A 57,671-nucleotide genomic window follows, 5' to 3' on the forward strand; every position below is an offset into this window, starting at 1 on the left:
ATAGTCCAGTTCCATCAAACCTGCGCCCGCCTGGGAGAGGTAGCGGAATTCGTTCTCCCACATGATGTTGCCACGACGATGCATATAATGCGGCGTGATGGTGGCATCCATATTTGGCGCAATGTTCCAGTAATATGGCAGGTAGAACTCAAAGTAGTTGGTGGTGGTGTACTTGGCGTTCGGGATCAAGAAACCAGAACGACGTTTGTCACCCACCGGCAACTGCAAATACGGGCTATAAAAGATCGGTACCGGACCCACTTTAAAGCGGGCGTTCCAGATTTCCGCAACTTGTTCTTCGCGGTCATGAATAATTTCGCTACCTACTACGCTCCAGGTGTCGGAACCCGGCAGACAGGAGGTAAAGCTACCGTTATCCAGAATGGTATAGCGGTTTTCGCCACGTTGTTTCATCAGGTCCGCTTTGCCGCGACCCTGGCGACCCACCATCTGGTAATCACCTTCCCAGACGTTGGTATCTTTGGTGTTCAGGTTCGCCCAGCCTTTCGGCCCTTTGAGGATGACCTGGTTATCGTCGTAATGGACATTACCGAGCGCATCAACGGTACGTACTGGCTCCGGCTGTCCTGGTGCCTCTTTTTGATGGAGCTGCACTTCGTCGGCCTGCAGACGGCTGTTACCCTGCATGATATCCACGCTGCCAGTAAACACGGCGTCATCCGGGTAGTCCCCTTTCGCGTGGTCAGCATTGATAGTCACGGGTAAGTCATTGGTATCGCCCTGTACCAGAGGACGGTCATAGCTTGGCACGCCCAACATGCACTGTGAGGCGAGGTCGGCTGCCAGTCCCTGTTGACTATAAAGGGCGGTGGCAATCATGGTGGCCAGGAGAGTGGGGATACGTTTTTTCATACGTTGATTTTATTGTTCCATCATCGGTAACGTTGCGCGTGACAAACGGTCAGAGACTAACGTACTCGTCATCTCTACGCTAGTGTTAATCCTGTCCGAATAGCGTCAGTGGTGTTAGGCACGGCATTGAATGACAGGTATGATAATGCAAATTATAGGCGATGTCCCACAATTGACCGCAGCCGGAAAACGGTAAAAGCACCTTTATATTGTGGGAGATAGCCCTGATATCCGTGTGTCGATTTGGGGAATATATGCAGTATTGGGGAAAAATCATTGGCGTGGCCGTGGCCTTACTGATGGGCGGCGGCTTTTGGGGCGTAGTGTTAGGCCTGTTAATTGGCCATATGTTTGATAAAGCCCGTAGCCGTAAAATGGCGTGGTTCGCCAACCAGCGTGAGCGTCAGGCGCTGTTTTTTGCCACCACTTTTGAAGTGATGGGCCATTTAACCAAATCCAAAGGTCGCGTCACGGAGGCTGATATTCATATCGCCAGCCAGTTGATGGACCGAATGAACCTTCATGGCGCTTCCCGTACTGCGGCGCAAAACGCGTTCCGGGTGGGAAAATCAGACAATTACCCGCTGCGCGAAAAGATGCGCCAGTTTCGCAGTGTCTGCTTTGGTCGTTTTGACTTAATTCGTATGTTTCTGGAGATCCAGATTCAGGCGGCGTTTGCTGATGGTTCGCTGCATCCGAATGAACGGGCGGTGCTGTATGTCATTGCTGAAGAATTAGGGATCTCCCGTGCCCAGTTTGACCAGTTTTTGCGCATGATGCAGGGCGGTGCACAGTTTGGCGGCGGTTATCAGCAGCAATCTGGCGGTGGTAACTGGCAGCAAGCGCAGCGTGGCCCGACGCTGGAAGATGCCTGTAATGTGCTGGGTGTGAAGCCGACGGATGATGCGACCACCATCAAACGTGCCTACCGTAAGCTGATGAGTGAACACCATCCCGATAAGCTGGTGGCGAAAGGTTTGCCGCCTGAGATGATGGAGATGGCGAAGCAAAAAGCGCAGGAAATTCAGCAGGCCTATGAGCTGATAAAGCAGCAGAAAGGGTTTAAATAACCCTGTAAATGATGCTGAGTAACTGCCCACGATTAAAGGTGGCCGCCCTGGCGGTCACTTCTTTGAGAAAAGGCGTTTACTCAGAATGGTTGACAGGCTCAATGCACGGTTTACGGGAGGGGTTCTGTTGGTTTTATCGCGTTGACCCTGCTTAAGGTTGAGAGCTTAACGACGAGCGGAATTATATTTTTACGTCTTAAAAATAAAAACCACATACCCGAATGAGCGATTTTTGAAAGTATATTTATTGAGAGCGCGCATGATGAGTTTTTAACGCAATGCGAGGCTATTACCATGAAAGTATCAGTTCCAGGCATGCCGGCTACACTTTTAAATATGAGCAATAACGATATTTATAAGATGGTGAGCGGGGACAAGATGGACGTGAAGATGAATATCTTTCAACGCTTGTGGGAGACGTTACGTCATCTGTTCTGGTCAGATAAACAGCCTGAGGCTTATAAACTTCTGTTCAATTTCGTGAATAAAAAGGCTGGCAACATCAACGCCTCAAAATACTTTACTGGGGCTGTCAATGAGAATGAGAAAGAAAAGTTTATCCATAGTCTGGAATTATTCAATGAACTCAAAACATGCGTAAAAAATCCGGATGAGATGGTCGCAAAGGGCAATATGCGCTGGGTCGCCGAGACCTTCGGTGATATCGAGTTAAGTGTCACTTTTTTTATTGAAAATAAGGAGATATGTACTCAGACGTTGCAGCTGCATAAAGGCCCAGGTAACTTGGGCGTTGATCTTAGAGAGGCTTACCTTCCCGGCGTTGACATGAGGGATTGTTACTTTGGTAAAAAAATAATGAAAGATAGCAATGAAAACCTTTACATGAAACCTGGGTGGAATGCTAACCTGGACGGTGCTATCCTGGACGGTGCTACCGTGGACGGTGCTACCCGCCTATATGCTGAGGTAATTATTATTAATAAAATCACCCCCAAAAAAATTGTTACTGAAGGCGTTGCTACTAAACAAAGTACTGCTGAAAAATTATTGCCAACGCAATTATTGAATGATCCAGAATAAGCTAAGGTTGAAGGGGCTGGAACGCCCCTTCAACCTTAGCAGTAGCGTGGGATGATTTCACAATTAGAAAGATCTGCATGATGAGCTAGAGAAGATGCTGGTGATGCAAGGCGTCGTGCACGACGCGGATCACCGAGATGGGCATCGCCAACCAGACTGCTAATTAGCCCATGAATAACAATCAGAAAGGACCATAACAGACCCGATAAAATGAAATAATAGAGACGATCAACGGGTGAAGAAAAAGTTCAAAAATTCGCTGTGGAGCAGGAAGGGAATTACCGAATGGAAAGCGTAGCCACACGCAACAACTGAAAGCAGTTTGGCAGAAACAAAAAATCCCCGGACTCGGGGATTTATGTACAAGAGGCAGCCCTTAGGATGAGGGTATAAACGTACAGAAAAGGATTAAAAATCCGCTGGCGCCTTAAACGTCATACTATTGCCATACGCCGGATGGGTAATCGTCAGCATCTCGGCATGCAGCAACAAACGCGGTGCCATAGCTCTCGCTTCTGGTGATGCATAAAAACGATCGCCGAGAATCGGATGGCCCAGCGCCAGCATATGCACACGCAGCTGATGCGAACGCCCGGTAATCGGTTTTAACACCACTCTTGCTGTGTTATCCGCTGCATACTCCACCACTTCATATTCCGTCTGCGCAGGTTTACCCGTTTCGTAACAGACTTTCTGTTTCGGGCGGTTTGGCCAGTCGCAAATCAGCGGCAGATCTACCAGACCTTCCGCACGGGATGGATGTCCCCAGACGCGGGCCACATACTGCTTTTTCGGCTCGCGCTCGCGGAACTGGCGTTTTAATTCCCGCTCCGCGGCTTTGGTCAGCGCCACTACAATCACGCCGCTGGTAGCCATATCCAGACGATGCACCGATTCCGCCTGTGGATAATCACGCTGAATGCGTGTCATCACGCTGTCTTTGTGCTCTTCCAGACGCCCCGGCACAGACAACAAACCGCTCGGCTTGTTGACCACCATAATGTGGTCATCCTGATACAGGATAACCAGCCAGGGCTCCTGCGGCGGATTGTAGTTTTCCATCCCCATCTTTGGCTCCGTTACTGATGCGTCACAACGATCAAACGCAGGGCATCCAGACGCCAGCCTGCCTGATCCAGGCTTTCCATTACCTGCTGACGGTTGCTCTCAATGGCGGTCAGTTCATCGTCACGAATGTTCGGGTTCACTGCGCGCAGAGCTTCCAGACGAGACAGCTCGGCAGACAATTTTTCGTCGGCTTCGTTACGTGCTGCATCAATCAATGCACGGGCAGATTTCTCGATCTGCGCTTCACCCAACTGAAGGATAGCGTGAACATCCTGCTGCACGGCATTAACCAGCTTGCTGCCAGTGTGGCGGTTAACCGCGTTAAGCTGACGGTTAAAGGTTTCAAACTCCACCTGCGCCGCCAGGTTGTTGCCATTTTTATCCAGCAGCATACGTACCGGCGTCGGCGGCAGGAAGCGGTTGAGCTGCAACTGCTTCGGAGCCTGGGCTTCAACGACATAAATCAATTCCACCAACAGCGTACCTACCGGCAACGCTTTGTTTTTCAACAGTGAAATCGTGCTGCTACCGGTATCGCCAGAGAGGATCAGATCCAGACCGTTGCGGATCAGCGGATGCTCCCAGGTAATAAACTGCGCATCTTCACGCGCCAGCGCCACCTCACGGTCGAAGGTGATGGTGATGCCATCTTCCGACAGGCCCGGGAAGTCCGGCACCAGCATATGATCGGACGGCGTCAGCACGATCATGTTGTCGCCGCGATCGTCCTGATTGATACCGATAATATCGAACAGGTTCATGGCGAAGGCGATCAGGTTGGTATCGTCATCCTGCTCTTCAATGCTTTCAGCTAATGCCTGCGCTTTTTCGCCACCGTTGGAGTGGATCTCCAGCAGGCGGTCACGACCCTGTTCCAGCTGTGCCTTCAACGCCTCGTGCTGCTCGCGGCAGTTTTTGATCAGATCGTCAAAGCCTTCGGTTTGATCCGGTGAGGCCAGGTAGTTAATCAGATCGTTATACACGCTATCGTAGATAGTGCGTCCGGTCGGGCAGGTGTGCTCGAATGCATCCAGACCTTCGTGATACCAGCGCACCAGTACCGACTGAGCGGTTTTTTCCAGATAAGGCACATGGATCTGAATATCGTGTGCCTGACCGATACGATCCAGACGACCAATACGCTGCTCCAGCAGATCCGGGTTGAACGGCAGATCGAACATTACCATGTGGCTGGCGAACTGGAAGTTACGCCCTTCAGAACCGATTTCCGAACACAGCAGCACCTGCGCGCCGGTGTCTTCTTCGGCAAACCATGCCGCAGCGCGGTCACGCTCAATAATCGACATGCCTTCGTGGAACACCGCGGCGCGGATACCTTCACGCTCACGCAGTACCTGCTCCAGTTGCAGCGCGGTAGCGGCTTTAGCGCAGATCACCAGCACTTTCTGAGAGCGATGGCTGGTCAGGTAACCCATCAGCCACTCAACGCGCGGGTCGAAGTTCCACCAGGTGGCGTTATCGCCTTCAAATTCCTGATAAATACGCTCCGGGTAGAGCATATCGCGAGCGCGATCTTCCGCACTTTTACGTGCGCCCATAATGCCGGACACTTTAATCGCCGTCTGATACTGCGTCGGCAGCGGCAGCTTAATAGTGTGCAGCTCGCGTTTCGGGAAGCCTTTCACACCGTTACGCGTGTTACGGAACAGCACGCGGCTGGTGCCGTGGCGATCCATCAGCATGGAAACCAGTTCCTGACGGGCGCTCTGGGCATCTTGGCTGTCGCTGTTTGCCGCCTGCAGCAACGGCTCGATATCCTGCTCGCCGATCATCTCGCCAAGCATGTTCAGTTCATCATTGCTCAGTTTGTTACCTGCCAGTAGCATGGCAACGGCATCTGCTACCGGACGATAATTTTTCTGCTCTTCAACGAACTGCGCGAAATCGTGGAAACGGTTCGGGTCCAGCAGGCGCAGACGGGCGAAGTGGCTTTCCATCCCCAGTTGTTCCGGGGTCGCAGTCAGCAGCAGAACGCCGGGCACATGCTCTGCCAGTTGTTCAATGGCCTGATATTCACGGCTCGGCGCATCTTCGCTCCACACCAGATGATGCGCTTCATCGACCACCAGCAGATCCCATTCGGCTTCACAGAGATGTTCCAGCCGCTGTTTGCTACGACGGGCAAAATCCAGCGAGCAAATCACCAGCTGTTCGGTATCGAACGGGTTGTAAGCATCGTGCTGAGCTTCGGCATAACGCTCATCATCAAATAGCGCAAAACGCAGGTTGAAACGGCGCAGCATTTCTACCAGCCACTGATGCTGTAAGGTTTCCGGGACGATAATCAGTACACGTTCAGCAGCGCCAGAGAGCAACTGCTGATGCAGGATCATCCCGGCTTCAATGGTTTTCCCTAAACCCACTTCGTCAGCCAGCAGGACGCGCGGCGCATGGCGGCGACCAACATCATGAGCGATGTTGAGCTGATGCGGGATCAGACTGGTACGCTGACCGCGCAGGCCGCTGTACGGCATACGGAACTGTTCGCTGGAATATTTACGTGCGCGATAACGCAGCGCAAAGCGGTCCATACGGTCAATCTGCCCGGCAAACAGACGGTCCTGCGGTTTGCTGAACACCAGTTTGCTATCAAGGAAAACTTCACGCAGGGCTACGCCGGACTCTTCAGTATCCAGGCGAGTACCGATATAGGTCAGCAAGCCATTTTCTTCTTTTACTTCTTCGACTTGCATCTGCCAGCCGTCATGGCTGGTAATGGTATCACCAGGGTTGAACATCACGCGGGTCACGGGGGAATCACTGCGTGCGTACAGACGGTTTTCACCAGTAGATGGGAAAAGTAAAGTGACAGTTCGCGCATCCACCGCGACAACGGTTCCAAGTCCCAATTCGCTTTCTGTATCGCTGATCCAGCGTTGACCAAGTGTAAAAGGCATATGTGTTCGGCTCTATATCTTTAATTGCAGGCAATAACCACCCGCTACCGTGCTTATGAGGTAGTGGTGTTATTCAGGTCCAGGAATGGAAAGGGCGCTATGGTACTGGATGGCAAAGCATTCGTCACGCATCAAAATGGTATCTGGCGAACTCTTTTTTTGCTCAAAATAGCCCAAGTTGCCCGGTCATAAGTGTAGCAAAATTATCCTCAATAAAAGGGAGTATTCCCTCCGCCACGGGTTGTAGCTGGCGGGTCAGATAGTGTTCGTAATCCAGCGGTGAACGTTGGTAGTCCAGCGGCTCCGGGCCGTTGGTGGTCCATACGTACTTAATGGTGCCGCGGTTCTGATATTGCAAGGGGCGACCGCGCTTTTGGTTTTCTTCATCGGCAAGGCGAGCGGCGCGTACATGAGGCGGAACATTACGCTGATATTCGCTCAGCGGACGGCGAAGGCGTTTACGGTAAACCAGCCGCGCATCCAGTTCACCCGCCATCAGTTTGTCGATGGTTTCGCGGACGTACTCCTGATATGGCTCGTTGCGGAAGATACGCAGGTAAAGCTCCTGCTGAAACTGCTGGGCCAGCGGCGTCCAGTCGGTGCGCACGGTTTCCAGCCCTTTAAACACCATCCGCTGCTTATCGCCCTCCTGAATCAGCCCGGCATACCGTTTTTTACTGCCGGTATCGGCTCCGCGAATGGTTGGCATCAGAAAACGGCAGAAATGGGTTTCATACTCCAGTTCTAATGCGCTAGTCAGCCGTTGCTGTTGCAACGTTTCTGCCCACCAGGCGTTAACGTGCTGCACCAGTGCACGACCGATTTTCGCCGCTTCTTCTTCGGAGTGCGCGCCTTTCAGCCAGACAAACGTTGAGTCAGTATCGCCGTAGATTACGTCATAGCCCTGCGCTTCAATCAACGCTTTGGTTTGCCGCATGATCTGATGACCACGCATGGTGATTGACGACGCCAGGCGGGGATCGAAGAAGCGACAGGCGGTAGTCCCGAGCACGCCATAAAAGGCATTCATGATGATCTTCAGCGCCTGCGACAGTGGCTTATTGCCCTGGCGTTTGGCTTCATCGCGCCCGTGCCAGATGTTAGTCACAATCTCCGGCAGGCAATGTTTCTCCCGCGAGAACCAGGCATCGAGAAAGCCTTCGGTGCTGTGCTCTGGATCAGGCTGCGCCATGCCTTCCACCAGCCCGACGGGATCAATCAGAAAGGTGCGGATGATCGACGGGTACAGGCTTTTATAGTCCAGCACCAGTACCGAATCATAAAGCCCAGGCCGCGAATCCATCACATAGCCGCCAGGGCTGGCGTGCGGCGGCACTTCGCCGAGATTAGGCGCGACATAACCAGCACGATGCATTCGGGGAAAATAGAGATGACCAAACGCCGCCACCGATCCCCCGTGCCGATCTACTGGGAGGCCGTTCACCGTCGCCCGTTCGAGTAGAAACGGCATGATTTCAGTTTTGTGGAAGATCTGCGTCACCAGCTCGCAATCTTTCAGGTTATAAGTCGCCAGGGCAGGTTTATCTTCGGCGAAACGGCGGTCAATTTCGTCCATCCGATCCCACGGGTTATCGATAGATTTTCCTTCGCCTAATAACTCCTGAGCGACGGTTTCCAGCGAGAATGAAGAGAAATTCCAGAATGCAGATTTCAGCGCCTCAATACCGTCGATAATTAGCCGACCTTTAGCCTGGGCAAAAAACACACCGTTTTTAAAGCCGTGCTCGCGCCACTCCAGCTCACTGTTATCGCGCCCCAGACGCAGTGGAATACGGTAGCGCTCGGCATGTTTTTGCAGCATTCGCAGATCGAACTGCACCACGTTCCAGCCGATGATCACATCAGGATCGTGGTTAGCAAACCAGGCGTTGAGTTTTTCCAGCAGCTGCGGACGACTGGCGACGTACTCCAGTTCGAAATCAAGCGCGGAGGCATCGCCATTCTCCGGCCCCAGCATATAAACGATGCGCTGCCCGCAGCCTTCCAGACCGATGCAGTACAGTTCACCGTGGCGGGTGGTTTCAATATCAATAGAAACCCACTTGAGCGGCGGGCGGTAGTCGGGATGCGGTTTCAGACGGGCATTAACGATAGCGCCATTGCGCATATCACCCTCGACCCACACCGGAGAGGTGATAAACCGCTCCATCAGATAGCGTTCCGGCGGGCGCACATCGGCCTCGTAGACGGTAACGCCACCTTCACGCAGGCGCTTTTCGTAATTCATTAACTGGCGATGGGCGCGACAGTAAAGGCCATACACCGGCTGGCGATGAAAATCCTTTAACGCCAGCGGCGTCAGGCGAAAGCCTTGTTCACCCTGCAAAATATGCTGGGCGCGGGGAACCTGATCGGCGGGAATAAACGCCACGGACTCTTGCGGTGCAAGCGTAACCTGCAACGGCCCGTTGTCCGTCGCTAACCAGAAAGAGACCTCTGTCCCTTGCGGGGTGTCCCGCCAGTGTCGGGTTAAGATAAAACCTGCCTGCGCCACGCTGAAAATCCAATAAAAAACCAGGCTTGAGTATAGCCTGGTTTTGGTTGACTGGCTGTGGTTTTATACAGTCATTACTGGCCGTAATAGGCTTTTGCGCCATGCTTACGCAGATAGTGTTTATCCAGCAATGTTTGCTGCATATCTGGCAATTGCGGGGCTAACTGGCGGCAGAAAATCCCCATATAAGCGACTTCTTCCAGCACGATGGCGTTATGCACTGCGTCTTCAGCGTTTTTACCCCATGCAAACGGGCCGTGAGAATGGACCAGAACGCCAGGCATTTGCGCTGCGTCGATACCCTGTTTTTCGAAAGTTTCAACGATGACGTTACCGGTTTCCCACTCATATTCGCCATTGATTTCTGCATCGGTCATTTTGCGAGTGCAGGGAATGGTGCCGTAGAAATAGTCGGCGTGGGTGGTGCCGGTTGCCGGAATTGACTGGCCCGCCTGCGCCCAGATGGTGGCGTGGCGGGAGTGCGTATGCACAATGCCGCCAATGGACGGGAATGCCTGATAGAGCAGCCGGTGAGTTGGCGTGTCGGAGGAGGGCTTTTTCGTACCTTCAACCACTTCACCGGTTTCGATGCTGACCACGACCATATCGTCAGCGGTCATGACGTTGTAATCGACGCCGGAAGGTTTGATTACAAAGACGCCGCGCTCGCGATCAACGGCGCTGACGTTGCCCCAGGTCAGCGTGACCAGGTTGTGTTTTGGCAGCGCCAGGTTGGCTTCTAAAACCTGGCGTTTGAGATCTTCTAACATGTTGACTCCTTCGTGCCGGATGCGCTTTGCTTATCCGGCCTACAAAATCACAGCGCGTAGGCCTGATAAGACGCGTCAGCGTCGCATCAGGCGTTACATACCTGATGCGGCTACTTAGCGACGAAATCCGTAATACACTTCGTTCCAGCGCAGTGCATCTTTAAACGCTGGCAGGCGGGTGTCGTTATCAATCACCGTGATTTCAATGTCGTGCATCTCGGCGAACTGGCGCATATCGTTGAGGTTCAACGCATGGCTGAAGACGGTGTGGTGCGCGCCACCAGCAAGGATCCACGCTTCGGAAGCGGTTGGTAGATCCGGCTGCGCTTTCCACAGCGCATTCGCCACCGGCAGTTTCGGCAGGGTGTGCGGCGTTTTCACCGTGTCGATGCAGTTAACCAGCAGACGGTAACGATCGCCGAGATCAATCAGGCTGGCGACAATGGCCGGACCGGTTTGGGTGTTGAAGATTAGGCGGGCCGGGTCGTCTTTACCACCAATACCGAGGTGCTGAACGTCGAGGATCGGTTTCTCTTCTGCGGCGATCGACGGGCAGACTTCCAGCATGTGGGAGCCGAGCACCAGGTCATTACCTTTCTCGAAGTGGTAGGTATAGTCCTCCATAAAAGAGGTGCCGCCCTGCAGACCGGTTGACATCACCTTCATGATGCGAAGCAGGGCGGCAGTTTTCCAGTCGCCTTCGCCCGCAAAGCCGTAGCCCTGCTGCATCAGACGCTGCACGGCCAGGCCTGGAAGCTGCTTCAGACCGTGCAAATCTTCAAAGGTGGTGGTGAAAGCATGGAAGCCACCTTGTTCCAGGAAACGCTTCATTCCCAGCTCAATACGCGCAGCTTCCAGCACGTTCTGCCGTTTTTCGCCGTGGATTTGTGTCGCAGGCGTCATGGTGTAGCAGCTTTCGTACTCATCGACCAGCGCGTTAACATCGCCATCGCTGATGGAGTTCACCACCTGCACCAGATCGCCAACCGCCCAGGTATTGACGGAGAAACCGAATTTGATTTGTGCGGCAACTTTATCGCCATCGGTGACCGCTACTTCACGCATGTTATCGCCAAAGCGGCAAACTTTCAGATGACGGGTATCCTGTTTAGAGACCGCCTGACGCATCCATGAGCCGATACGCTCATGTGCCTGTTTATCCTGCCAGTGACCGGTAACGACGGCATGTTGCTGACGCATACGTGCGCCAATGAAGCCAAACTCGCGACCGCCATGTGCAGTCTGGTTCAGGTTCATAAAGTCCATGTCGATACTGTCCCACGGCAGCGCCGCGTTGAACTGGGTGTGGAATTGCAGCAACGGTTTGTTGAGCATGGTCAGGCCGTTGATCCACATTTTGGCCGGGGAAAAGGTGTGCAGCCACACCACCAGACCTGCACAACGATCGTCGTAATTCGCGTCGCGGCAAATAGCGGTGATTTCATCCGGCGTGGTGCCCAGCGGTTTCAGCACCAGTTTGCAGGGCAGTTTCGCTTCCGTATTCAGCGCATTAACGACGTGCTCGGCATGTTGGGTGACCTGACGCAGGGTTTCCGGGCCATACAGATGCTGGCTGCCAATTACAAACCACACTTCATAATTATCAAAAATCGTCATTGTCGTGTCCTTATAGAGTCGGAATGGCCTGGGCAGCCTGTGCCGGGGCGGAAGTTGGAAGATAGTGTTGTTCGGCGCTCATCGCCCATTGCTGATAGCGGCGATAAAGCTGTTCAAAGCGTTGTGCCTGTTCGCTGCGCGGTTGCAGGGTTTTCTCTACCGCACTGGCCATTTTTTGCTGTGCTGATGGGATATCTGCGTGCACTTTCGCGGCGACGGCAGCGAAAATCGCCGCACCGAGCGCACAGCACTGGTCAGAGGCAACAATTTGCAGCGGGCGATTCAGCACGTCGCAGCAGGCCTGCATAATGACCTGGTTTTTCCGCGCGATGCCGCCCAGCGCCATCACGTTATTAACGGCGATCCCCTGATCGGTAAAGCACTCCATAATTGCACGTGCGCCAAAGGCGGTGGCAGCAATCAAACCGCCGAACAGCAGCGGAGCGTCGGTAGCGAGGTTCAGATCGGTAATCACCCCTTTCAGGCGTTGGTTAGCGTTCGGTGTGCGGCGGCCGTTAAACCAGTCGAGCACCACCGGCAGGTGATCCAGAGACGGATTTTGAGCCCATGCTTCGGTCAACGCCGGAAGCAGTTGTTTCTGGCTGGCGTTGATTTGCTCTTTCAGTTCCGGATGCTGGGCGGCAAGCTGTTCCAGCGGCCAGCTGAGTACGCGTCCAAACCAGGCGTAGATATCACCAAACGCCGACTGACCTGCTTCCAGACCGATAAATCCAGGCACCACGCTGCCATCAACCTGACCGCAAATGCCTTTAACTGCCCGCTCGCCAACGCTCTGTTTGTCGGCAATCAGAATGTCGCAGGTGGAAGTACCGATAACTTTTACCAGAGCGTTAGGCTGTGCGCCTGCGCCAACTGCGCCCATATGGCAGTCAAACGCGCCGCCGGAAATCACCACGCTTTCAGGCAGGCCGAGACGCTGCGCCCATTCCGGGCATAACGTGCCCACCGGAATATCGGCAGTCCAGGTGTCAGTGAACAGCGGGGAAGGCAAATGGCGATTGAGGATCGGGTCCAGTTCGTCAAAGAAACTGGCTGGCGGCAGGCCGCCCCAGCTTTCGTGCCACAGAGATTTATGTCCGGCGCTGCAACGTCCGCGGCGAATATCCTGCGGGCGCGTGGTGCCACTGAGCAGGGCGGGCACCCAGTCGCAAAGTTCAATCCACGATGCGGCAGATTGCGCCACGGCGCTGTCCTGGCGCGTCACATGCAGGATTTTTGCCCAGAACCATTCGCTGGAATAAATACCGCCAATATAGCGGGAGTAGTCAACTTTGCCCGGCGCGTGACACAAACGGGTAATCGCTTCCGCTTCTTCAACCGCGGTGTGGTCTTTCCACAATACGAACATCGCGTTCGGGTTTTCGGCAAACTCCGGGCGCAGCGCCAGGACGTTACCGTCGGCGTCAATCGGTGCGGGCGTCGAGCCGGTTGTGTCAACGCCAATCCCGACCACGGTTGCGCGCTGCTCGGCGCTAAGCTCTGCAAGCACGGTTTTCAGCGCCGCTTCCATTGACTCAATGTAGTCACGCGGATGATGACGGAACTGGTTATTTGGGGCATCACAAAATTGCCCTTTCTGCCAACGGGGATACCACTCTACGCTGGTGGCGATCTCTTCACCGGTGGCGCAGTCCACCGCCAAAGCTCGCACAGAATCACTGCCAAAATCGAGGCCAATTGCAATCGCCATCGTTTCACTCCATCCAAAAAAACGGGTATGGAGAAACAGTAGAGAGTTGCGAAAAAAAGCGTCAGGTAGGATCCGCTAATCTTATGGATAAAAATGCTATGGCATAGCAAAGTGTGACGCCGTGCAAATAATCAATGTGGACTTTTCTGCCGTGATTATAGACACTTTTGTTACGCGTTTTTGTCATGGCTTTGGTCCCGCTTTGTTACAGAATGCTTTTAATAAGCGGGGTTACTGGTTGGATTAGCGAGAAGAGCCAGTAAAAGACGCAGTGACGGCAATGTCTAATGCAATATGGACAATTGGTTTCTTCTCTGAATGGCGGGAGTATGAAAAGTATGGCTGAAGCGCAAAATGATCCCCTGCTGCCGGGATACTCGTTTAACGCCCATCTGGTGGCGGGTTTAACGCCGATTGAGGCCAACGGATATCTCGATTTTTTTATCGACCGACCGCTGGGAATGAAGGGTTATATTCTCAATCTCACCATTCGCGGTCAGGGAGTGGTGAAGAATCAGGGACGAGAATTTGTCTGCCGACCGGGTGATATTTTGCTGTTCCCGCCAGGAGAGATTCATCACTACGGTCGTCATCCGGAGGCTCGCGAATGGTATCACCAGTGGGTTTACTTTCGTCCGCGCGCCTACTGGCATGAATGGCTTAACTGGCCGTCAATATTTGCCAATACGGGTTTCTTTCGCCCGGATGAAGCGCACCAGCCGCATTTCAGCGACCTGTTTGGGCAAATCATTAACGCCGGGCAAGGGGAAGGGCGCTATTCGGAGCTGCTGGCGATAAATCTGCTTGAGCAATTGTTACTGCGGCGCATGGAAGCAATTAACGAGTCGCTCCATCCACCGATGGATAATCGGGTACGCGAGGCTTGTCAATACATCAGCGATCACCTGGCAGACAGCAATTTTGATATTGCCAGCGTCGCGCAGCATGTCTGCCTGTCGCCGTCGCGTCTGTCGCATCTGTTCCGCCAGCAGTTAGGAATTAGCGTCTTAAGCTGGCGCGAGGACCAACGCATTAGTCAGGCGAAGCTGCTTTTGAGCACCACCCGGATGCCTATCGCTACCGTCGGTCGCAATGTTGGCTTTGACGATCAACTCTATTTCTCGCGAGTATTTAAAAAATGCACCGGGGCCAGTCCGAGCGAGTTCCGTGCCGGTTGTGAAGAAAAAGTGAATGATGTAGCCGTCAAGTTGTCATAATTGGTAACGAATCAGATAATTGACGGAGTAGCATAGGGTTTGCAGAATCCCTGCTTCGTCCATTTGACAGGCACATTATGCAAGCATTGCTGGAACACTTTATTACCCAATCCACCGTGTATTCATTGATGGCGGTGGTGTTGGTGGCCTTTCTGGAGTCGCTGGCGCTGGTCGGTTTGATTTTACCCGGTACGGTGCTAATGGCGGGACTGGGGGCGCTGATTGGCAGCGGCGAGTTAAGTTTCTGGCACGCCTGGCTGGCAGGGATTGTCGGTTGCCTGATGGGCGACTGGATCTCCTTCTGGCTGGGCTGGCGTTTTAAAAAGCCGTTGCATCGCTGGTCATTTCTGAAGAAGAACAAAGCATTACTCGATAAAACTGAACATGCGTTGCATCAACACAGCATGTTTACCATTCTGGTCGGTCGTTTTGTCGGCCCGACGCGTCCGCTGGTGCCAATGGTGGCGGGAATGTTGGATCTCCCGGTGGCGAAATTTATTACGCCAAATATTATCGGCTGCCTGTTATGGCCGCCGTTTTACTTCCTGCCGGGGATTCTGGCGGGCGCGGCGATCGATATTCCTGCCGGAATGCAGAGTGGCGAGTTTAAATGGTTGCTGCTGGCAACAGCGGTGTTTTTGTGGGTTGGTGGCTGGCTGTGCTGGCGGTTATGGCGCAGTGGTAAAGCGACTGACCGTTTAAGTCATTATTTGTCGCGCGGTCGTTTGTTGTGGCTGGCACCGTTAATTTCTGCCGTCGGTGTAGTGGCGCTGGTAGTGTTAATTCGCCACCCGTTGATGCCGGTATATATCGATATTTTGCGGAAAGTGGTTGGGGTTTAGGGGATAGTCTGTGCGGGTTGCCTGATGCGACGCTTGCCGCGTCTTATCAGGCCTACAAAACGCACTGTCCGTAGGTCGGATAAGGCGTTCACGCCGTATCCGACAGTGCATACTAACCCGTAATCCCCAATATTGCCGAAGCACTCGCCTTACCGCTCAACAATTCTTCAGTCTTACCCTGCCAGGCGATGCGCCCGTCAGCGACCACCACCGAGCGTGTGGCGATCCGCGCCGCATCTTCCACACTGTGCGACACCATCAATAGCGTCATTTTTTGCTGCTGGCAGCTCGTGCTCACCAGCGTCAGCATCTCCTGACGTAACGCCGGATCGAGCGCAGAGAACGGTTCATCGAGCAATAAAATGGGCTGTTCGCGTACCAGACAACGCGCTAACGCCACTCGCTGACGCTGACCGCCGGAAAGCTCGCCCGGTAACCGCGCCATTAAATTATCAATCCCCATCTGACGGGCAATAGCGTGCATTTTCTCCTGCTGCGCCGCGTTCAGCTTCAATCCAGGATTAAGCCCCAGCCCGATGTTCTGCGCGACCGTCAGGTGACTGAACAGGTTGTTCTCCTGAAACAGCATCGATACCGGACGGCGTGATGGCGGTGTCGTGGTGTGATCAACACCATCGATAGTCAGCGAACCGCTGGCTGGCGTCAGAAAACCGGCGATCAAATTCAGCAGGGTACTTTTACCCGCGCCGCTTGGCCCGAGGATCGCCACCTGCTCGCCGCGTTCCACCGTTAAGCTAAAACGCATCGGCAAATGGTGATAAAGCCAAGTGATATCAGTCAGTTTTAACATTTCGCCCCGGTAGTTTTTCAATCACGGTAAACAGCAGAAAACAGAGCAGCAGTAGAATTAACGCGGTCACCGCGCCGTCCTGGCTACGATAGGAGCCAATTTGCTGGTAGAGATAAAACGGCAGGGTACGGAAATCATCGTTACCGAACAACGCCACCACGCCAAAATCACCAATCGACAGCACACACGCAAAGGCCAGCGCCTGCGCCAGCGGACGTTTCAGGGCGCGCAGCTCCACCACTTTTAAGCGCGACCAGCCTTCAATGCCCAGCGACTGACAAAGCATGCTATAGCGGGCAGTGATATCGCGCATCGGGTTTTCCAGCACTTTCAGCGCATAAGGGATGGCCATTAACGCATTGGTGAAAATCACGATGCCGTCAGCAGATTGTGGCAGGCCGATGGTGTTGTTGAGCAGTAAAAAGAAGCCCGTTGCCAGCACAATCCCCGGCATGGCGAGGATCAGCATTCCGCTCATCTCCAGCGCCTGACCCGCCAGCATTTTTTGCCGTGCCCGCAATTCGCGACTGCTCCATAGCAGCATCATGGTCAGCACTACGCATAATACGCCTGCCGCCAGCGCAATACGCAACGAGGTCCACAGCGCCTGCCACAGCACCGGTTGTGCCAGCACCTCTGGCAACTGGCGATTTACCCCATCGACAATCACCGCCAGTAACGGTGGCAGCAACAGCAACAGCGCCAGCACAATTAACACCGTGTCGCAAATGCGGCTATGCAGACGATCGTCCGGGTCGCGCCAGCCTTGCAGCAGCGTGGTGCCGGGCGCAATGGCCTTACTTAGTCGCTGACTCAACAGCACCAGCCCAAGGCAACAAACCATCTGGATCAGCGCCAGCATCGCCGCGCGGGCGGGATCGTAGTCGTAACTCAGCGCCTGATAGATTGCCAGCTCGATAGTGGTCGCCTGCGGACCGCCGCCCAGCGATAGCACGGTGGCGAAGCTGGCGAAACAGAGCATAAAGATAAGCGCGGCAACCGGCGGGATTTGACGCCGTAACCACGGCCATTCGACGAAGCGGAAAAAATGCCAGCCGCGCATGCCAAGCTGGGCAGCAAGCTGACGCTGTTCGCCGGGAATGTTTTCCAGTGCCTGGAGTAATAAGCGGCTCGCCATCGGCAGATTAAAAAATACGTGCGCCAGCAAAATACCTTGCAGGCCGTAGGGCGAAAAGGTCCACTCCAGACCGAGCGATTGGCAGAGTGATGCCAGCCAGCCCTGGCGACCATAGACGCTAAGAATGCCGAAAACAGCAACCAGCACCGGGAGGATCAAGGTCATTGCGCACAGACGCAACAGCGCCAGCCGCCCCGGAAAGCGCCTGCGATAGAGGGCGCGGGCAAGGAATATTGCGGGCACGACAGAGATCAGCGCCGAGAGAAACGCCTGCCAGAAGGAAAAGCGCACCACATGCCACAGGTAGCTGTCCTGCCAGATTGCCACCCAGTCACCCTGCGGCGCGTTCCACCACAGGGCGAGAAATGCCGCCAGTGCAACCGCCACCACAAGCGTAGCGGCGCTTACGCCTGGAATTAACCAGCCGGGAATTAACGGCTGACGGCGCGTTGCCATTCGCTAATCCATGCCTGACGTTGTGCCGCCACGTCGGCTGGCGTGAACTCCAGCGTGGTTGCTGGTTTGGTCAGTTGTTCAAACCCGGCAGGCAGCGTGACGTTTGCCACCGGATACATCCAGTTGCCGGTTGGGATCGCATTCTGGAAGGCCGGAGAAACCATAAACTGAAGGAACTTTTGCGCCAGTTCCGGCTGCTTGCTGGCAGCGGTGCGGGCAGCAACTTCTACTTGCAGATAATGACCTTCGCTAAAGTTCGCCGCGGCGTAGTTATCTTTCTTCTCTTCGAGAATGTGATAAGCCGGAGAGGTGGTGTAACTCAGTACCAGATCGCTTTCGCCTTTTAAAAACAGGCCGTAGGCTTCGCTCCAGCCTTTGGTGACCGTGACCGTTTTCTTCGCCAGTTTCTGCCAGGCTTGTGGGGCGTCATCGCCATAGACTTTTTGCATCCACAACAGCAGACCCAGCCCCGGCGTGCTGGTGCGCGGATCCTGATAAATCACCCGCCAGTTTTGATCGCTTTCAACCAATTCTTTCAGGCTTTGCGGCGGATTTTTCAGTTTGTTCTTGTCATAGACGAAGGCGAAATAGCCGTAATCAAACGGGACGAAAGTGTCATTATTCCAGCCGCCGGGAACGTTAACGGCATCCGCTGCCACACCGCTTTTAGCAAACAGCCCGGTTTTGCTGGCAGCATCTAACAGATTGTTATCCAGCCCCAGCACCACATCGGCTTTACTGTTTTTGCCTTCCATCCGCAGACGGTTGAGAAGCGAAACGCCATCTTCCAGCGCCACCAGTTTCAGTTCGCAATTACAGTCGGCTTCAAAGGCTTTTTTCACCACCGGACCTGGCCCCCAGTCGGCGGCGAAGGAGTCGTAGGTATAAACAGTCAGAACGGGTTTAGCGAAAGCGGGTGCTGTACAGAGCAACAGCAGGGGAAGATATTTTTTTAACACTTTGCACCTCAAAGAAGAGTGGCAAAGGACTTGAGAAGGAGCCTCAAATCCCTTCGCCGGCGTTATCCGGATCAGGTTCGACGGGTATTTTCTCAGCGCACGCGGCAGCGTGGCACCCCGTTGAGAACGGCGTTAGTGTAGTGATTTTGTTATCAACCAGCAATCATGGATCCGGCGGCGCAAACCACGCTGATTTAAAATCGAACCAGCCGAGGGTGTTCATACGCAGACCGCGCATACTGCGTTGCCCCTGAATGATCAGCCAGTGGTGGATGAGCGGCACCATTGCTTTGCTGGCGACCAGTTGCTGGCACCAGTTCGCCAGATTCATTTCGCCATTGCGCCAGCGGGCGGCGTCGGCTTGCCAGTCGATCGGAATACAGTGTTGTAGCAGCGGCACTTCGCACAAATGCGCGAACAGCGAAAAATCCAGCGGCAGCGTAAAGTTGGCGCTGTTAAGCCAGATATCGCTCTCGATCTCTCCTTCGTGCCACTGATCGTAGCTGATCTCTTTAATTTCAAGTGTGACCTGATGACTTGCCAGAATCTGCTGCATGATCCTGGCAATCACCCGATGCTCAATATGATCCTGATAAAAGGTCAGGGTGAGGCTTTCCAGCCCGGCAGGTTTTTCGCACTGCGCCGGGTGGGCATGATGCCAGCGCGGCAACAGCCCGTAGGCTGGAAACCAGAGTTGCTGGTATTGTTCCTCGGCGAAATAGACCAGATTAGTTGGAGAAAGCACATAACTTACCCAGTCCCTGACTTGCTGATTCGCCCCACGATGGGTGCGGCTGTCGAACAGTAAATAGTAGCAACCTTCTTCCAGCCGACTTTCAATCTCTTTTTCCTCGCCCTGTGGACCTTTTAGCATCAGACCGCCGGCTGGCTCGTCGGCAATTTCTGGCAGAACCCAGACGTTAACTTCGTCGATTAATGCGCGGTAACCGAAGAAGTCATCGAATGCCTGAATTTTCAGTTGATTGCTGCTGTTGCGGATCACCGCATACGGACCGGTGCCGATGGGATGGCTGGCAAAGTTACTGAGGGTTTCCCATTCGCGCGGCAGGATCATTGCCGGAACTTGCCCCAGCAGTAACGGCAACCAGCGGTCCGGTTGCGTGAGATGGATATCCAGCGTCCAGGGCGTCGGCGACACAATGTCCGCAATATGCGAATAGAGCGGCAGCGTATTGATTCGTTTTAAAGAGGCGATCACATCGTCCATTTCCAGTTCACGACCATGATGAAAATGGACTCCTGGACGCAAAAAGAAGCGCCAGTGAAGCGGTGATATTTGCTGCCAGTGGTGGGCGATGTCTGCTTCCAGTTCCCCATTTTCCTCATTTATGCGCGTTAGCGAACTGAAGATTTGCCGGGCGATATGGGTTTCGGAACGGCGCAATGCACTGCCGGGCAGCAGATTGCGCAACGGACGATAGTAGAGAACGCGCAGGATGTGCCGCCCCTGACGGAAGGTACGCCCCAGATGAGAAACCAGCATTTGCCGCACAGCCGCTTTGTCGCCAACCAGTTGCACCAACTGATCGATACGATCCTGCTCCAGTAAGTCTTCCGCCCGCTGTTGCTGAAGCGCCAGCCCGGTATAGAGGAATGTTAAACGTGAGCGTTTACCGCGCCCGACCTCCGCTTCCCACGTCAGCCAGCCGCGATCCTGCATGGTATTGAGCAGGGTGCGCATATGACGACGGGAGCAGCTCAATAACTCCGCTAGTTCGTTGAGCGTTGTGTCCTGCGATTTACCCTCGCAGCATTGCCACAGGCGGATGAACTGTTGTTGCAGACGAGCAGATGGCATAAAAGGGGAACTCCTGCGCAAAAGTCAGCAATTTTATTTTCCCTATATTAAGTCAATAATTCCTAACGATGAAGCAAGGAGGTGCCCCATGCGTCAGTTTTATCAGCACTATTTTACCGCGACAGCGACGTTGTGCTGGTTGCGTTGGTTAAGCGTCCCACAACGATTAACTATGCTTGAAGAACTGATGCAGTGGGAGGGGAGTCATTCTGACTACTGATTTGCGGACATCATGTGTGACTGAGTATTGGTGTTAATCGCCACGCCAGCAGTGATTATCTGCTGGCTTTTTTCTTTTTGGCGATTGAGTGCGGGACGGTGTACAAACTAACGCATAAACGCCGGTTGCTTCTCTTCATAAGACGCAATTGCGTCGTCGTGCTGCAGGGTCAGGCCGATGCTGTCCAGACCGTTCATCATGCAGTGGCGGCGGAAGGCATCGATGGTAAAGCGATAAGTTTTCTCTCCCGCTTTCACCTCTTGCGCTTCCAGGTCCACATCAAAATGAATCCCCGGATTGGCTTTCACCAGCGCAAACAGTTCGTCCACTTCTGCATCGCTTAATTTCACCGGCAGCAGCTGGTTGTTAAAGCTGTTGCCGTAGAAGATGTCAGCAAAACTCGGTGCAATCACCACTTTAAAACCGTAATCGGTCAATGCCCACGGCGCATGCTCACGCGAGGAACCGCAGCCGAAGTTTTCTCGTGCCAGCAAAATGGAAGCGCCCTGATATTGCGGGAAGTTCAGCACGAAGTCCGGGTTTGGCTGTTGGCCTTTTTCATCCAGAAAACGCCAGTCGTTAAACAGATGCGCGCCAAAACCTGTACGGGTCACTTTCTGCAAAAACTGTTTCGGGATGATTGCATCGGTATCGACATTGGCGGCATCCAGCGGAACCACCAGGCCTGTGTGTTTGATAAATTTCTCTGCCATGGTGTGCTCCTTATTTAATGTTGCGAATATCGGCGAAATGACCAGTAACAGCAGCAGCGGCAGCCATTGCCGGGCTGACCAGATGCGTGCGTCCACCGCGCCCCTGGCGGCCTTCAAAGTTACGGTTGCTGGTGGAGGCACAACGTTCGCCCGGATTCAGGCGGTCGTTGTTCATCGCCAGACACATTGAGCAGCCTGGCAAGCGCCATTCAAAACCGGCTTCGATAAAGATTTTGTCCAGACCTTCCGCTTCCGCCTGGGCTTTTACCGGACCAGAGCCGGGAACCACCAGTGCCTGCACGCTCGGCGCGACTTTCCGGCCTTTGGCGATTTCTGCCGCTGCGCGTAAATCTTCAATGCGCGAGTTGGTGCAGGAACCGATAAACACTTTGTCGATAGCCACTTCGGTCAGCGGAATACCCGGTTTCAGCCCCATATAGGCCAGCGCTTTTTCTGCCGACGCGCGTTCAACTGGATCGGCAAACGAAGCCGGATCGGGAATGTTGTCGTTCACGGAGATCACCTGACCGGGGTTAGTTCCCCATGTTACCTGCGGGGCGATCTCTTCTGCTTGCAGAGTGACAACGGTATCGAAAGTTGCGCCTTCGTCGGTTTGCAGAGTTTTCCAGTAGGCAACGGCGTCGTCGAAATCTTTACCTTTCGGCGCATGCAGACGGCCTTTAACATAGTTAAAGGTGGTTTCGTCCGGCGCAACCAGACCGGCTTTTGCGCCCATTTCGATTGCCATGTTGCACAGGGTCATACGACCTTCCATGCTTAAATCACGGATTGCTTCGCCGCAAAACTCCACCACATGCCCGGTACCGCCAGCGCTGCCGGTTTTACCGATAATCGCCAGCACAATATCTTTCGCGGTAATGCCCGGCGCAGCTTTGCCCTGGACTTCAATTTTCATGGTTTTCGCGCGCCCCTGTTTCAGGGTCTGCGTTGCCAGTACGTGTTCGACCTCGGATGTACCGATACCAAAGGCCAGTGCACCAAACGCCCCGTGGGTGGCGGTATGTGAGTCGCCGCAGACAATGGTCATTCCGGGTAAGGTGACGCCCTGTTCCGGCCCCATTACGTGGACAATCCCCTGATACGGGTGATTCAGGTCATACAGTTCGACGCCAAACTCTTTGCAGTTTTTGATCAGTTCCTGCATCTGGATGCGCGCCATCTCACCGCAGGCATTAATGTCTTTAGTCTGAGTCGAGACGTTGTGATCCATGGTGGCGAAGGTTTTCCCCGGCTGACGTACCGGGCGACCGTGGGCGCGCAGACCATCGAACGCCTGCGGTGAGGTCACTTCATGTACCAGATGACGGTCGATATATAACAGCGGGGTTTCGTTTTCGGCTTCGTACACTACGTGAGCGTCGAATAATTTTTCGTATAACGTCTTAGCCATGATTACACCCCTTCTGCCACATAGCGGGCAATGATATCGCCCATTTCATCGGTACTAACGGCGGCAGCGCCACGGGCTAAATCCCCGGTGCGAATGCCTTCTTCTAACGCGCGGTTAATGGCGCGTTCAATGGCGGAAGCCGCATCATCGGCATCCAGGCTGTAACGCAGCAGCAGCGCCAGCGACAGAATTTGTGCAATCGGGTTGGCGATGTTTTTGCCTGCGATATCGGGTGCCGAGCCGCCCGCCGGTTCATACAGACCAAAACCTTGCTCGTTCAGGCTGGCGGAAGGCAACATGCCCATCGAGCCTGTGATCATCGCGCATTCATCAGACAGAATGTCGCCAAACAGGTTGGAGCACAGCAGTACGTCAAACTGCGACGGATCTTTAATCAGCTGCATGGTAGCGTTGTCGATGTACATATGCGCCAGTTCGACATCCGGATACTCCGTGGCGATCTCGTTAACAATCTCCCGCCATAAAATAGAGGATTGCAGCACATTGGCTTTGTCGATTGAGGTGACTTTGCGACGACGCTTGCGGGCAGATTCAAACGCGATACGGGCAATGCGCTCGATCTCAAAACGGTGATACACCTCGGTATCAAACGCTTTTTCATATTGTCCGCTACCCTCGCGACCTTTTGGTTGACCGAAATAGATGCCACCGGTCAGTTCGCGCACACACAGGATGTCGAAGCCGTTAGCGGCAATGTCAGCACGCAGCGGACAGAATGCTTCCAGCCCCTGATACAGTTTTGCCGGACGCAGGTTGCTGAATAATTTGAAGTGCTTACGCAAAGGCAACAGCGCGCCGCGTTCTGGTTGCTGGTCTGGCGGCAAATGTTCCCATTTCGGGCCGCCCACCGAGCCAAACAGCACGGCATCGGCTTGCTCACAACCTTCAACCGTCGCAGGCGGCAGCGGCTGCCCGTGGTTATCAATGGCAGCGCCGCCTACATCGTAATGGCTGGTGGTAATACGCATCGCAAAGCGGTTACGCACGGCATCCAGCACTTTCAGTGCCTGGGTCATCACTTCCGGCCCGATCCCATCTCCGGGTAAAACGGCAATATGGTAATTCTTCGACATCACACGGTTTCCTTGTTGTTTTCGTTGTGTTGAGCTTTGCGTTGCAACTCTTTTTCGACTTCTGCGGCGCGCCAGATATTGTTCAGTACGTGCACCATGGCTTTGGCGGAGGACTCGACAATATCGGTGGCCAGGCCGACGCCGTGGAAGCGGCGACCGTTGTAGTTAGCGACGATATCCACCTGACCCAGCGCATCTTTACCGTGGCCTTTGGCGGTCAGGCTGTATTTCACCAGTTCGACGTTATAGTCAGTGATGCGGTTAATCGCCTGATAGACGGCATCGACCGGACCATTACCGTTGGCAGCTTCCGCTTTAACTTCCTCGCCACAGGCCAGTTTGACGGCGGCAGTGGCAATATCGTTAGAACCAGACTGCACGCTGAAGTAATCCAGACGGAAATGCTCCGGCTCTTCTTGCTGCTTACCGATGAAGGCCAACGCCTCCAGATCGTAATCAAACACCTGACCTTTTTTGTCCGCCAGCTTCAGGAAGGCATCGTACAAATTGTCTAAATTATATTCACTTTCTTTATACCCCATCTCATCCATGCGGTGTTTTACTGCCGCACGACCGGAACGAGAGGTCAGATTCAGCTGGATTTGGTTCAGACCAATAGATTCTGGTGTCATGATTTCGTAGTTTTCGCGGTTTTTCAGCACGCCATCCTGGTGGATACCGGAGGAGTGTGCGAATGCGCCGCTGCCAACAATGGCTTTGTTTGCCGGGATCGGCATATTACAAATCTGGCTAACTAACTGGCTGGTGCGCCATATTTCCTGGTGATTAATGGCGGTATGAACGTTGAGAATATCCTTACGAACTTTGATCGCCATGATCACTTCTTCCAGCGAACAGTTACCGGCACGCTCGCCGATCCCATTCATTGCACCTTCCACCTGGCGCGCTCCGGCATGTACCGCCGCCAGTGAGTTGCCAACTGCCAGGCCTAAATCGTCGTGGGTATGTACGGAGATAATGGCTTTGTCGATGTTAGGCACGCGTTCATACAGGCCGCTGATGATTCCGGCGAACTCAAATGGCATGGTGTAGCCCACGGTGTCCGGAATGTTGATGGTGGTGGCACCGGCGTTAATCGCCGCTTCAACCACGCGCGCCAGATCGGCAATCGGTGTGCGTCCGGCATCTTCGCAAGAAAATTCAACATCATCGGTGTAATTACGTGCGCGTTTCACCATATAGATAGCGCGTTCGATCACTTCGTCCAGCGTGCTACGCAGCTTGGTGGCGATGTGCATTGGTGAAGTGGCAATAAAGGTATGGATACGGAAGGCTTCGGCAACTTTCAGAGATTCAGCTGCCACGTCGATATCCTTTTCCACGCAGCGAGCTAACGCACATACGCGGCTGTTTTTGACCTGGCGGGCGATGGTCTGCACCGATTCGAAATCGCCCGGCGAAGAGACGGGGAAACCGACTTCCATCACGTCAACACCCATACGCTCAAGGGCCAGCGCAATTTGCAGTTTTTCTTTCACACTCAAGCTTGCCTGTAACGCCTGTTCACCGTCGCGCAATGTGGTATCGAAAATAATGACTTGCTGGCTCATGGTTTGGGTCCTTGTCTCTTTTTGAGCGCCTCGCTTCGGGCATAAAAAAACCCGCGCAATGGCGCGGGTTTTTTGTTTGACTGCGTGCTGGCTTAATGCTGAATGCCGCTCACTCGTCTACCGCGCAAAGAAGATGCGTTTAGTAGTAGTAGACCGATAAAGCGAACGATGTGAGTCATTAAATCAGCTCCAGATGAATACGATATGCTTTTAGAGTTACTGGATACAAAAACGGATGTCAACCCTGACGCAACAAAAACGTTCCGCCAGAGTGAGTTCTGCATTCGTCAAATTAGCTAATTGTGCTGCAGTGGTTAAAACAAGCGATATTAATTTCTGCTTAACCACCGACGCTTTTCATCGGTTGACATATTTCAGAATAAATTTTTGTATCTAATCAACGAGGAAAAGGGGGATAAAATGCACGCGTTACAAAACCTATCTTGATGATTTGTATTGAATTATATGTTTTGCTAATTTTTTGATATTCATTTGGTGAATATTATTGTTCGATTAATGTTAAGAATTAATGCATTAAACATATAAATTAATTATTAAAAAAGCACATTTAATCCATTTTGTGGATGATTGAGTATTCGCGGTAGTTATGATTAGATTGCTTTCGCAACAAAAACATTATGGATTATTATGCTGCGGTAAATGACTCTTTACTCGGCAATGGGTTCTGTTTTTATAAGAACCCGTATCTTTATGTTTTCCTAATTTTTCTCATTTTCCTTTTTCTTATTTTATATGCATGATAAATCATATTCTCGAGGATTATTTCTCTGCATTCCAATAAGGGAAAGGGAGTTAAGTGTGACAGTGGAGTTAAGTATGCCAGAGGTACAAACAGAGCAACCAGAGACGGCGGAGTTAAGCAAGCCACAACTACGCATGGTCGATCTCAACTTATTAACCGTTTTCGATGCCGTGATGCAGGAGCAAAACATCACCCGTGCCGCTCATGTTCTGGGGATGTCGCAACCTGCGGTCAGTAACGCGGTTGCACGCCTGAAGGTGATGTTTAATGACGAGCTTTTTGTTCGTTATGGCCGTGGCATTCAACCGACTGCTCGCGCATTTCAACTTTTTGGTTCAGTTCGTCAGGCATTGCAATTAGTACAAAATGAATTGCCAGGTTCAGGTTTTGAACCCGCGAGCAGTGAACGTGTATTTCATCTTTGTGTTTGCAGTCCGTTAGACAGCATTCTGACCTCGCAGATTTATAATCACATTGAGCAAACTGCGCCAAATATACATGTTATGTTCAAGTCTTCATTAAATCAGAACACTGAACATCAACTGCGTTATCAGGAAACGGAGTTTGTGATTAGTTATGAAGACTTCCATCGTCCTGAATTTACCAGTGTGCCATTATTTAAAGATGAAATGGTGCTGGTAGCCAGCAAAAATCATCCAACAATTAAAGGCCCGTTACTGAAACATGATGTTTATAACGAACAACATGCGGCAGTTTCGCTCGATCGTTTCGCGTCATTTAGTCAACCGTGGTATGACACGGTAGACAAGCAAGCCAGTATCGCGTATCAGGGCATGGCAATGATGAGTGTACTGAGCGTGGTGTCGCAAACGCATCTGGTCGCTATTGCGCCGCGTTGGCTGGCTGAAGAGTTCGCTGAATCTTTAGAGTTACAGGTATTACCGCTGCCATTAAAACAAAATAGCAGAACCTGTTATCTCTCCTGGCATGAAGCTGCCGGGCGCGACAAAGGCCATCAGTGGATGGAAGAGCAATTAGTCTCAATTTGCAAACGCTAACTGAATGCAGAATAGGTCAGATATTGATTACTGATTTATTCTGTATTTTTTATTGAATATAGAATTTTATTCTGAATGTGTGAGTTCACTATTTTAGGATTAATTAAAAAAATAGAGAAATTGCTGTAAGTTGTGGGATTTAGCCGATTTATTATCAATTTAATCCTCCGTAATGGAGGATTTTATCGTTTCTTTTCACCTTTCCTCCTGTTTATTCTTATTACCTCGTGTTTATGTCTCTGGCTACCAATTGCTTAAGCAAGATCGGGCGGTTAATGTGTTTTACACATTTTTCCGTTAAACAGTGAGGCAGGCCATGGAGATGTTGTCTGGAGCCGAGATGGTCGTCCGATCGCTTATCGATCAGGGCGTTAAACAAGTATTCGGTTATCCCGGAGGCGCGGTCCTTGATATTTACGATGCATTGCATACCGTGGGTGGTATCGATCATGTATTAGTTCGTCATGAGCAGGCGGCGGTGCATATGGCCGATGGTCTGGCACGCGCGACCGGGGAAGTCGGCGTCGTGCTGGTAACATCGGGGCCAGGGGCGACCAATGCGATTACCGGCATCGCCACCGCTTATATGGACTCCATTCCCTTGGTTGTTCTTTCCGGGCAGGTAGCAACTTCGTTGATAGGCTACGATGCTTTTCAGGAGTGCGACATGGTGGGAATTTCCCGCCCAGTGGTGAAGCACAGTTTTCTGGTTAAGCAAACGGAAGACATTCCGCAGGTGCTGAAAAAGGCTTTTTGGCTGGCGGCAAGTGGTCGCCCTGGCCCCGTGGTCGTTGATTTACCGAAAGATATTCTTAATCCTGCGAACAAATTACCCTACGTCTGGCCGGAGTCGGTCAGTATGCGATCTTACAATCCCACGACCTCCGGACATAAAGGGCAAATTAAGCGCGCTCTGCAAACACTGGTGGCGGCAAAAAAACCGGTTGTCTATGTAGGCGGTGGGGCAATCACGGCGGGCTGCCATCAGCAGTTGAAAGACACGGTGGAGGCGTTGAATCTGCCCGTTGTTTCCTCATTAATGGGGCTGGGGGCGTTTCCGGCAACGCATCGTCAGGCACTGGGCATGCTGGGAATGCACGGTACCTACGAAGCCAATATGACGATGCATAACGCGGATGTGATTTTCGCCGTCGGGGTACGTTTTGATGACCGAACGACGAACAATCTGGCAAAGTACTGCCCAAATGCCACTGTTCTGCATATCGATATTGATCCAACTTCAATTTCTAAAACCGTGACTGCTGATATCCCGATTGTGGGGGATGCCCGCCAGGTCCTCGAACAAATGCTTGAACTCCTGTCGCAAGAATCCGCCCATCAACCGCTGGATGAGATCCGCGACTGGTGGCAGCAGATTGAACAGTGGCGTGCTCGTCAGTGCCTGAAATACGATATTCACAGTGAAAAGATTAAACCGCAGGCCGTTATCGAGACTCTTTGGCGGCTGACGAAGGGGGACGCTTACGTGACGTCTGATGTCGGGCAGCACCAGATATTCGCCGCACTTTATTATCCTTTCGACAAACCGCGTCGCTGGATTAACTCTGGTGGCCTCGGCACGATGGGGTTTGGTTTACCTGCGGCACTGGGCGTCAAAATGGCGCTGCCAGAAGAAACCGTGGTTTGCGTCACTGGTGACGGCAGTATTCAGATGAACATTCAGGAACTGTCTACCGCCTTGCAATACGAGTTGCCGGTATTGGTGGTGAATCTTAATAATCGCTATCTGGGGATGGTGAAGCAGTGGCAGGACATGATCTATTCCGGCCGCCATTCACAATCTTATATGCAATCGCTACCCGATTTCGTCCGTCTGGCGGAAGCCTATGGGCATGTTGGGATCCAGATTTCTCATCCGCAAGAGCTGGAAAGCAAACTTAGCGAGGCGCTGCAACAGGTGCGCAATAATCGTCTGGTCTTTGTTGATGTTACCGTCGATGGCAGTGAGCACGTCTACCCGATGCAGATTCGCGGGGGCGGAATGGATGAAATGTGGTTAAGCAAAACGGAGAGAACCTGATTATGCGCCGGATATTATCAGTCTTACTCGAAAATGAATCAGGCGCGTTATCCCGCGTGATTGGCCTTTTTTCCCAACGTGGGTACAACATTGAAAGCCTGACCGTTGCGCCCACCGACGATCCGACATTATCGCGTATGACCATCCAGACCGTGGGCGATGAAAAAGTGCTTGAGCAGATCGAAAAGCAATTACACAAACTGGTCGATGTCTTGCGCGTGAGCGAGCTGGGGCAGGGGGCGCACGTCGAGCGGGAAATTATGCTGGTGAAAATTCAGGCCAGCGGCTACGGACGTGACGAAGTGAAGCGCAATACGGAAATATTTCGTGGGCAAATCATCGATGTCACGCCATCGCTTTACACCGTCCAACTGGCAGGCACCAGCGATAAGCTTGATGCATTTTTAGCATCGATTCGCGATGTGGCGAAAATTGTGGAAGTTGCTCGCTCTGGTGTAGTTGGACTTTCGCGCGGCGATAAAATAATGCGTTGAGAATGATCTCAATGCGCAATTTGCAGCCCAACATGTCACGTTGGGCTTTTTTTGCGAATTCAGTGGGAACATGGAATAAAAGCAGTTGCCGCAGTTAATTTTCTGCGCTTAGATGTTAATGAATTTAACCCATACCAGTACAATGGCTATGGTTTTTACATTTTACGCAAGGGGCAATTGTGAAACTGGATGAAATCGCTCGGCTGGCGGGAGTGTCGCGGACCACTGCAAGCTATGTTATTAACGGCAAAGCGAAGCAATACCGTGTGAGCGACAAAACCGTTGAAAAAGTCATGGCTGTGGTGCGTGAGCACAATTACCACCCGAACGCCGTGGCAGCTGGGCTTCGTGCTGGACGCACACGTTCTATTGGTCTTGTGATCCCCGATCTGGAGAACACCAGCTATACCCGCATCGCTAATTATCTTGAACGTCAGGCGCGGCAACGGGGTTATCAACTGCTGATTGCTTGCTCAGAAGATCAGCCAGACAACGAAATGCGTTGTATTGAGCATCTTCTACAGCGTCAGGTTGATGCCATTATTGTTTCGACGTCGTTGCCACCAGAGCATCCTTTTTATCAACGCTGGGCTAACGACCCGTTCCCGATTGTCGCGCTGGACCGCGCCCTCGATCGTGAACACTTCACCAGCGTGGTTGGTGCCGATCAGGATGATGCCGAAATGCTGGCGGAAGAGTTACGTAAGTTTCCCGCCGAGACGGTGCTTTATCTTGGCGCGCTGCCGGAGCTTTCTGTGAGCTTCTTGCGTGAGCAAGGTTTCCGTACTGCCTGGAAAGATGATCCGCGCGAAGTGCATTTCCTTTATGCCAACAGTTATGAGCGGGAGGCGGCTGCCCAGTTATTCGAAAAATGGCTGGAAACGCATCCGATGCCGCAGGCGCTGTTCACAACGTCGTTTGCGTTGTTGCAAGGGGTGATGGATGTCACGCTGCGTCGCGATGGCAAACTGCCTTCTGACCTGGCAATTGCCACCTTTGGCGATAACGAACTGCTCGACTTCTTACAGTGCCCGGTGCTGGCAGTGGCTCAACGTCACCGCGATGTCGCAGAGCGTGTGCTGGAAATTGTCCTGGCAAGCCTGGACGAACCGCGTAAGCCAAAACCTGGGTTAACGCGCATTAAACGTAATCTCTATCGCCGCGGCGTGCTCAGCCGTAACTAAGCCGCGAACAAAAATACGCGCCAGTGAATTTCTCATTGGCGCGTCGAGTACGGGAATGGACATCAATATCCTTAAAGTAAATAAGACTATTCCTGGCTATTATTGATAAATGCTTTTAAACCCACCCATTAATTAACTCACCTGCTGAAATTCACAATAATTAAGCAATATTGACAGAGCGTTTTTGCATTATTTTGTTACATGCAGAGATGAATTGCCGATTTAACAAACACTTTTCTTTGCTTTTGCGCAAACCTGCTGGCATCAAGCGCCACACAGACGCAACAGGGACTGTTAACCGGGGAAGATATGTCCTAAAATGCCGCTCGCGTCGCAAACTGACACTTTATATTTGCTGTGGAAAATAGTTAGTCATTTTAAAACGGTGATGACGATGAGGGATTTTTTCTTACAGCTATTCATAACGTTAATTTGCTTCGCACGTTGGACGTAAAATAAACAACGCTGATATTAGCCGTAAACATCGGGTTTTTTACCTCGGTATGCCTTGTGACTGGCTTGACAAGCTTTTCCTCCGCTCCGTAAACTCCTTTCAGTGGGAAATTGTGGGGCAAAGTGGGAATAAGGGGTGAGGCTGGCATGTTCCGGGGAGCAACGTTAGTCAATCTCGACAGCAAAGGGCGCTTATCAGTGCCTACCCGTTATCGGGAACAGCTGCTTGAGAACGCTGCCGGTCAAATGGTTTGCACCATTGACATTCATCACCCGTGCCTGCTGCTTTACCCCCTGCCTGAATGGGAAATTATCGAGCAAAAATTATCGCGTCTGTCGAGCATGAACCCGGTTGAGCGCCGTGTGCAGCGCCTTCTGTTAGGTCATGCCAGCGAATGTCAGATGGATGGCGCCGGTCGATTGTTAATCGCGCCAGTACTGCGGCAACATGCCGGTCTGACAAAAGAAGTGATGCTGGTTGGACAGTTCAACAAGTTTGAGCTGTGGGATGAAACAACCTGGCATCAACAGGTCAAGGAAGATATCGACGCAGAGCAGTTGGCTACTGGAGACTTATCGGAGCGACTGCAGGACTTGTCTCTATAAAATGATGGAAAACTATAAACATACTACGGTGCTGCTGGATGAAGCCGTTAATGGCCTCAATATCCGTCCTGATGGCATCTACATTGATGGGACTTTTGGTCGCGGTGGTCACTCACGTCTGATCCTCTCGCAGCTTGGCGAAGAGGGGCGTTTGCTGGCGATCGATCGCGACCCGCAGGCTATCGCCGTTGCGAAGACTATTGATGATCCGCGCTTCTCCATCATCCATGGACCTTTCTCCGCGCTGGGCGAATACGTTGCCGAGCGCGATCTTATCGGCAAGATCGACGGCATTCTCCTCGATCTTGGTGTCTCTTCACCGCAACTTGATGATGCAGAACGCGGCTTTTCCTTTATGCGCGATGGCCCGCTGGACATGCGTATGGACCCAACCCGTGGGCAGTCAGCCGCTGAATGGCTACAAACCGCAGAAGAAGCCGATATCGCCTGGGTATTGAAAACCTATGGTGAAGAGCGTTTTGCCAAACGCATTGCCCGCGCCATTGTCGAGCGAAACCGCGAACAGCCGATGACCCGCACCAAAGAACTGGCGGAAGTCGTGGCTGCCGCAACGCCGGTGAAAGATAAGTTTAAACATCCCGCGACCCGTACCTTCCAGGCGGTGCGCATTTGGGTAAACAGTGAACTGGAGGAGATAGAGCAGGCGCTAAAAAGCTCGCTCAACGTGCTGGCCCCGGGTGGGCGGCTTTCAATTATCAGCTTCCACTCGCTGGAAGACCGCATTGTGAAGCGCTTTATGCGTGAAAACAGCCGCGGTCCGCAAGTTCCGGCAGGGTTACCGATGACTGAAGAGCAGCTCAAAAAACTGGGTGGCCGTCAGCTGCGAGCACTAGGCAAGTTAATGCCGGGCGAAGAAGAGGTGGCTGAGAACCCTCGTGCCCGTAGTTCAGTTCTGCGTATTGCAGAGAGGACGAACGCATGATCAGCAGAGTGACAGAAGCTCTAAGCAAAGTTAAAGGATCGATGGGAAGCCACGAGCGCCATGCATTGCCTGGTGTTATCGGTGACGATCTATTGCGATTTGGGAAGCTGCCACTCTGCCTGTTCATTTGCATTATTTTGACGGCGGTGACCGTGGTAACCACGGCGCACCACACCCGTTTACTGACCGCTCAGCGCGAACAACTGGTGCTGGAGCGAGATGCTTTAGACATTGAATGGCGCAACCTGATCCTTGAAGAGAATGCGCTCGGCGACCATAGCCGGGTGGAAAGGATCGCCACGGAAAAGCTGCAAATGCAGCATGTTGATCCGTCACAAGAAAATATCGTAGTGCAAAAATAAGGATAAACGCGACGCATGAAAGCAGCGGCGAAAACGCAGAAACCAAAACGTCAGGAAGAACATGCCAACTTTATCAGTTGGCGTTTTGCGTTGTTATGCGGCTGTATTCTCCTGGCGCTGGCTTTTCTGCTCGGACGCGTAGCGTGGTTACAAGTTATCTCCCCGGATATGCTGGTAAAAGAGGGCGACATGCGTTCTCTACGCGTTCAGCAAGTTTCCACCTCCCGCGGCATGATTACTGACCGTTCTGGTCGCCCGTTAGCGGTGAGCGTGCCGGTAAAAGCGATTTGGGCTGACCCGAAAGAAGTGCATGACGCTGGCGGTATCAGCGTCGGTGATCGCTGGAAGGCGCTGGCTAACGCACTCAATATTCCGCTGGATCAGCTTTCAGCCCGCATTAACGCCAACCCGAAAGGGCGCTTTATTTATCTGGCGCGTCAGGTAAACCCTGACATGGCAGAGTACATCAAAAAACTGAAACTGCCGGGGATTCATCTGCGTGAAGAATCTCGACGTTATTATCCATCCGGCGAAGTGACCGCTCACCTCATCGGCTTTACTAACGTCGATAGTCAGGGGATTGAGGGCGTCGAGAAGAGTTTCGATAAATGGCTTACCGGGCAGCCGGGTGAGCGCATTGTGCGTAAAGACCGCTATGGTCGCGTAATTGAAGATATCTCTTCCACCGACAGCCAGGCGGCGCACAACCTGGCGCTGAGTATTGATGAACGCCTGCAGGCGCTGGTTTATCGTGAACTCAACAATGCGGTGGCCTTTAACAAAGCTGAATCTGGTAGCGCCGTGCTGGTGGATGTCAACACCGGTGAAGTGCTGGCGATGGCTAACAGCCCGTCATACAACCCAAACAATCTGAGTGGCACGCCGAAAGAGGCGATGCGTAACCGTACCATCACTGACGTGTTTGAACCGGGTTCAACGGTTAAACCGATGGTGGTGATGACCGCGTTGCAACGTGGCGTAGTGCGAGAAAACTCGGTACTGAATACCGTTCCTTATCGAATTAACGGCCACGAAATCAAAGACGTGGCACGCTACAGCGAATTAACCCTGACCGGGGTATTACAGAAGTCGAGTAACGTCGGTGTTTCCAAACTGGCGTTAGCGATGCCGTCCTCAGCGTTAGTAGATACTTACTCACGTTTTGGACTGGGAAAAGCGACCAATTTGGGGTTGGTCGGAGAACGCAGTGGCTTATATCCTCAAAAACAACGGTGGTCTGACATAGAGAGGGCCACCTTCTCTTTCGGCTACGGGCTAATGGTAACACCGTTACAGTTAGCGCGAGTCTACGCAACTATCGGCAGCTATGGCATTTATCGCCCGCTGTCGATTACCAAAGTTGATCCCCCGGTTCCCGGTGAACGCGTCTTCCCGGAATCCATTGTTCGCACCGTGGTGCATATGATGGAAAGCGTGGCGCTACCGGGCGGCGGCGGCGTGAAGGCGGCGATTAAAGGCTATCGTATCGCCATTAAAACCGGTACCGCGAAAAAGGTCGGGCCGGACGGTCGCTACATCAATAAATATATTGCTTATACCGCAGGCGTTGCGCCTGCGAGTCAGCCGCGCTTCGCGCTGGTTGTTGTTATCAACGATCCGCAGGCGGGTAAATACTACGGCGGCGCCGTTTCCGCGCCGGTCTTTGGTGCCATCATGGGCGGCGTATTGCGTACCATGAACATCGAGCCGGATGCGCTGACAACGGGTGATAAAAATGAATTTGTGATTAATCAAGGCGAGGGGACAGGTGGCAGATCGTAATTTGCGCGACCTTCTTGCTCCGTGGGTGCCAGACGCACCTTCGCGAGCACTGCGAGAGATGACACTCGACAGCCGTGTGGCTGCGGCGGGCGATCTCTTTGTAGCTGTAGTAGGTCATCAGGCGGACGGGCGTCGATATATCCCGCAGGCGATAGCGCAAGGTGTGGCTGCCATTATTGCAGAGGCGAAAGATGAGGCGACCGACGGTGAAATCCGTGAAATGCACGGCGTACCAGTCATCTATCTCAGCCAGCTCAATGAGCGTTTATCTGAACTGGCGGGCCGCTTTTACCATGAACCCTCTGACAATTTACGTCTCGTGGGCGTAACGGGCACCAACGGCAAAACCACGACTACCCAGCTGTTGGCGCAGTGGAGCCAACTGCTTGGCGAAACCAGCGCGGTAATGGGCACCGTTGGTAACGGCCTGCTGGGAAAAGTGATCCCGACAGAAAATACCACCGGTTCGGCAGTCGATGTTCAGCATGAGCTGGCGGGGCTGGTGGATCAGGGCGCGACTTTTTGCGCAATGGAAGTTTCCTCCCACGGGCTGGTACAGCACCGTGTGGCGGCATTGAAATTTGCGGCGTCAGTCTTTACCAACTTGAGCCGCGATCACCTTGATTATCATGGTGATATGGAACACTACGAAGCGGCGAAATGGCTGCTTTATTCTGAGCATCATTGCGGTCAGGCGATTATTAACGCCGACGATGAAGTGGGCCGCCGCTGGCTGGCAAAACTGCCGGACGCGGTTGCGGTATCAATGGAAGATCATATCAATCCGAACTGTCACGGACGCTGGTTGAAAGCGACTGAAGTGAACTATCACGACAGCGGTGCGACTATTCGCTTTAGCTCAAGCTGGGGCGATGGCGAAATTGAAAGCCATCTGATGGGCGCTTTTAACGTCAGCAACTTGCTGCTGGCGCTGGCGACGCTGCTGGCGCTGGGCTATCCGTTGGCTGACCTGCTGAAAACTGCCGCACGCCTGCAGCCGGTTTGTGGACGTATGGAAGTGTTCACTGCGCCAGGCAAACCGACGGTAGTGGTGGATTACGCGCATACGCCAGATGCACTGGAAAAAGCCTTACAGGCGGCGCGTTTGCACTGTGCGGGCAAGCTGTGGTGCGTCTTTGGCTGTGGTGGCGATCGTGATAAAGGCAAACGTCCACTGATGGGCGCAATTGCTGAAGAGTTTGCTGACGTGGCGGTGGTGACGGACGATAACCCGCGTACCGAAGAACCGCGTGCCATCATCAACGATATTCTGGCGGGAATGTTAGATGCCGGACATGCCAAAGTGATGGAAGGCCGTGCTGAAGCGGTGACTTGCGCCGTTATGCAGGCTAAAGAGAATGATGTGGTACTGGTCGCGGGCAAAGGTCATGAGGATTACCAGATTGTTGGCAATCAGCGTCTGGACTACTCCGATCGCGTCACGGTAGCGCGTCTGCTGGGGGTGATTGCATGATTAGCGTAACCCTTAGCCAACTTACCGATATTCTCAACGGTGAACTAAAAGGGGCAGATATTACCCTTGATGCTGTAACCACTGACACCCGTAAATTGACGCCGGGTTGCCTGTTTGTTGCCCTGAAAGGCGAACGTTTCGATGCCCATGATTTTGCTGACCAGGCGAAAGCTGGCGGTGCGGGTGCACTGCTGGTTAGCCGTCCGCTGGATATCGATCTGCCGCAGTTAATCGTCAAGGATACGCGTCTGGCGTTTGGTGAACTGGCTGCATGGGTTCGCCAGCAAGTTCCGGCGCGCGTGGTTGCTCTGACCGGTTCCTCCGGCAAAACCTCCGTTAAAGAGATGACGGCAGCGATTTTAAGCCAGTGTGGCAACACGCTTTATACGGCAGGCAATCTCAACAACGACATCGGTGTACCGATGACGCTGTTGCGCTTAACGCCAGAGTACGATTACGCAGTAATTGAACTTGGCGCGAACCATCAGGGCGAAATTGCCTGGACTGTGAGTCTGACTCGCCCGGAAGCGGCGCTGGTCAACAACCTGGCAGCGGCGCATCTGGAAGGTTTTGGCTCGCTTGCGGGTGTCGCGAAAGCGAAAGGTGAAATCTTTAGCGGCCTGCCGGAAAACGGTATCGCCATTATGAATGCCGACAACAACGACTGGCTGAACTGGCAGAGTGTGATTGGCTCACGCAAAGTGTGGCGCTTCTCACCGAATGCTAACAACAGCGATTTCACCGCTACCAATATCCACGTGACCTCGCACGGTACGGAATTTACCCTGCAAACCCCAACGGGTAGCGTCGATGTTCTGCTGCCGTTGCCGGGGCGTCACAATATTGCGAATGCGCTGGCAGCCGCTGCGCTCTCCATGTCCGTGGGCGCAACGCTTGATGCTATTAAAGCGGGGCTGGCAAATCTGAAAGCTGTTCCTGGCCGTCTGTTCCCCATTCAACTGGCGGAAAATCAGTTGCTGCTCGACGACTCCTACAACGCTAACGTCGGCTCCATGACCGCCGCTGTTCAGGTACTGGCTGAAATGCCGGGCTACCGTGTGCTGGTGGTGGGCGATATGGCGGAACTGGGCGCTGAAAGCGAGGCCTGCCATGTACAGGTGGGCGAAGCGGCGAAGGCGGCGGGTATTGACCGCGTGTTAAGTGTGGGTAAACAAAGCCATGCTATCAGTACCGCCAGCGGCGTTGGTGAACATTTTGCCGATAAAACTGCGCTTATCACACGTCTTAAATCACTGATTGCTGAGCAACAGGTAATTACAATTTTAGTTAAGGGTTCACGTAGTGCTGCCATGGAAGAGGTAGTACGCGCTTTACAGGAGAATGGGACATGTTAGTTTGGCTGGCCGAACATTTGGTCAAATATTATTCCGGCTTTAACGTCTTTTCCTATCTGACGTTTCGCGCCATCGTCAGCCTGCTGACTGCGCTGTTCATCTCATTGTGGATGGGCCCGCGCATGATTGCTCATTTACAAAAACTCTCCTTTGGTCAGGTGGTGCGTAACGACGGTCCTGAATCACACTTCAGCAAGCGCGGTACGCCGACTATGGGCGGGATTATGATCCTGACAGCGATTGTGATCTCCGTGCTGCTGTGGGCATACCCGTCCAACCCGTATGTCTGGTGCGTGTTGGTCGTGCTGGTCGGTTACGGTGTTATTGGCTTCGTTGATGACTATCGCAAAGTAGTGCGTAAAGACACCAAGGGGTTGATTGCTCGCTGGAAGTATTTCTGGATGTCAGTTATTGCGCTGGGTGTTGCTTTCGCTTTGTACCTTGCCGGGAAAGACACGCCCGCAACGCAGCTGGTGGTCCCGTTCTTTAAAGATGTGATGCCGCAGTTGGGGCTGTTCTACATTCTGCTGGCTTACTTCGTCATTGTGGGCACCGGCAACGCGGTAAACCTGACCGATGGTCTTGATGGCCTGGCGATTATGCCGACTGTATTCGTCGCCGGTGGTTTTGCGCTGGTGGCATGGGCAACCGGCAACATGAACTTTGCCAGCTATTTACACATACCGTATCTGCGACACGCCGGGGAACTGGTCATTGTCTGTACCGCGATAGTCGGGGCAGGGCTGGGCTTCCTGTGGTTTAACACCTATCCGGCGCAAGTCTTTATGGGCGATGTAGGTTCGCTGGCGTTAGGTGGCGCGCTGGGCATTATCGCCGTACTGCTGCGTCAGGAATTCCTGCTGGTGATTATGGGCGGCGTGTTTGTCGTTGAAACCCTGTCGGTTATTTTGCAGGTCGGCTCCTTTAAACTGCGCGGACAACGTATTTTCCGCATGGCACCGATTCATCACCACTATGAACTGAAAGGCTGGCCGGAACCGCGTGTCATTGTGCGCTTCTGGATTATTTCGCTGATGCTGGTCCTGATTGGTCTGGCAACGCTGAAGGTACGTTAATCATGGCTGATTACCAGGGTAAAAATGTCGTCATTATCGGCCTGGGCCTCACCGGGCTTTCTTGCGTGGACTTTTTCCTCGCTCGCGGTGTGACGCCGCGCGTCATGGATACGCGGATGACACCGCCTGGCCTGGATAAATTACCCGAAGCCGTAGAACGCCACACGGGCGGTCTTAATGACGAATGGCTGATGGCGGCTGATCTGATCGTCGCCAGTCCCGGCATTGCATTGGCGCATCCTTCCTTAAGCGCTGCCGCTGATGCCGGAATCGAAATTGTTGGCGATATCGAACTGTTCTGTCGTGAAGCACAAGCACCAATCGTGGCGATCACCGGTTCTAATGGCAAAAGCACTGTCACCACACTAGTGGGTGAAATGGCGAAAGCGGCGGGCGTTAACGTTGGCGTGGGTGGCAACATTGGCCTGCCCGCGTTGATGCTGTTGGATGCTGAGTGCGAACTGTACGTGCTGGAGCTGTCGAGCTTCCAGCTTGAAACCACCTCCAGTTTACAGGCGGTGGCAGCGACCATTCTGAACGTGACAGAAGATCATATGGATCGCTATCCGTTTGGTTTACAGCAGTATCGTGCGGCAAAACTGCGCATTTACGAAAACGCAAAAATTTGCGTGGTTAATGCTGATGATGCCTTAACAATGCCGATTCGCGGTGCGGATGAACGCTGCGTTAGCTTTGGTATCAATATGGGCGACTATCACTTGAATCATCAGCAGGGTGAAACCTGGCTGCGGGTGAAAGGCGAGAAAGTGTTGAACGTGAAAGAGATGAAACTTTCCGGTCAGCATAACTACACCAATGCGCTGGCGGCACTGGCGCTGGCAGACGCAGCTGGTTTGCCACGCGCCAGTAGCCTGAAAGCGTTAACTACGTTCACTGGTTTGCCGCATCGCTTTGAAGTGGTGCTGGAACATAACGGTGTGCGCTGGATTAACGACTCGAAAGCGACCAATGTCGGCAGTACGGAAGCGGCGCTGAATGGCCTGCACGTAGATGGCACTCTGCATTTGTTGCTGGGCGGCGATGGTAAATCGGCGGATTTTAGCCCACTGGCGCGTTACCTGAATGGCGATAACGTACGTCTGTATTGTTTCGGTCGGGACGGCGCGCAGCTGGCGGCGCTACGCCCGGAAGTGGCAGAACAAACCGAAACCATGGAACAGGCGATGCGCTTGCTGGCTCCGCGTGTTCAGCCGGGCGATATGGTTCTGCTCTCCCCGGCCTGTGCCAGCCTTGATCAGTTCAAGAACTTTGAACAACGAGGCAATGAGTTTGCCCGTCTGGCGAAGGAGTTAGGTTGATGCGTTTATCTCTCCCTCGCCTGAAAATGCCGCGCCTGCCAGGATTCAGTATTCTGGTCTGGATCTCCACGGCGCTAAAGGGCTGGGTGATGGGCTCGCGGGAAAAAGATACCGACAGCCTGATCATGTACGATCGCACCTTACTGTGGCTGACCTTCGGCCTCGCGGCGATCGGCTTTATCATGGTGACCTCGGCGTCAATGCCCATAGGGCAACGCTTAACCAACGATCCGTTCTTCTTCGCGAAGCGTGATGGCGTCTACCTGATCCTGGCGTTCATTCTGGCGATCATTACGCTGCGTCTGCCGATGGAGTTCTGGCAACGTTACAGCGCTACGATGCTACTCGGTTCAATCATCCTGTTGATGATCGTTCTGGTAGTGGGTAGCTCTGTTAAAGGGGCATCGCGTTGGATCGATCTCGGCTTGCTACGTATCCAGCCTGCGGAGCTGACAAAACTGTCGTTGTTTTGCTATATCGCCAACTATCTGGTGCGTAAAGGCGACGAAGTACGTAATAACCTGCGCGGCTTCCTGAAACCGATGGGCGTGATTCTGGTGTTGGCAGTGTTACTGCTGGCACAGCCAGACCTTGGTACGGTGGTGGTGTTGTTTGTGACTACGCTGGCGATGTTATTCCTGGCGGGGGCGAAATTGTGGCAGTTCATTGCCATTATCGGTATGGGCATTTCAGCGGTTGTGTTGCTGATCCTCGCCGAACCGTACCGTATCCGCCGTGTTACCGCATTCTGGAACCCGTGGGAAGATCCCTTTGGCAGCGGCTATCAGTTAACGCAATCGCTGATGGCGTTTGGTCGCGGCGAACTTTGGGGGCAAGGCTTAGGTAACTCGGTACAAAAACTGGAGTATCTGCCGGAAGCGCACACTGACTTTATTTTCGCCATTATCGGCGAAGAATTAGGTTATGTCGGTGTGGTACTAGCACTTTTAATGGTATTCTTCGTCGCTTTTCGTGCGATGTCGATTGGCCGTAAAGCATTAGAAATTGACCATCGTTTTTCCGGTTTTCTCGCCTGTTCCATTGGCATCTGGTTTAGCTTCCAGGCGCTGGTTAACGTAGGTGCGGCGGCGGGGATGTTACCGACCAAAGGTCTGACATTGCCGCTGATCAGTTACGGTGGTTCGAGCTTACTGATTATGTCGACAGCCATCATGATGCTGTTGCGTATTGATTATGAAACGCGTCTGGAGAAAGCGCAGGCGTTTGTACGAGGTTCACGATGAGTGGTCAAGGAAAGCGATTAATGGTGATGGCCGGCGGAACCGGTGGACATGTGTTCCCGGGACTGGCGGTTGCGCACCATCTAATGGCTCAGGGTTGGCAAGTTCGCTGGCTGGGGACTGCCGACCGTATGGAAGCGGACTTAGTGCCAAAACATGGCATCGAAATTGATTTCATTCGTATCTCTGGTCTGCGTGGTAAAGGTATAAAAGCACTGTTAGCTGCGCCTCTGCGTATTTTTAACGCCTGGCGTCAGGCACGGGCGATTATGAAAGCGTTCAAACCTGATGTGGTGCTCGGTATGGGCGGCTACGTATCAGGTCCAGGTGGACTGGCAGCGTGGTCGTTAGGCATTCCGGTTGTACTTCATGAACAAAACGGTATTGCGGGCTTAACCAATAAATGGCTGGCGAAGATTGCCACCAAAGTGATGCAGGCGTTTCCAGGCGCTTTCCCTAATGCGGAAGTGGTGGGTAATCCTGTTCGTACCGATGTGTTGGCGTTGCCACTGCCGCAGCAACGTTTGGCTGGTCGTGAAGGTCCGGTTCGTGTGTTGGTAGTGGGCGGTTCTCAGGGCGCTCGTATTCTTAACCAAACAATGCCGCAGGTTGCAGCAAAGCTGGGCGATTCAGTCACTATCTGGCATCAGAGCGGCAAAGGTTCGCAACAAACCGTTGAACAGGCATATGCCGAAGCAGGGCAACCGCAGCATAAAGTGACGGAATTTATTGATGATATGGCGGCGGCGTATGCGTGGGCAGATGTCGTTGTTTGCCGCTCCGGCGCGTTAACGGTGAGTGAAATTGCCGCAGCGGGGCTACCGGCATTGTTTGTGCCGTTTCAACATAAAGACCGCCAGCAATACTGGAATGCGCTACCGCTGGAAAAAGCGGGCGCAGCCAAAATTATCGAGCAGCCACAGCTTACTGTGGATGCTGTCGCCAACACCCTGGCCGGGTGGTCGCGAGAAACCTTATTAACCATGGCAGAACGCGCCCGTGCTGCATCCATTCCGGATGCCACCGAGCGAGTGGCAAATGAAGTAAGCCGGGCTGCCCGGGCGTAATTGTAGCGATGCCTTTTGCATCGTATGAATGTAAGAAGTTAATGGCGTAAAGAATGAATACACAACAATTGGCAAAACTGCGTTCCATCGTGCCCGAAATGCGTCGCGTTCGGCACATACATTTTGTCGGCATCGGTGGTGCCGGTATGGGCGGTATTGCCGAAGTTCTGGCCAATGAAGGTTATCAGATCAGTGGTTCCGATTTAGCGCCAAATCCGGTCACGCAGCAGTTAATGAATCTTGGGGCGACGATTTATTTCAACCATCGCCCGGAGAACGTACGTGATGCCAGCGTGGTCGTTGTTTCCAGCGCGATTTCTGCCGATAACCCGGAAATTGTCGCAGCTCATGAAGCGCGTATTCCGGTGATCCGTCGTGCCGAAATGCTAGCTGAGTTAATGCGTTTTCGTCATGGCATCGCCATTGCCGGAACGCACGGCAAAACGACAACCACTGCGATGGTTTCCAGCATCTACGCAGAAGCGGGACTCGACCCAACCTTCGTTAACGGTGGGCTGGTAAAAGCGGCGGGCGTTCATGCGCGTTTGGGGCATGGTCGGTACCTGATTGCCGAAGCAGATGAGAGCGATGCATCGTTCCTGCATCTGCAACCGATGGTGGCGATTGTCACTAATATCGAAGCCGACCACATGGATACCTACCAGGGCGACTTTGAGAATTTAAAACAGACCTTTATTAATTTTCTGCACAACCTGCCGTTTTACGGTCGTGCGGTGATGTGTGTTGATGATCCGGTGATCCGCGAATTGTTACCGCGTGTGGGGCGTCAGACCACGACTTACGGATTCAGCGAAGATGCCGACGTGCGTGTAGAAGATTATCAGCAGATTGGTCCGCAGGGGCACTTTACGCTGCTGCGCCAGGACAAAGAGCCGATGCGCGTTACCCTGAATGCGCCAGGCCGTCATAACGCGCTGAATGCCGCAGCTGCGGTTGCGGTTGCCACGGAAGAGGGGATTGACGACGAGGCTATTTTGCGTGCGCTGGAGAGTTTCCAGGGGACAGGCCGTCGTTTTGATTTCCTCGGTGAATTTCCGCTGGAGCCAGTGAATGGTAAAAGCGGTACGGCAATGCTGGTTGATGACTACGGTCACCATCCGACCGAAGTGGATGCCACCATTAAAGCGGCGCGTGCAGGCTGGCCGGATAAAAATCTGGTAATGCTGTTTCAGCCGCACCGTTTTACCCGTACGCGTGACCTGTATGATGATTTCGCCAATGTGCTGACGCAGGTTGATACCCTGTTGATGCTGGAAGTGTATCCGGCTGGCGAAGCGCCAATTCCGGGAGCGGACAGCCGTTCGCTGTGTCGCACAATTCGTGGACGTGGGAAAATTGATCCCATTCTGGTGCCGGACCCGGCGCAGGTAGCCGAGATGCTGGCACCGGTATTAACCGGTAACGACCTGATTCTCGTTCAGGGGGCTGGTAATATCGGAAAAATTGCCCGTTCTTTAGCTGAAATCAAACTGAAGCCGCAAACTCCGGAGGAAGAACAACATGACTGATAAAATCGCGGTCCTGTTGGGCGGGACCTCCGCTGAGCGGGAAGTTTCTCTGAATTCTGGTGCAGCGGTGTTAGCCGGGCTGCGTGAAGGCGGTATTGACGCGTATCCTGTCGACCCGAAAGAAGTCGATGTGACGCAACTGAAGTCGATGGGCTTTCAGAAAGTGTTTATCGCGCTACATGGTCGCGGCGGTGAAGATGGCACGCTGCAGGGTATGCTCGAGCTGATGGGCTTGCCTTATACCGGCAGCGGAGTAATGGCATCTGCGCTTTCAATGGATAAACTACGCAGCAAACTGCTGTGGCAGGGTGCAGGTTTACCCGTAGCGCCGTGGGTTGCGTTAACCCGCTCAGAGTTTGAAAAAGGCCTGAGCGATAAGCAGTTAGCAGAAATTTCTGCCTTAGGTTTGCCGGTTATCGTTAAGCCGAGTCGCGAAGGTTCCAGCGTGGGAATGTCAAAAGTAGTAGCAGAAAATGCTCTACAAGATGCATTAAGATTGGCATTTCAGCACGATGAAGAAGTATTGATTGAAAAATGGCTAAGTGGGCCGGAGTTCACGGTTGCGATACTTGGTGAAGAAATTTTACCGTCAATACGTATTCAACCGGCCGGAACCTTCTATGATTATGAGGCGAAGTATCTCTCTGATGAGACACAGTATTTCTGCCCCGCAGGTCTGGAAGCGTCACAAGAGGCCAATTTGCAGGCATTAGTGCTGAAAGCATGGACGACGTTAGGTTGCAAAGGATGGGGACGTATTGACGTTATGCTGGACAGCGATGGACAGTTTTATCTGCTGGAAGCCAATACCTCACCGGGTATGACCAGCCACAGCCTGGTGCCGATGGCGGCACGTCAGGCAGGTATGAGCTTCTCGCAGTTGGTAGTACGAATTCTGGAACTGGCGGACTAATATGTCGCAGGCTGCTCTGAACACGCGAAACAGCGAAGAAGAGGTTTCTTCGCGCCGCAATAATGGAACGCGTCTGGCGGGGATCCTTTTCCTGCTGACCGTTTTAACGACAGTGTTGGTGAGCGGCTGGGTCGTGTTGGGCTGGATGGAAGATGCGCAACGCCTGCCGCTTTCAAAGCTGGTGTTGACCGGTGAACGCCATTACACGCGTAATGACGATATCCGGCAGTCGATCCTGGCATTGGGTGAGCCAGGTACCTTTATGACCCAGGATGTCAACATCATCCAGACGCAAATAGAACAACGCCTGCCGTGGATTAAGCAGGTGAGCGTCAGAAAGCAGTGGCCTGATGAATTGAAGATTCATCTGGTTGAATATGTGCCGATTGCGCGGTGGAATGATCAACATATGGTAGACGCGGAAGGAAACACTTTCAGCGTGCCGCCAGATCGCACCAGCAAGCAGGTGCTTCCAATGCTGTATGGCCCGGAAGGCAGCGCCAATGAAGTGTTGCAGGGCTATCGCGAAATGGGGCAGATGCTGGCAAAGGACAGATTTACTCTGAAGGAAGCGGCGATGACCGCGCGGCGTTCCTGGCAGTTGACGCTGAATAACGATATTAAGCTCAATCTTGGCCGGGGCGATACGATGAAACGTTTGGCTCGCTTTGTAGAACTTTATCCGGTTTTACAGCAGCAGGCGCAAACCGATGGCAAACGGATTAGCTACGTTGATTTGCGTTATGACTCTGGAGCGGCAGTAGGCTGGGCGCCCTTGCCGCCAGAGGAATCTACTCAGCAACAAAATCAGGCACAGGCAGAACAACAATGATCAAGGCGACGGACAGAAAACTGGTAGTAGGACTGGAGATTGGTACCGCGAAGGTTGCCGCTTTAGTAGGGGAAGTTCTGCCCGACGGTATGGTCAATATCATTGGCGTGGGCAGCTGCCCGTCGCGTGGTATGGATAAAGGCGGGGTGAACGACCTCGAATCCGTGGTCAAGTGCGTACAACGCGCCATTGACCAGGCAGAATTGATGGCAGATTGTCAGATCTCTTCGGTATATCTGGCGCTTTCTGGTAAGCACATCAGCTGCCAGAATGAAATTGGTATGGTGCCTATTTCTGAAGAAGAAGTGACGCAAGAAGATGTGGAAAACGTCGTCCATACCGCGAAATCGGTGCGTGTGCGCGATGAGCATCGTGTGCTGCATGTGATCCCGCAAGAGTATGCGATTGACTATCAGGAAGGGATCAAGAATCCGGTAGGACTTTCGGGCGTGCGGATGCAGGCAAAAGTGCACCTGATCACATGTCACAACGATATGGCGAAAAACATCGTCAAAGCGGTTGAACGTTGTGGGCTGAAAGTTGACCAACTGATATTTGCCGGACTGGCATCAAGTTATTCGGTATTGACGGAAGATGAACGTGAACTGGGTGTCTGCGTCGTCGATATCGGTGGTGGTACAATGGATATCGCCGTTTATACCGGTGGGGCATTGCGCCACACTAAGGTAATTCCTTATGCTGGCAATGTCGTGACCAGTGATATCGCTTACGCCTTTGGCACGCCGCCAAGCGACGCCGAAGCGATTAAAGTTCGCCACGGTTGTGCGCTGGGTTCCATCGTTGGAAAAGATGAGAGCGTGGAAGTGCCGAGCGTAGGCGGTCGTCCACCGCGGAGTCTGCAACGTCAGACCCTGGCAGAGGTGATCGAGCCGCGCTATACCGAGCTGCTCAACCTGGTCAACGAAGAGATATTGCAGTTGCAGGAAAAGCTTCGCCAACAAGGGGTTAAACATCACCTGGCGGCAGGCATTGTATTAACCGGTGGCGCAGCGCAGATTGAAGGGCTTGCAGCTTGTGCTCAGCGCGTGTTTCATACGCAGGTGCGCATCGGCGCGCCGCTGAACATTACCGGTTTAACGGATTATGCTCAGGAGCCGTATTATTCGACGGCGGTGGGATTGCTTCACTACGGGAAAGAGTCACATCTTAACGGTGAAGCTGAAGTAGAAAAACGTGTTACAGCATCAGTTGGCTCGTGGATCAAGCGACTCAATAGTTGGCTGCGAAAAGAGTTTTAATTTTTATGAGGTCGACGATAATTACGGCCTCAGGCGACAGGCACAAATCGGAGAGAAACTATGTTTGAACCAATGGAACTTACCAATGACGCGGTGATTAAAGTCATCGGCGTCGGCGGCGGCGGCGGTAATGCTGTTGAACACATGGTGCGCGAGCGCATTGAAGGTGTTGAATTCTTCGCGGTAAATACCGATGCACAAGCGCTGCGTAAAACAGCGGTTGGACAGACGATTCAAATCGGTAGCGGTATCACCAAAGGACTGGGAGCTGGCGCAAATCCAGAAGTTGGCCGTAATGCGGCTGATGAGGATCGCGATGCACTGCGTGCGGCGCTGGAAGGTGCAGACATGGTCTTTATTGCTGCGGGTATGGGTGGTGGTACCGGTACTGGTGCAGCACCAGTTGTCGCTGAAGTGGCAAAAGATTTGGGGATCCTGACCGTTGCTGTCGTGACTAAGCCTTTCAACTTTGAAGGCAAGAAGCGTATGGCATTCGCTGAGCAGGGGATCACTGAACTGTCCAAGCATGTGGACTCTCTGATCACTATCCCTAACGACAAACTGCTGAAAGTCTTGGGCCGCGGTATCTCCCTGCTGGATGCATTTGGCGCAGCGAACGATGTACTGAAAGGTGCTGTGCAAGGTATCGCTGAACTGATTACTCGTCCAGGCCTGATGAACGTGGACTTTGCAGACGTACGTACCGTAATGTCTGAAATGGGCTACGCAATGATGGGTTCTGGTGTGGCGAGCGGCGAAGACCGTGCGGAAGAAGCTGCTGAAATGGCTATTTCCTCTCCGCTGCTGGAAGATATCGATCTGTCTGGCGCGCGCGGCGTGCTGGTTAACATCACGGCGGGCTTCGACCTGCGTCTGGATGAGTTCGAAACGGTAGGTAACACCATCCGTGCATTTGCATCCGACAACGCAACTGTCGTTATCGGTACTTCTCTTGACCCGGATATGAATGATGAGCTGCGCGTAACTGTTGTTGCGACAGGTATCGGTATGGACAAACGTCCTGAAATCACTCTGGTGACCAATAAGCAGGTTCAGCAGCCAGTGATGGATCGCTACCAGCAGCACGGGATGGCTCCGCTGACCCAGGAGCAGAAGCCGGTTGCTAAAGTCGTGAATGACAATGCGCCGCAAACTGCGAAAGAGCCGGATTATCTGGATATCCCAGCATTCCTGCGTAAGCAAGCTGATTAAGAATTGACTGGAATTTGGGTTTCGAGGCTCTTTGTGCTAAACTGGCCCGCCGAATGTATAGTACACTTCGGTTGGATAGGTAATTTGGCGAGATAATACGATGATCAAACAAAGGACACTTAAACGTATCGTTCAGGCGACGGGTGTCGGTTTACATACCGGCAAGAAAGTCACCCTGACGTTACGCCCTGCGCCGGCCAACACCGGGGTCATCTATCGTCGCACCGACTTGAATCCACCGGTAGATTTCCCGGCCGATGCCAAATCTGTGCGTGATACCATGCTCTGTACGTGTCTGGTCAACGAGCATGATGTACGGATTTCAACCGTAGAGCACCTCAATGCTGCTCTCGCGGGCCTCGGCATCGATAACATTGTTATCGAAGTTAACGCGCCGGAAATCCCGATCATGGACGGCAGCGCCGCTCCGTTTGTATACCTGCTGCTTGACGCCGGTATCGACGAGTTGAACTGCGCCAAGAAATTTGTTCGCATCAAAGAGACTGTTCGTGTCGAAGATGGTGATAAGTGGGCTGAATTTAAGCCGTACAATGGTTTTTCGCTGGATTTCACCATCGATTTTAACCATCCGGCTATTGATTCTAGCAACCAGCGCTATGCGATGAACTTCTCCGCTGATGCGTTTATGCGCCAGATCAGCCGTGCGCGTACGTTCGGTTTCATGCGTGATATCGAATATCTGCAGTCCCGTGGTTTGTGCCTGGGCGGCAGCTTCGATTGTGCCATCGTTGTTGACGATTATCGCGTACTGAACGAAGACGGCCTGCGTTTTGAAGACGAATTTGTGCGTCACAAAATGCTCGATGCGATCGGTGACTTGTTCATGTGTGGTCACAATATTATTGGTGCATTTACCGCTTATAAATCTGGTCATGCACTGAATAACAAACTGCTGCAGGCTGTCCTTGCAAAACAGGAAGCCTGGGAATATGTGACCTTCCAGGACGACGCAGAACTGCCGTTGGCCTTCAAAGCGCCTTCAGCCGTACTGGCATAACGACATTTATACTGTCGTATAAAATTCGACTGGCAAATCTGGCACTCTCTCCGGCCAGGTGAACCAGTCGTTTTTTTTTGAATTTTATAAGAACGATAAAAAACGGTGCGAACGCTGTTTTCTTAAGCACTTTTACGCACAACTTATCTTCATTCGTGCTGTGGACTTCAGGCTTTAATGATAAGATTTGTGCGCTAAATACGTTTGAATACGATCGGGATGGCAATAACGTGAGTGGAATACTGACGCGCTGGCGACAGTTTGGAAAACGCTACTTCTGGCCGCATCTCTTATTAGGGATGGTCGCGGCGAGTTTAGGTTTGCCTGCGCTCAGCAACGCCGCCGAACCAAACGCGCCCGCAAAAGCGACAACCCGCAACCACGAGCCTTCAGCCAAAGTTAACTTTGGTCAATTGGCCTTGCTGGAAGCGAACACGCGCCGCCCGAATTCGAACTATTCCGTTGATTACTGGCATCAACATGCCATTCGCACGGTAATCCGTCATCTTTCCTTCGCAATGGCACCGCAAACGCTGCCCGTTGCTGAAGAATCTTTGCCTCTTCAGGCGCAACATCTTGCATTACTGGATACGCTCAGCGCGCTGCTGACCCAGGAAGGCACGCCGTCTGAAAAGGGTTATCGCATTGATTATGCGCATTTTACCCCACAAGCAAAATTCAGCACGCTCGTCTGGATACGCCAGGCGCAAGGTATCCGTGCTGGCCCTCAACGCCTCAGCTAACAACAATAAACCTTTATTTCATTTTATTGACTCCGCAACACGGGGCGTTTGAGATTTTATTATGCTAATCAAATTATTAACTAAAGTTTTCGGTAGTCGTAACGATCGCACCCTGCGCCGGATGCGCAAAGTCGTCAACATTATCAATGCCATGGAACCGGAGATGGAAAAACTCTCCGACGAAGAACTTAAAGGGAAAACTGCAGAGTTTCGTGCACGCCTGGAAAAAGGTGAGGTGCTGGAAAATCTGATTCCGGAAGCTTTTGCCGTGGTGCGTGAAGCAAGTAAGCGCGTCTTTGGCATGCGTCACTTCGACGTTCAGTTGCTCGGTGGTATGGTTCTTAATGAACGTTGCATCGCAGAAATGCGTACCGGGGAAGGTAAAACCCTAACCGCAACGCTGCCTGCTTACCTGAACGCATTAACCGGTAAGGGGGTACACGTTGTTACCGTCAACGATTACCTGGCGCAACGTGACGCCGAAAACAACCGTCCGTTGTTTGAATTCCTCGGCCTGACAGTCGGCATCAACCTGCCGGGCATGCCAGCACCGGCAAAGCGCGAAGCTTACGCAGCTGACATCACTTACGGTACAAACAACGAATACGGCTTTGACTACCTGCGCGACAACATGGCATTCAGCCCTGAAGAACGTGTACAACGTAAACTGCACTATGCGCTGGTGGACGAAGTGGACTCCATCCTGATCGATGAAGCGCGTACACCGCTGATCATTTCCGGCCCGGCTGAAGACAGCTCGGAAATGTATAAACGCGTGAACAAAATCATTCCGCACCTGATTCGTCAGGAAAAAGAAGACTCCGAAACCTTCCAGGGCGAAGGCCACTTCTCGGTGGATGAAAAATCTCGCCAGGTGAACTTGACTGAACGTGGTCTGGTGCTGATCGAAGAGCTGCTGGTGAAAGAAGGCATCATGGATGAAGGTGAGTCGCTGTACTCTCCGGCTAATATTATGCTGATGCACCACGTAACCGCGGCGCTGCGTGCTCACGCACTGTTTACCCGTGACGTAGACTACATCGTTAAAGATGGTGAAGTTATCATCGTTGATGAACACACCGGTCGTACCATGCAGGGACGTCGCTGGTCCGATGGCCTGCATCAGGCAGTGGAAGCGAAAGAAGGTGTACAGATCCAGAACGAAAACCAGACGCTGGCGTCGATCACCTTCCAGAACTACTTCCGTTTGTATGAAAAACTGGCGGGCATGACCGGTACTGCTGATACCGAAGCTTTCGAATTTAGCTCAATCTACAAGCTGGATACCGTTGTTGTTCCAACCAACCGTCCGATGATTCGTAAAGATCTGCCAGATCTGGTCTATATGACTGAAGCGGAAAAAATCCAGGCGATCATCGAAGATATCAAAGAGCGTACTGCGAAGGGCCAGCCAGTGCTGGTGGGTACTATCTCCATCGAAAAATCGGAATTGGTGTCAAACGAGCTGACCAAAGCCGGTATCAAACACAACGTTCTGAACGCCAAATTCCACGCTAACGAAGCAGCGATTGTTGCACAAGCGGGTTATCCGGCGGCGGTGACTATCGCGACTAACATGGCGGGTCGTGGTACAGATATTGTGCTCGGTGGTAGCTGGCAGGCAGAAGTTGCCGCGCTGGAAAATCCGACCGCAGAGCAAATTGAAAAAATCAAAGCCGACTGGCAGGTGCGTCACGATGCGGTACTGGCTGCAGGTGGTCTGCATATCATCGGTACAGAACGTCACGAATCTCGTCGTATCGATAACCAGCTACGCGGTCGTTCTGGGCGCCAGGGGGATGCCGGTTCTTCCCGTTTCTACCTGTCGATGGAAGATGCGCTGATGCGTATTTTTGCTTCTGACCGTGTTTCCGGCATGATGCGTAAACTGGGTATGAAACCAGGCGAAGCCATCGAGCACCCGTGGGTGACCAAAGCGATTGCCAACGCTCAGCGTAAAGTTGAAAGCCGTAACTTCGATATTCGTAAGCAACTGCTGGAATATGATGACGTGGCTAACGATCAGCGTCGCGCTATTTACTCCCAGCGTAATGAACTGCTGGATGTCAGCGATGTGAGCGATACCATCAACAGCATTCGTGAAGATGTGTTCAAAGCGACCATCGATGCCTACATTCCGCCGCAGTCGCTGGAAGAAATGTGGGATATTCCGGGGCTGCAGGAACGTCTGAAGAACGATTTCGACCTCGATTTGCCGATTGCCGAGTGGCTGGACAAAGAGCCAGAACTGCATGAAGAGACGCTGCGTGAGCGTATTCTGGCGCAGTCCATCGAAGTGTATCAGCGTAAAGAAGAAGTGGTTGGCGCTGAGATGATGCGTCACTTCGAGAAAGGCGTCATGCTGCAAACGCTTGACTCCCTGTGGAAAGAGCACCTGGCGGCGATGGATTATCTGCGTCAAGGTATCCACCTGCGTGGCTATGCACAGAAAGATCCGAAGCAGGAATACAAACGTGAATCGTTCTCCATGTTTGCAGCGATGCTGGAGTCGCTGAAATATGAAGTCATCAGCACGCTGAGCAAAGTTCAGGTACGTATGCCTGAAGAGGTTGAGGAGCTGGAACAACAGCGTCGTATGGAAGCCGAGCGTTTAGCGCAAATGCAGCAGCTTAGCCATCAGGATGACGACTCTGCAGCCGCAGCTGCACTGGCGGCACAAACCGGTGAACGCAAAGTTGGACGTAATGATCCTTGCCCGTGCGGTTCTGGTAAAAAATACAAGCAGTGCCACGGTCGCCTGCAATAAAGCTAACAGTTGAAGTAAAAGGCGCAGGATTCTGCGCCTTTTTTATAGGTTTAAGACAATGAAAAAGCTGCAAATTGCGGTAGGTATTATTCGCAACGAGAACAATAAAATCTTTATAACGCGTCGCGCAGCAGATGCGCACATGGCGAATAAACTGGAGTTTCCCGGCGGTAAAATTGAAATGGGCGAAACGCCGGAACAGGCGGTGGTGCGTGAACTTCAGGAAGAGGTCGGGATTACCCCACAACATTTTTCGCTATTTGAAAAACTGGAATATGAATTCCCGGACAGGCATATAACTCTGTGGTTCTGGCTGGTCGAAAGCTGGGAAGGGGAGCCGTGGGGTAAAGAAGGGCAACCCGGTGAGTGGATGTCGCTGGTTGGTCTGAATGCCGATGATTTTCCGCCAGCCAATGAACCGGTACTTGCGAAGCTTAAGCGTGTGTATGTCGGATAGGCGTTTATGCCGCATCCAACATTTGCACAAGATGCCCGATGCGACGCTGGCGCGTCTTAGCAGTATCTACAATTTTAACACGTTGACATGTAAGGTCTTGTAGGTCGGATAAGGCGTTCCCGCCGCATCCGACATTTGCACACGATGCCTGATGCGACGCTGCCCGCGTCTTATCAGGCCAGCGTCGCATCAGATAAAATGTCACTGCTTTGGCTCTTCGCTCCAGTCATCGCTTTCGGAAAGATCGCCACTGCTGGGGATTCGTTTTTCTTCAGCAGCCCATTCTCCGAGGTCGATCAGCTGACAACGTTTGGAGCAAAATGGCCGAAACGGGCTGATTTCACCCCACACCACCGTTTTCCCGCAGGTTGGGCAATTCACCGTAATAGTTTCTGACATTTTTACTCCTTAGCAACAGGCCAGTTCGAAATCCAGACGTTCCGGTACCTGTCCGTTTTCACTGTCCAGCGGCATAAAACGAATGGCAAAACGGCTCTTATGACCGGAAATTTGCGGATAAAGCTGTGAATCGAGTGACAGATTCAGGCGCAGCAAGTCGGCATCGCCACCGTTATCCTGATAAAAACCATTCAGGCTGGTTTGTTTACGGAAGGGGGCCGACTGGCGAATTAAATCCAGCACCATGGTAAGTGCCTGGGTGAGCGGGTTCAGGCTGGCAATCCAGGTTTCTACCTGGCTGTCGCGCTGCGCCTGGGGTAGATGCAGCCAAATGTGCAATGTAGGTAAATCAAAGCTACAACAGCCGCCTGGGATGCTCAGTCGCTGACGCACCAGAGCAATCAAACGATCTTCACGCAGAAATTGCCCGATACGCGGCGCGGATATTAACACGCTACCCGCCGCTTTTAACTGCTGAATTAATGCTTCAATGCGGCTCTGGTCAACGCCAGGCACGCCAATCCAGGTCTGGAGTTTGCGCTGCTGGCGGTCAAGTTCTTTCAACAGCTCAGTACGGACTTCGCCGCGCTCGAAAACATCCAGCAATTCACTGACATTGCGGAAGAAATGCAGAGCGCCAGCGTAGTCAACGACGGGCAAATTTACGGTGAGTTGTTGAATTAAAAACTCAATGCGCAGCCATGTACGCATTTTTTCATTTAGTGGATGTTCAAAAAGGACCTGGGTCTGCATTACGGTTTTTCCTGTGAGACAAACTGCGACGCAAGTTGCAAATAGTGTGCGTGCAGGCGGGCAACATCCGATGCGATAGCATCCGGTGCGCCGTTATTATCAATGACGTCATCTGCCACGGCAAGGCGGGCTTCGCGCGGTGCCTGAGCAGCAAGAATTTGTTCAACATGCTCGCGAGTGACATCATCGCGCTGCATGGTGCGTTTAAGTTGCGTTTCTGGGCTGACATCCACCACCAGCACTCGATTCGCTTTTTTATACAATGAGTTTTCTACCAGCAATGGCACAACCCAAAGTACATAGGGGGAAGATGCTTGCTGGATCTGGTGTTGCGTCTCTTGCTGAATCAGCGGATGCAGCAGGGCGTTAAGCCAGTTTTTCTCTTCCGGGTTGGCGAAGATCCGCTCGCGCAAGGCCCGGCGCTGCAATGTTCCATCAGCAGCAATCATGTCAGCACCAAAGTGTTCAGCAATGGCTTGTAGCGCAGGTGCACCTGGTTCAACCACCTGACGCGCAATAATATCGGCATCAATGACGTTAATTCCGAGGTCAGCAAACGCATTGGCAACGGTACTCTTGCCACTGCCAATGCCTCCCGTTAAGGCAACTATATACCTCATAAATTATATTCCCGGGAATTCATCATGATTATCAAAACGTTAAAAATGAGCGCACGAAAGCGAAATTGATGAAACGTTCGCTCACTATTTACCAGGTAAATTTATGGGATTGTAGCGTAAAAAAAGACAATTTCGCAGTCTTGCGCCGCATTGATTAGTGCGTATGATAGCGTCACTGGAGTTGCGCTCTTACCCTTATAGCCATTAACCCCAGGAATCCGCACATGCGTATTGAAGAAGATCTGAAGTTAGGTTTTAAAGACGTTCTCATCCGCCCTAAACGCTCCACTCTTAAAAGCCGTTCCGATGTTGAACTGGAACGTCAATTCACCTTCAAACATTCAGGTCAGAGCTGGTCCGGCGTGCCGATTATCGCCGCAAATATGGACACCGTAGGCACATTTTCTATGGCCTCTGCGCTGGCTTCTTTTGATATTCTGACTGCTGTGCATAAACACTATTCTGTCGAAGAGTGGCAAGCGTTTATCAACAATTCTTCCGCTGATGTGCTGAAACATGTGATGGTTTCTACCGGTACGTCTGATGCGGATTTCGAAAAAACTAAACAGATTCTCGACCTGAACCCGGCATTAAACTTCGTTTGTATTGATGTGGCGAATGGTTATTCTGAACACTTCGTGCAGTTCGTTGCGAAAGCGCGTGAAGCGTGGCCGACCAAAACCATTTGTGCTGGCAACGTAGTGACTGGTGAAATGTGTGAGGAGCTTATCCTCTCCGGTGCTGATATCGTTAAAGTTGGCATTGGCCCAGGTTCTGTTTGTACAACTCGCGTCAAAACAGGCGTTGGTTATCCGCAACTTTCTGCGGTGATCGAATGTGCCGATGCTGCGCATGGTCTGGGCGGAATGATCGTCAGCGACGGTGGCTGCACCACGCCGGGCGATGTCGCGAAAGCCTTTGGCGGCGGTGCCGATTTCGTCATGCTTGGCGGCATGCTGGCGGGCCACGAAGAGAGCGGCGGTCGCATCGTTGAGGAGAACGGCGAGAAATTTATGCTGTTCTACGGCATGAGCTCCGAGTCTGCGATGAAACGTCACGTTGGCGGCGTTGCGGAATATCGCGCAGCAGAAGGTAAAACCGTTAAGCTGCCGCTGCGAGGCCCGGTTGAAAATACCGCGCGTGATATTTTGGGCGGCCTGCGTTCAGCTTGTACATACGTTGGGGCTTCACGCCTGAAAGAGCTGACCAAGCGCACCACATTTATCCGTGTGCTGGAACAAGAAAACCGCATCTTCAACAACCTGTAATCTCCCAACGCTGGCGTGGAGCAACACGCCAGCGTTATCCCATCCCACTCATCGCATCGCCTAAATGGAAAATTGGCAAATACATTGCCACCACCAGCGTACCGATAATTCCTCCCGTTATGATCAGCAACGCCGGTTCCAGTAAGGCTGCGAGGTTATCCGCCAGCGCCATTGTGTTATCCCGATGATGATGGGCGAGGTTGTCTAACATGAGATCCAGCGAGCCGGATACCTCTCCTGTTCTCACTAATTGCAAACAGAGCGGGCTAAACTCACCGGCATTTTTTAGCGCCAGCCAGATAGGATGACCGTTACTGATATCGTGCTGGATTTGTGTCAGAAGTTGCTCCCAGTACGGACAGCGCATTGTTGCTCTGACGCTCTCTACGCCCTGTAAAAAAGTAATGCCTGCACTTTGTGTCAGCGCCAGAATCGTAAAGATCTGCGTGAGTTTTTGCCCTCGCATCAGTGAACCCATAATTGGGATGCGTAACAGTGATTTTTGCCTCACGATGAGCCAGGTCGGGCGGCGCACCAGCAACTTATTGGCTATTGCCAGCAGTAAGCCGAACAACAGCAGCAGCCAGCCCCATTCGCCACTAAAGTCTGCCAGCGTCATGATCCCCTGCGTTAGCGCCGGTAATGGGGTGTTAAAGGTCTTGTAGATAGCAGCAAACTCCGGCAGTACAAAATGCAGCATTGCCACAACCACCATGATTGCCATCGCTAAAATGATGATGGGATAACGCAACGCTGATTTCACTTTATCGGCTAACTGACGTTGGGCTTTTTGCTGTCGAGCAAGTTCAAAGCAACATTCATCTAACTTACCGGTCAATTCCCCCGTGCGGATCATTGCCTGATAGAGCGGCGGAAATACCTCTGACC

General features: G+C 52.7%; 52 protein-coding genes, 1 pseudogene and 1 riboswitch (2 of these 54 running past the window's edge). Of the genes and pseudogenes, 31 read left to right on the plus strand and 22 right to left on the minus strand.

Annotated features, from left to right (window positions below; all coding sequences use genetic code 11):
* A protein-coding gene (lptD, locus tag ATB02_RS05005) for an LPS assembly protein LptD (protein WP_000746151.1) crosses the window boundary here: on the minus strand, positions 1-873 show its beginning. 1,482 nt of this gene lie to the left of the window's left edge; the window shows 873 of its 2,355 coding nt (coding positions 1-873); the start codon lies at positions 871-873; its stop codon lies beyond the left edge, outside the window.
* Between the two features lie 254 nt (positions 874-1,127).
* Between lptD and djlA the strand changes: the two genes are divergently transcribed.
* Positions 1,128-1,943 carry a co-chaperone DjlA gene (djlA, locus tag ATB02_RS05010; RefSeq protein WP_001200573.1) on the plus strand — a complete coding sequence of 272 codons (816 nt, stop codon included), beginning with the start codon at positions 1,128-1,130 and terminating at the stop codon, positions 1,941-1,943.
* 294 nt (positions 1,944-2,237) lie between these two features.
* The gene (espY1, locus tag ATB02_RS05015; RefSeq protein ID WP_105271181.1) at positions 2,238-2,984 is read left to right on the plus strand and encodes a T3SS effector EspY1; all 747 of its coding nucleotides are present in this window, start codon (positions 2,238-2,240) and stop codon (positions 2,982-2,984) included.
* 16 nt (positions 2,985-3,000) lie between these two features.
* On the opposite strand, the pseudogene ATB02_RS05020 reads toward espY1, so the two are convergent.
* The 7 genes and pseudogenes from ATB02_RS05020 to araB all read right to left on the minus strand — a co-directional run.
* Positions 3,001-3,179: pseudogene (locus tag ATB02_RS05020) on the minus strand (transposase DNA-binding-containing protein); the annotation flags it as partial.
* A gap of 213 nt (positions 3,180-3,392) precedes the next feature.
* Positions 3,393-4,052 (minus strand): bifunctional tRNA pseudouridine(32) synthase/23S rRNA pseudouridine(746) synthase RluA, encoded by a 660-nt coding sequence (gene rluA / locus ATB02_RS05025; RefSeq protein ID WP_105271182.1) that lies wholly within the window; start codon positions 4,050-4,052, stop codon positions 3,393-3,395.
* An 11-nt stretch (positions 4,053-4,063) separates the two neighbouring features.
* Positions 4,064-6,970 (minus strand): RNA polymerase-associated protein RapA, encoded by a 2,907-nt coding sequence (gene rapA, locus ATB02_RS05030; RefSeq protein WP_105271183.1) that lies wholly within the window; start codon positions 6,968-6,970, stop codon positions 4,064-4,066.
* 163 nt (positions 6,971-7,133) lie between these two features.
* A complete protein-coding gene (polB, locus tag ATB02_RS05035; protein WP_088541453.1) occupies positions 7,134-9,485 on the minus strand; it encodes a DNA polymerase II in 2,352 nt (783 codons plus the stop codon).
* A gap of 74 nt (positions 9,486-9,559) precedes the next feature.
* A complete protein-coding gene (gene araD, locus ATB02_RS05040) occupies positions 9,560-10,255 on the minus strand; it encodes an L-ribulose-5-phosphate 4-epimerase (protein ID WP_000888652.1) in 696 nt (231 codons plus the stop codon).
* Positions 10,256-10,369: 114 nt separating this feature from the next.
* The gene (gene araA / locus ATB02_RS05045; protein WP_000151727.1) at positions 10,370-11,872 is read right to left on the minus strand and encodes an L-arabinose isomerase; all 1,503 of its coding nucleotides are present in this window, start codon (positions 11,870-11,872) and stop codon (positions 10,370-10,372) included.
* A 10-nt stretch (positions 11,873-11,882) separates the two neighbouring features.
* Positions 11,883-13,583: a ribulokinase gene (araB, locus tag ATB02_RS05050; protein WP_105271184.1), complete on the minus strand. Its 1,701-nt coding sequence runs from the start codon at positions 13,581-13,583 to the stop codon at positions 11,883-11,885.
* 338 nt (positions 13,584-13,921) lie between these two features.
* Here araB and araC point away from each other — a divergent pair, with 338 nt between their 5' ends.
* Complete coding sequence (gene araC, locus ATB02_RS05060; RefSeq protein ID WP_001300811.1) at positions 13,922-14,800, plus strand: arabinose operon transcriptional regulator AraC; 879 nt, start codon at positions 13,922-13,924, stop codon at positions 14,798-14,800.
* A gap of 77 nt (positions 14,801-14,877) precedes the next feature.
* Positions 14,878-15,642, plus strand: coding sequence for a DedA family protein (locus tag ATB02_RS05065; RefSeq protein WP_105271185.1), 765 nt, complete (start codon positions 14,878-14,880; stop codon positions 15,640-15,642).
* Positions 15,643-15,754: 112 nt separating this feature from the next.
* On the opposite strand, the gene thiQ is transcribed toward ATB02_RS05065, so the two are convergent.
* The 4 genes from thiQ to sgrR form a co-directional block, all read right to left on the minus strand.
* Positions 15,755-16,453, minus strand: coding sequence for a thiamine ABC transporter ATP-binding protein ThiQ (thiQ, locus tag ATB02_RS05070; protein ID WP_000916288.1), 699 nt, complete (start codon positions 16,451-16,453; stop codon positions 15,755-15,757).
* Positions 16,437-18,047, minus strand: a complete 1,611-nt coding sequence (thiP, locus tag ATB02_RS05075) for a thiamine/thiamine pyrophosphate ABC transporter permease ThiP (protein WP_105271186.1) — start codon at positions 18,045-18,047, stop codon at positions 16,437-16,439. The genes thiQ and thiP overlap by 17 nt, the downstream gene beginning before the upstream one ends.
* Positions 18,023-19,006 (minus strand): thiamine ABC transporter substrate binding subunit, encoded by a 984-nt coding sequence (thiB, locus tag ATB02_RS05080; RefSeq protein WP_105271187.1) that lies wholly within the window; start codon positions 19,004-19,006, stop codon positions 18,023-18,025. The genes thiP and thiB overlap by 25 nt, the downstream gene beginning before the upstream one ends.
* Positions 19,007-19,036: 30 nt before the next feature.
* Positions 19,037-19,136, minus strand: a riboswitch (TPP riboswitch).
* Positions 19,137-19,169: 33 nt separating this feature from the next.
* On the minus strand, positions 19,170-20,825 hold the full coding sequence (gene sgrR / locus ATB02_RS05085; RefSeq protein ID WP_105271188.1) for a DNA-binding transcriptional regulator SgrR: 1,656 nt from the start codon (positions 20,823-20,825) through the stop codon (positions 19,170-19,172).
* An 88-nt stretch (positions 20,826-20,913) separates the two neighbouring features.
* On the opposite strand from sgrR, the gene sgrT reads away from it, so the two are divergent.
* Positions 20,914-21,045, plus strand: coding sequence for a glucose uptake inhibitor SgrT (gene sgrT / locus ATB02_RS05090; RefSeq protein WP_001248772.1), 132 nt, complete (start codon positions 20,914-20,916; stop codon positions 21,043-21,045).
* 107 nt (positions 21,046-21,152) lie between these two features.
* Here the strand turns inward: sgrT and leuD are convergent, their stop codons facing one another.
* From leuD to leuL, 5 genes are all read right to left on the minus strand, one after another.
* Positions 21,153-21,758: a 3-isopropylmalate dehydratase small subunit gene (leuD, locus tag ATB02_RS05095; protein ID WP_000818231.1), complete on the minus strand. Its 606-nt coding sequence runs from the start codon at positions 21,756-21,758 to the stop codon at positions 21,153-21,155.
* Positions 21,759-21,768: 10 nt separating this feature from the next.
* Complete coding sequence (gene leuC / locus ATB02_RS05100; protein ID WP_105271189.1) at positions 21,769-23,169, minus strand: 3-isopropylmalate dehydratase large subunit; 1,401 nt, start codon at positions 23,167-23,169, stop codon at positions 21,769-21,771.
* 2 nt (positions 23,170-23,171) lie between these two features.
* Positions 23,172-24,263 carry a 3-isopropylmalate dehydrogenase gene (gene leuB, locus ATB02_RS05105; RefSeq protein ID WP_000042368.1) on the minus strand — a complete coding sequence of 364 codons (1,092 nt, stop codon included), beginning with the start codon at positions 24,261-24,263 and terminating at the stop codon, positions 23,172-23,174.
* Entirely contained in the window at positions 24,263-25,834 is a 1,572-nt protein-coding gene (leuA, locus tag ATB02_RS05110; protein ID WP_000082846.1) for a 2-isopropylmalate synthase, read from the minus strand. Before leuA ends, leuB begins: the two co-directional genes overlap by 1 nt.
* 92 nt (positions 25,835-25,926) lie before the next feature.
* The gene (gene leuL, locus ATB02_RS05115; protein WP_001300467.1) at positions 25,927-26,013 is read right to left on the minus strand and encodes a leu operon leader peptide; all 87 of its coding nucleotides are present in this window, start codon (positions 26,011-26,013) and stop codon (positions 25,927-25,929) included.
* 658 nt (positions 26,014-26,671) lie between these two features.
* Here leuL and leuO point away from each other — a divergent pair.
* Positions 26,672-27,616, plus strand: coding sequence for a transcriptional regulator LeuO (gene leuO, locus ATB02_RS05120; protein WP_001353461.1), 945 nt, complete (start codon positions 26,672-26,674; stop codon positions 27,614-27,616).
* 154 nt (positions 27,617-27,770) lie between these two features.
* Here leuO and ATB02_RS26435 read toward each other — a convergent pair whose 3' ends face one another.
* A complete protein-coding gene (locus tag ATB02_RS26435; RefSeq protein WP_175565144.1) occupies positions 27,771-27,815 on the minus strand; it encodes a hypothetical protein in 45 nt (14 codons plus the stop codon).
* A 117-nt stretch (positions 27,816-27,932) separates the two neighbouring features.
* Here ATB02_RS26435 and ilvI point away from each other — a divergent pair, with 117 nt between their 5' ends.
* The 23 genes from ilvI to mutT all read left to right on the plus strand — a co-directional run bounded on the left by ilvI (position 27,933) and on the right by mutT (position 53,743).
* Positions 27,933-29,657 (plus strand): acetolactate synthase 3 large subunit, encoded by a 1,725-nt coding sequence (gene ilvI, locus ATB02_RS05125; protein WP_105271190.1) that lies wholly within the window; start codon positions 27,933-27,935, stop codon positions 29,655-29,657.
* 2 nt (positions 29,658-29,659) lie between these two features.
* Positions 29,660-30,151 (plus strand): acetolactate synthase small subunit, encoded by a 492-nt coding sequence (ilvN, locus tag ATB02_RS05130; protein ID WP_001252744.1) that lies wholly within the window; start codon positions 29,660-29,662, stop codon positions 30,149-30,151.
* An 11-nt stretch (positions 30,152-30,162) separates the two neighbouring features.
* Positions 30,163-30,249 (plus strand): hypothetical protein, encoded by an 87-nt coding sequence (locus ATB02_RS05135; protein ID WP_032160836.1) that lies wholly within the window; start codon positions 30,163-30,165, stop codon positions 30,247-30,249.
* A gap of 81 nt (positions 30,250-30,330) precedes the next feature.
* Positions 30,331-31,335 (plus strand): catabolite repressor/activator, encoded by a 1,005-nt coding sequence (gene cra / locus ATB02_RS05140; RefSeq protein WP_000762400.1) that lies wholly within the window; start codon positions 30,331-30,333, stop codon positions 31,333-31,335.
* A 600-nt stretch (positions 31,336-31,935) separates the two neighbouring features.
* Positions 31,936-32,394, plus strand: a complete 459-nt coding sequence (mraZ, locus tag ATB02_RS05150) for a division/cell wall cluster transcriptional repressor MraZ (RefSeq protein WP_001295770.1) — start codon at positions 31,936-31,938, stop codon at positions 32,392-32,394.
* Between the two features lies 1 nt (position 32,395).
* Positions 32,396-33,337 (plus strand): 16S rRNA (cytosine(1402)-N(4))-methyltransferase RsmH, encoded by a 942-nt coding sequence (rsmH, locus tag ATB02_RS05155; RefSeq protein WP_000970479.1) that lies wholly within the window; start codon positions 32,396-32,398, stop codon positions 33,335-33,337.
* The gene (ftsL, locus tag ATB02_RS05160) at positions 33,334-33,699 is read left to right on the plus strand and encodes a cell division protein FtsL (RefSeq protein WP_000625658.1); all 366 of its coding nucleotides are present in this window, start codon (positions 33,334-33,336) and stop codon (positions 33,697-33,699) included. The genes rsmH and ftsL overlap by 4 nt, the downstream gene beginning before the upstream one ends.
* Positions 33,700-33,714: 15 nt before the next feature.
* The gene (ftsI, locus tag ATB02_RS05165; protein WP_000642212.1) at positions 33,715-35,481 is read left to right on the plus strand and encodes a peptidoglycan glycosyltransferase FtsI; all 1,767 of its coding nucleotides are present in this window, start codon (positions 33,715-33,717) and stop codon (positions 35,479-35,481) included.
* Positions 35,468-36,955 (plus strand): UDP-N-acetylmuramoyl-L-alanyl-D-glutamate--2,6-diaminopimelate ligase, encoded by a 1,488-nt coding sequence (gene murE, locus ATB02_RS05170; protein WP_105271191.1) that lies wholly within the window; start codon positions 35,468-35,470, stop codon positions 36,953-36,955. Before ftsI ends, murE begins: the two co-directional genes overlap by 14 nt.
* Positions 36,952-38,310, plus strand: coding sequence for a UDP-N-acetylmuramoyl-tripeptide--D-alanyl-D-alanine ligase (gene murF, locus ATB02_RS05175; protein ID WP_000626658.1), 1,359 nt, complete (start codon positions 36,952-36,954; stop codon positions 38,308-38,310). Before murE ends, murF begins: the two co-directional genes overlap by 4 nt.
* Positions 38,304-39,386 carry a phospho-N-acetylmuramoyl-pentapeptide-transferase gene (mraY, locus tag ATB02_RS05180; protein ID WP_000964131.1) on the plus strand — a complete coding sequence of 361 codons (1,083 nt, stop codon included), beginning with the start codon at positions 38,304-38,306 and terminating at the stop codon, positions 39,384-39,386. The genes murF and mraY overlap by 7 nt, the downstream gene beginning before the upstream one ends.
* Positions 39,387-39,388: 2 nt before the next feature.
* Positions 39,389-40,705, plus strand: coding sequence for a UDP-N-acetylmuramoyl-L-alanine--D-glutamate ligase (gene murD, locus ATB02_RS05185; protein ID WP_105271192.1), 1,317 nt, complete (start codon positions 39,389-39,391; stop codon positions 40,703-40,705).
* Complete coding sequence (ftsW, locus tag ATB02_RS05190; RefSeq protein WP_001295532.1) at positions 40,705-41,949, plus strand: cell division protein FtsW; 1,245 nt, start codon at positions 40,705-40,707, stop codon at positions 41,947-41,949. Before murD ends, ftsW begins: the two co-directional genes overlap by 1 nt.
* On the plus strand, positions 41,946-43,013 hold the full coding sequence (murG, locus tag ATB02_RS05195; RefSeq protein WP_105271193.1) for an undecaprenyldiphospho-muramoylpentapeptide beta-N-acetylglucosaminyltransferase: 1,068 nt from the start codon (positions 41,946-41,948) through the stop codon (positions 43,011-43,013). Before ftsW ends, murG begins: the two co-directional genes overlap by 4 nt.
* Positions 43,014-43,066: 53 nt before the next feature.
* Positions 43,067-44,542 (plus strand): UDP-N-acetylmuramate--L-alanine ligase, encoded by a 1,476-nt coding sequence (murC, locus tag ATB02_RS05200; protein WP_001096048.1) that lies wholly within the window; start codon positions 43,067-43,069, stop codon positions 44,540-44,542.
* The gene (gene ddlB / locus ATB02_RS05205) at positions 44,535-45,455 is read left to right on the plus strand and encodes a D-alanine--D-alanine ligase (protein ID WP_105271194.1); all 921 of its coding nucleotides are present in this window, start codon (positions 44,535-44,537) and stop codon (positions 45,453-45,455) included. Before murC ends, ddlB begins: the two co-directional genes overlap by 8 nt.
* A gap of 1 nt (position 45,456) precedes the next feature.
* Positions 45,457-46,287: a cell division protein FtsQ gene (ftsQ, locus tag ATB02_RS05210; protein WP_000075744.1), complete on the plus strand. Its 831-nt coding sequence runs from the start codon at positions 45,457-45,459 to the stop codon at positions 46,285-46,287.
* Positions 46,284-47,546, plus strand: coding sequence for a cell division protein FtsA (gene ftsA, locus ATB02_RS05215; RefSeq protein ID WP_000588474.1), 1,263 nt, complete (start codon positions 46,284-46,286; stop codon positions 47,544-47,546). The genes ftsQ and ftsA overlap by 4 nt, the downstream gene beginning before the upstream one ends.
* A gap of 60 nt (positions 47,547-47,606) precedes the next feature.
* Complete coding sequence (ftsZ, locus tag ATB02_RS05220; RefSeq protein WP_000462776.1) at positions 47,607-48,758, plus strand: cell division protein FtsZ; 1,152 nt, start codon at positions 47,607-47,609, stop codon at positions 48,756-48,758.
* 100 nt (positions 48,759-48,858) lie between these two features.
* The gene (gene lpxC / locus ATB02_RS05225) at positions 48,859-49,776 is read left to right on the plus strand and encodes a UDP-3-O-acyl-N-acetylglucosamine deacetylase (protein WP_000595482.1); all 918 of its coding nucleotides are present in this window, start codon (positions 48,859-48,861) and stop codon (positions 49,774-49,776) included.
* Between the two features lie 230 nt (positions 49,777-50,006).
* Positions 50,007-50,519, plus strand: coding sequence for a secA translation cis-regulator SecM (secM, locus tag ATB02_RS05230; RefSeq protein WP_105271195.1), 513 nt, complete (start codon positions 50,007-50,009; stop codon positions 50,517-50,519).
* A gap of 61 nt (positions 50,520-50,580) precedes the next feature.
* Complete coding sequence (secA, locus tag ATB02_RS05235) at positions 50,581-53,286, plus strand: preprotein translocase subunit SecA (RefSeq protein ID WP_000905777.1); 2,706 nt, start codon at positions 50,581-50,583, stop codon at positions 53,284-53,286.
* Positions 53,287-53,344: 58 nt separating this feature from the next.
* Positions 53,345-53,743 (plus strand): 8-oxo-dGTP diphosphatase MutT, encoded by a 399-nt coding sequence (mutT, locus tag ATB02_RS05240; protein ID WP_105271196.1) that lies wholly within the window; start codon positions 53,345-53,347, stop codon positions 53,741-53,743.
* A gap of 201 nt (positions 53,744-53,944) precedes the next feature.
* On the opposite strand, the gene yacG is transcribed toward mutT, so the two are convergent.
* The 3 genes from yacG to coaE are packed head-to-tail and all read right to left on the minus strand — an operon-like array spanning position 53,945 to position 55,515.
* The gene (yacG, locus tag ATB02_RS05245) at positions 53,945-54,142 is read right to left on the minus strand and encodes a DNA gyrase inhibitor YacG (protein WP_000005042.1); all 198 of its coding nucleotides are present in this window, start codon (positions 54,140-54,142) and stop codon (positions 53,945-53,947) included.
* A 9-nt stretch (positions 54,143-54,151) separates the two neighbouring features.
* Complete coding sequence (gene zapD / locus ATB02_RS05250) at positions 54,152-54,895, minus strand: cell division protein ZapD (RefSeq protein WP_001194743.1); 744 nt, start codon at positions 54,893-54,895, stop codon at positions 54,152-54,154.
* Positions 54,895-55,515, minus strand: a complete 621-nt coding sequence (gene coaE, locus ATB02_RS05255; protein ID WP_105271197.1) for a dephospho-CoA kinase — start codon at positions 55,513-55,515, stop codon at positions 54,895-54,897. The genes zapD and coaE overlap by 1 nt, the downstream gene beginning before the upstream one ends.
* 24 nt (positions 55,516-55,539) lie before the next feature.
* Between coaE and ATB02_RS26440 the strand changes: the two genes are divergently transcribed.
* Complete coding sequence (locus tag ATB02_RS26440) at positions 55,540-55,584, plus strand: protein YacM (RefSeq protein ID WP_120795372.1); 45 nt, start codon at positions 55,540-55,542, stop codon at positions 55,582-55,584.
* A 155-nt stretch (positions 55,585-55,739) separates the two neighbouring features.
* A complete protein-coding gene (guaC, locus tag ATB02_RS05260) occupies positions 55,740-56,783 on the plus strand; it encodes a GMP reductase (protein WP_001217337.1) in 1,044 nt (347 codons plus the stop codon).
* 34 nt (positions 56,784-56,817) lie between these two features.
* Here guaC and hofC read toward each other — a convergent pair whose 3' ends face one another.
* Positions 56,818-57,671, minus strand: the 3' portion of a protein-coding gene (gene hofC / locus ATB02_RS05265) for a protein transport protein HofC (RefSeq protein WP_105271198.1). It continues 349 nt past the right edge of the window; 854 of the gene's 1,203 nt are visible here — the last part of the coding sequence; its start codon lies off the right edge, out of view — the gene reads right to left on this strand; it ends in the stop codon at positions 56,818-56,820.

The sequence above is a fragment of the Escherichia sp. MOD1-EC5189 genome, assembly GCF_002966045.1.
Lineage (GTDB): Bacteria > Pseudomonadota > Gammaproteobacteria > Enterobacterales > Enterobacteriaceae > Escherichia > Escherichia coli_F.

What these genes read in the sequence shown, in the direction of transcription:
- coaE (WP_105271197.1), bottom strand. Translation starts at nt 55,515, where the DNA reads ATGAGGTATATAGTTGCCTTAACGGGAGGCATTGGCAGTGGCAAGAGT.
- murC (WP_001096048.1), top strand. Translation starts at nt 43,067, where the DNA reads ATGAATACACAACAATTGGCAAAACTGCGTTCCATCGTGCCCGAAATG.
- araC (WP_001300811.1), top strand. Translation starts at nt 13,922, where the DNA reads ATGGCTGAAGCGCAAAATGATCCCCTGCTGCCGGGATACTCGTTTAAC.
- ATB02_RS05065 (WP_105271185.1), top strand. Translation starts at nt 14,878, where the DNA reads ATGCAAGCATTGCTGGAACACTTTATTACCCAATCCACCGTGTATTCA.
- espY1 (WP_105271181.1), top strand. Translation starts at nt 2,238, where the DNA reads ATGAAAGTATCAGTTCCAGGCATGCCGGCTACACTTTTAAATATGAGC.
- secA (WP_000905777.1), top strand. Translation starts at nt 50,581, where the DNA reads ATGCTAATCAAATTATTAACTAAAGTTTTCGGTAGTCGTAACGATCGC.
- murG (WP_105271193.1), top strand. Translation starts at nt 41,946, where the DNA reads ATGAGTGGTCAAGGAAAGCGATTAATGGTGATGGCCGGCGGAACCGGT.
- djlA (WP_001200573.1), top strand. Translation starts at nt 1,128, where the DNA reads ATGCAGTATTGGGGAAAAATCATTGGCGTGGCCGTGGCCTTACTGATG.
- ilvI (WP_105271190.1), top strand. Translation starts at nt 27,933, where the DNA reads ATGGAGATGTTGTCTGGAGCCGAGATGGTCGTCCGATCGCTTATCGAT.
- leuO (WP_001353461.1), top strand. Translation starts at nt 26,672, where the DNA reads ATGCCAGAGGTACAAACAGAGCAACCAGAGACGGCGGAGTTAAGCAAG.
- thiQ (WP_000916288.1), bottom strand. Translation starts at nt 16,453, where the DNA reads ATGTTAAAACTGACTGATATCACTTGGCTTTATCACCATTTGCCGATG.
- lpxC (WP_000595482.1), top strand. Translation starts at nt 48,859, where the DNA reads ATGATCAAACAAAGGACACTTAAACGTATCGTTCAGGCGACGGGTGTC.
- mutT (WP_105271196.1), top strand. Translation starts at nt 53,345, where the DNA reads ATGAAAAAGCTGCAAATTGCGGTAGGTATTATTCGCAACGAGAACAAT.
- rsmH (WP_000970479.1), top strand. Translation starts at nt 32,396, where the DNA reads ATGATGGAAAACTATAAACATACTACGGTGCTGCTGGATGAAGCCGTT.
- yacG (WP_000005042.1), bottom strand. Translation starts at nt 54,142, where the DNA reads ATGTCAGAAACTATTACGGTGAATTGCCCAACCTGCGGGAAAACGGTG.
- ilvN (WP_001252744.1), top strand. Translation starts at nt 29,660, where the DNA reads ATGCGCCGGATATTATCAGTCTTACTCGAAAATGAATCAGGCGCGTTA.
- ftsW (WP_001295532.1), top strand. Translation starts at nt 40,705, where the DNA reads ATGCGTTTATCTCTCCCTCGCCTGAAAATGCCGCGCCTGCCAGGATTC.
- ATB02_RS05135 (WP_032160836.1), top strand. Translation starts at nt 30,163, where the DNA reads ATGCGCAATTTGCAGCCCAACATGTCACGTTGGGCTTTTTTTGCGAAT.
- guaC (WP_001217337.1), top strand. Translation starts at nt 55,740, where the DNA reads ATGCGTATTGAAGAAGATCTGAAGTTAGGTTTTAAAGACGTTCTCATC.
- araD (WP_000888652.1), bottom strand. Translation starts at nt 10,255, where the DNA reads ATGTTAGAAGATCTCAAACGCCAGGTTTTAGAAGCCAACCTGGCGCTG.
- araA (WP_000151727.1), bottom strand. Translation starts at nt 11,872, where the DNA reads ATGACGATTTTTGATAATTATGAAGTGTGGTTTGTAATTGGCAGCCAG.
- zapD (WP_001194743.1), bottom strand. Translation starts at nt 54,895, where the DNA reads ATGCAGACCCAGGTCCTTTTTGAACATCCACTAAATGAAAAAATGCGT.
- murF (WP_000626658.1), top strand. Translation starts at nt 36,952, where the DNA reads ATGATTAGCGTAACCCTTAGCCAACTTACCGATATTCTCAACGGTGAA.
- thiP (WP_105271186.1), bottom strand. Translation starts at nt 18,047, where the DNA reads ATGGCAACGCGCCGTCAGCCGTTAATTCCCGGCTGGTTAATTCCAGGC.
- ddlB (WP_105271194.1), top strand. Translation starts at nt 44,535, where the DNA reads ATGACTGATAAAATCGCGGTCCTGTTGGGCGGGACCTCCGCTGAGCGG.
- araB (WP_105271184.1), bottom strand. Translation starts at nt 13,583, where the DNA reads ATGGCGATTGCAATTGGCCTCGATTTTGGCAGTGATTCTGTGCGAGCT.
- rapA (WP_105271183.1), bottom strand. Translation starts at nt 6,970, where the DNA reads ATGCCTTTTACACTTGGTCAACGCTGGATCAGCGATACAGAAAGCGAA.
- ftsL (WP_000625658.1), top strand. Translation starts at nt 33,334, where the DNA reads ATGATCAGCAGAGTGACAGAAGCTCTAAGCAAAGTTAAAGGATCGATG.
- leuC (WP_105271189.1), bottom strand. Translation starts at nt 23,169, where the DNA reads ATGGCTAAGACGTTATACGAAAAATTATTCGACGCTCACGTAGTGTAC.
- ftsA (WP_000588474.1), top strand. Translation starts at nt 46,284, where the DNA reads ATGATCAAGGCGACGGACAGAAAACTGGTAGTAGGACTGGAGATTGGT.
- mraY (WP_000964131.1), top strand. Translation starts at nt 38,304, where the DNA reads ATGTTAGTTTGGCTGGCCGAACATTTGGTCAAATATTATTCCGGCTTT.
- ftsZ (WP_000462776.1), top strand. Translation starts at nt 47,607, where the DNA reads ATGTTTGAACCAATGGAACTTACCAATGACGCGGTGATTAAAGTCATC.
- leuA (WP_000082846.1), bottom strand. Translation starts at nt 25,834, where the DNA reads ATGAGCCAGCAAGTCATTATTTTCGATACCACATTGCGCGACGGTGAA.
- mraZ (WP_001295770.1), top strand. Translation starts at nt 31,936, where the DNA reads ATGTTCCGGGGAGCAACGTTAGTCAATCTCGACAGCAAAGGGCGCTTA.
- sgrT (WP_001248772.1), top strand. Translation starts at nt 20,914, where the DNA reads ATGCGTCAGTTTTATCAGCACTATTTTACCGCGACAGCGACGTTGTGC.
- leuL (WP_001300467.1), bottom strand. Translation starts at nt 26,013, where the DNA reads ATGACTCACATCGTTCGCTTTATCGGTCTACTACTACTAAACGCATCT.
- rluA (WP_105271182.1), bottom strand. Translation starts at nt 4,052, where the DNA reads ATGGGGATGGAAAACTACAATCCGCCGCAGGAGCCCTGGCTGGTTATC.
- murD (WP_105271192.1), top strand. Translation starts at nt 39,389, where the DNA reads ATGGCTGATTACCAGGGTAAAAATGTCGTCATTATCGGCCTGGGCCTC.
- leuD (WP_000818231.1), bottom strand. Translation starts at nt 21,758, where the DNA reads ATGGCAGAGAAATTTATCAAACACACAGGCCTGGTGGTTCCGCTGGAT.
- ftsQ (WP_000075744.1), top strand. Translation starts at nt 45,457, where the DNA reads ATGTCGCAGGCTGCTCTGAACACGCGAAACAGCGAAGAAGAGGTTTCT.
- sgrR (WP_105271188.1), bottom strand. Translation starts at nt 20,825, where the DNA reads ATGCCATCTGCTCGTCTGCAACAACAGTTCATCCGCCTGTGGCAATGC.
- leuB (WP_000042368.1), bottom strand. Translation starts at nt 24,263, where the DNA reads ATGTCGAAGAATTACCATATTGCCGTTTTACCCGGAGATGGGATCGGG.
- ftsI (WP_000642212.1), top strand. Translation starts at nt 33,715, where the DNA reads ATGAAAGCAGCGGCGAAAACGCAGAAACCAAAACGTCAGGAAGAACAT.